Origin of the sequence: Haemophilus parainfluenzae (genome assembly GCF_003252795.1) — a bacterium.
GTDB classification, from domain to species: Bacteria; Pseudomonadota; Gammaproteobacteria; order Enterobacterales; family Pasteurellaceae; genus Haemophilus_D; species Haemophilus_D parainfluenzae_K.
Genome location: NZ_QEPQ01000001.1, coordinates 57,672 through 115,342, shown reverse-complemented (window position 1 = coordinate 115,342; position 57,671 = coordinate 57,672). Strand labels below are relative to the sequence as shown.

Genomic DNA, 57,671 nt, shown 5'->3' with positions numbered 1-57,671 from the left:
TACCGGCATTGGCGGCATAGTTGGAAATTAAAAATTCGTAAGCATCGCCGAATAAATCAATATGATTATCTTCAAAGTCACCAAAATCTAACTCGGCAACGCCTTTTAATACGGCGGCTAGACGGCTGTTTTTATCGGCAACGGTATTGCCTAAGCGGTTGCTGGTGGTATCAAAATCAGCAAACAAGCCTTTGATATCCTGTTCGGAAGGGTAGCCAGTAGCGGAGTTTTCGATATCTGTAAAAATGCTTTTTAGGTCTGTATTTAAATTCGGATTAGTGTTGGCTGTTGCGACGACATTTTTAAATAATTGGCTTGGGTAAATAAAATAGCCTTTTGCTTTGATGGTGTCTTCTTTGATTGCCGCAATAATAGGATCATCGTCATTAAAAGCAGAATAATCAACGCTATCATCGCCACCTTCAATATAGTTAGCAAAGTTTTCGCTGATAAAACGATAGAACAGTGTACCCAAAACATACTGTTTAAAATCCCAACCATCGACGGAACCGCGTACATCATTAGCGATTTGCCAAATGCGGCGTTGAAGTTCTGCGCGTTGTTGAATTGCTGCTACCATAAAATCCTCAGAATATTTTGTATAATTATTAAGTTATAAATGTTCAAAATTATACAGGAAACAAATAATAACTAAATGAATTTCTATGGAAATTCCTCTACAATAAGAACACACTAATGTTTCCAAAAAATAAAAAAATGAGCCAAAAATCAACCGCACTTAATGCCATTTCGTTACCCTTAAATCAAGTCAATTTAATTGAGGCCTCTGCCGGTACTGGGAAAACCTATACCATTGGTTCTATCTATCTTCGATTACTTTTGCAGGCAGGTGAGAATCGTTTTTCTCGACCATTAAATGTGGAAGAAATTTTGGTGGTAACCTTTACTGAAATGGCAACGGAAGATTTAAAACGTAAAATTCGGGAACGTTTAACGGCGGCAATTTCGGTTTTCTCTGAATATTATGAGACAAAAGATAAGGCGATTTTTACTGGAGAACATCAATTTTTATCGGAATTGTTGCCTTATTTAGAGGATATTCCAACTGCACTTCGTCGCTTAAAGCTGGCCGAACAAAATTTAGATTTAGCCTCCATTTATACCATTCACGGTTTTTGTCGCCGAATGCTGATGCAACATGCTTTTAATTCAGGCGTGCATTTCAATTTAAAACTTCTCAAAGATCAGTCTGATTTACTCAAACAATTTGCAAATGAATTTTGGCGAGAGCATTTTTATTCCCAACCTTTCGAGATTGCTAATTTTATCTCGAAAGAGTTAGGTTCGCCTGATGATGTGCTAAGCATTTTAGAATCTGATTTAAACAAAGATGTATCGGTAGCGACGGACAATCAACAAAGCTTGTCGTTGTCAATTGATGAATTTTTACAGAAAAGTGTGGGAGAGCGATTAAAAGCTGTTGAAGATCTAAAAGTTTTTTGGTTAAAAAATGTAGATGAAATTTCCTCCATTATCATGGAGGAAATAACAAAAGATTATCCAGAAGATCAGCTCAAATCTCTCAGTCGTAGCAGCTACCAAAAAGAACGTCTTAAAACATGGATTGAACAGATTAATGAATGGGCAAATAATCCACTAGACTATGAAATTCATGAAACATTAAGGAAGTATTTTCTACAATCTTCGATTGAGCAAAAATACGAAAAGCCGACAAAAAATACGAAAAATAAAAAAGCGGCTATACCGTTTTATGCACCGATTTTTGCAGAACTTGAAGAACTGGTTGAAAAACATCAATCAAGTGATTTATTAAAAAAAATCATTCTTTATCACTATCGTCAAGGTATTCAAAAGAAACTTCTTGAATACAAAGCGAATCATCCTGAAAAATCCTTTGATGATTTATTACGCTTATTGAAAGAAGCATTATATGGTGAGGGCGGAGAACAGTTAGCAGAATTAATTCGTTTTCAATATCCTTTTGCCATGATTGACGAGTTCCAAGATACGGATGCGTTGCAGTATCAAATTTTCTCGAAAATTTATCACAATAAAACCGCGTTTGGTAATGTTGGTTTTATGATGATCGGGGACCCAAAACAGGCAATTTATCGCTTCCGTGGTGCCGATATTTTCACTTATTTAAAAGCAGCAGACGAAGCGAGCGAGCGTTTTAACTTAGGTACAAACTACCGTTCTTCTCAACCTTTAGTAGAAGGAGTAAATCGATTATTTGATTTTAAAAATACGCCTTTTATTTATAAAAATATTGAATTTTTAAATGTCGGTGCAGCCAAGAAGAATCTTGTTTTTCAGTTGAATAATCAGCCTGAACCCGCCTTCCGTTTTTACATTAATGATAAAGACGAATCCACCCAGCAAGATTATGCGAAAGCTTGCGCGATATCGATTCAGCAATGGTTAAAAAGTGCGGCTGAAAATCCGGTTGTTTTTCCGAATGAAAGCAAAGCGGAAAATCAAACATTGCGAGCAGAAAATATTGCCGTTTTGGTGCGTGGTTATACCGAAGCGGATCTAGTGAAGAAAGAATTGCAAGCACTCGGTATTGCGTCGGTTTACCTTTCGGATAGAGGAAATGTCTTTGAGAGTAACACTACAAAAGAACTGGCCTTGATTTTGCAAGCGTGTTTGAGTGTGACTGAGCGTCCAATTTTAAATGCGATTGCGACCGCACTTTTCGGCTTAAATGCAGCTGAAATTCACCAAATTCACCAGGATGAAATTCAGTGGCAACGTTGGGCTGAAAAATTTGCAGAGTATCAACAAATTTGGCAACGTCAAGGCGTATTGCCGATGTTGCATCATTTACTTTTAGCAGAAAATATCACAGAAAAACTCTTATCTCGGTCTGATGGCGAGCGAAAACTGACGGATTTATTACATTTAGCTGAAATTTTACAGCAAGCAGCGGCATTAAATGAAAGTGAAGCGGCATTATTGCGTTGGTTTGAAAAGCAAATTCAAGATGAAGGTCGTCAAGAAGCACAAATTCGTTTAGAAAGCGAACGTCAGTTAGTGAAGATTGTGACTATCCATAAATCCAAAGGGTTGGAATATGATTTGGTTTGGTTGCCATTTTTAGGTAATGTGGCGAAAAATCCAGCTAAGAATAAACTGTTTAATTTATATTACGACAGTGATGAAGAGAAAACCTTGTGGGATATGCAAGATCAACACTTGGATGATTTAACCCAAGAAGTTTTTGCGGAAGAATTGCGTTTGCTTTATGTGGCATTAACCCGAGCAAAATACCAAATGGCCTTTGTGTTACCGAAAGCCTTTGATAAAAAATGGAATGCTTTATTGTATGTGTTAACACAGGGGGAAATTGGTCGAAAACTCGATTTGCCAAATACTTGGGATACTCAACCGTTATTGGAAAAATTTAAGCAGCTTTTACCAAATGATGTAACGATTGAATTAACCGGTGTGTTACAAGCCAGTGAACCACTTACCTTAAATGTTTCTCAAGAAAATTTAAGTGCGGAAATTTTCCAAGGTGAAATTGAACAAGATTGGCGAGTGACGAGCTTTAGTGGCATTGAACAAACACATCAACGCAAAGCTTATTTGAATGAAAGTGCAGTGAAAAAATCGCTCATTTTTGACGATGCGAAAGATTATGATGCGTCAATTTCAATAGAAAATATCACTGAAAATCTGACTGCACTTGAGCATGATAACGATGAAATGGTTCTAGATTTTCCACGGGGAACACAAATCGGTACTTTATTGCATCGTTATTTTGAAAAGGTGCCTTTTGCTCAACTGGCTGAGAAAGAAAACATTGAAAAATTATGTCAGGATTTGAATCTTGCGGAAGAGCAATTTGCAGCAGTTCAACAGTGGTTTGAACACATACTCAGCACGCCAATTTTGCCAAATAATGATCTTATCCTTGCTCAAATTAACGAAAAACAATGCTTAAAAGAGTTGGCGTTTTATCTCAATATCACAAGCCATTTTGATGTCGCTGGTTTTAACCGAGCGTTAGCAGCCTTGCACCATTTACCGTCAGAACCGTTACAGTTTGATGATATTCAAGGCATGGTGCGAGGCACAATGGACTTAGTTTTCTGTCATCAAGGTAAATATTATTTGCTTGATTACAAATCGAATTTCTTGGGTGAAACATTAAAGGATTACGATCAAGCCGCATTGAAAAAAGCCATGTTAGAACATCATTATGATTGGCAATACTTGTTGTATCTGGTGGCATTGCATCGTTATTTAAAAACACGTTTGCCTCACTACGATTACAACCGAGATTTTGGTGGTGTGGTCTATGCATTTTTACGAGGAATGAATGGTTCGCCACAATCGGGCATCTTTTTTGATAAGCCAGATTGGCAATTAATCCAACAATTAGAGGAATTATTTTAATGTTAAGCCTATTAAAATCCTTGCAAGAACAAGGTGTAATTACTCAAGGCGATTATTATTTTGCTCAATTAATTGCGGATAAACAAAAAGATAAAGGCTATGCCGAACCCGTCCAAAATTTAGCGATTTTATTAGCCGCACTTTGTAACTGGAGCTATACGCAAGGCAATACTTGTTGTGTGTTAGATCGTTTCTTAGAACGTAATTTATTCGGCTTGGCTTATCGTCATACTGAAACGGATTTTTTGCCGCTTATCAATGAAAAGATTGGTTCGCTTCCTATATCCAAATGGCAGTCTGCATTGACTGGACATATTGCCCTTACACAAGATCCTGAAAATCAGATTGCGCCTCTCGCATTTCAATTTGGGGCGATTTATTTCTATCGTGCTTGGCAAGATGAATTCCGCGTGGCGCAATATATTAAAAATGCCTTGAAAAATGACCGCACTTTATCGGTAGGACCACAACAAATTCGGGCATTATTAGATCGTTATTTCCCTCAACAACAAGCACAAATTGATTGGCAAAAAGTAGCAGTCGCAACGGCGGTAAAAAGTCCATTTTCTGTGATTACAGGTGGACCGGGAACAGGGAAAACCACGACTGTTACTCGCTTGTTATGTGTATTACAGGAATTATTTGGTGGAAAACTTCATATTAAATTGGTTGCACCAACGGGAAAAGCCGCGGTTCGTTTAACGGAATCCATCGAAAATGCTTTGGCGCAAATGCCGATTTCAGATGAGTTACGTACATCCATTCCGAAAACCGCAGAAACGTTGCATCGTTTATTAGGCGTTCGACCTTTTACCGATAGCGTGAAATATCATGCGCATAATCCGCTGCAAATAGATGTGCTAGTGGTGGATGAAACCTCGATGATTGATTTGCCGATGATGGCGAAACTCGTGCAAGCGTTGAAACCCGAAACGCGTTTGATTTTATTGGGTGACCAAGCTCAATTGGCTTCTGTGGAAGCTGGGGCAGTATTAGGTGAAATTGCACAGTTTTTAACGTTAGATTATAGCCCTGCTCAAGCAGATTATATCCATGCAACAACAGGCTATACCGTTCCAACTTCAGATGAACATAGTCCGCTGCGTGATGCCATTTGCCATTTAACCTTTAGTCGTCGTTTCCGAGATGATTCGGGCATTAAACAACTTGCTGAGCAAATTCAACAAGGAAAAGGCGAGGGGAGTGTGGCAACCTTTGCGGAATATCCACAAGAGTTGCATTTTCATCATTTTGATGAAGAGCAAGACGTTAAAGAATCTGTTCGTCAAGTGGTGAAAAGTGCGGTTGAAAATTACCGTGTTTATTTAACGCAACTTCAAACTTATTTTGCTCAGAAGAAAGATCTCAATGCAAAATTTATAGATGAAAAGGGCAATGAAAAAACTTATGCAGAAGCAATTTTAGACCGTTTTAATTCCGTTCGTTTTTTGACCGCACTTCGCGCTTCAGCATTAGGTGTGGAAGACTTAAATCGTGAAATTGCCTTGGCATTGCGTGCAGAAAAATTACTTTGGTTCCGTCAAGAGGACGATTGGTATATTGGTAAACCCATTATGATTACCGAAAACGATCATAATGTGAAATTGTATAACGGTGATATTGGCTTGTGTTTGGCTAAAGGCAAAGTATGGTTTGGCAATCGAGAAGTTTCGACCAGTCGTATTCCCGCTCACGAGCCTGCATTTATGATGACGATTCATAAATCCCAAGGTTCAGAATTTGATCATACCGTCATGGTATTACCAACAGAACCCAATCCAGTGCTTTCACGAGAGCTGGTATTTACCGGTGTTACCCGTGCGAAAAATCAACTTTACGTATTTGCTAATGAAAAAATCTGGCAAAGTGCGGTCAGAAATACGGTAAAAAGACAAAGTGGTTTAGGAAAGTTATTACAGGAAAAAGAGGAGTAAAAAATGAAATTATATGTTTACGATCATTGCCCGTTTTGTGTACGTGCCCGCATGATTTTTGGTTTAAAAAATTTACCGGTAGAACTTGTAGTGCTTGCAAATGATGATGAAGCAACGCCAATTGGTTTAGTGGGCAAAAAGGTTGTGCCAATTCTTGTCAAAGAAGATGGTACTGCGATGCCGGAAAGTTTGGATATCGTGCATTATGTAGATGAACATTTTGGTGAAAAAATCTTATCTGAACACGTTCGTCCTGAAATTGAAACATGGTTAAAAGAAGTTGGCAGTTATTATGGTCATCTTACGACTGCACGCTTTACGCAAATTGGTTTAGCAGAATTTGAAACCCAAAGTGCGGTCGATTATTTCACTAAAAAGAAAACGGAATTTATTGGTGATTTTGCTGAAAATATTGCGAAGTCCGAAACCTATCTTACTCGCTTAAAAGGCGATTTAGAGAAATTAGCGGTATTAATTCAATCTGAAAATGCCTTAAACGGAAAACTTTCTCTTGAAGATATTATCGTTTTCCCTGTATTACGAAACCTGACTTGTGTGAAAGGAATCAAATTCCCACCAGCGGTTTTAGCTTACGTTACGAATATGGCTAAGTTAAGTCATGTGCCGTTGTATTTTGATAAAGCCATTTAATATCTGCTAAGCCATGAGGCTTGAAAATACTGAAGTTTTGACTTGGATCATAGGTGCGGTCATTTTTTCAGTATTTTTTATTCATCGATCTATAATCTCTAAGGTTTACTTTAATAAGAGCGCAGAGATATGGATCAGGAATACCAACGAGCGGTTACCCGTATTTGTGTGGAAACCGCTTTGTTATTGTTACAGCATGGCGCAGAAAGTGCTGTCGTCGTACAAATGGCACAGCGATTAGGTGTGGCTTTAGGCATTGAAAGCGTGGAATGTGCTTTAACGGCAAATGCAGTCTTATTAACCACACTTTCTAAGCAGCATTGTATTACCACCGTGCGGAAAAATGTCGATAAAGGCATTAATATGCAAATTGTTACGGATGTACAGCACATTGTGGTTGCCGTAGAGCATCACTTGTATGATTTGTCCATGGCTCAAAAGAAACTGGACAAATTAAAACCACTGAAATATAACCGTTATTTGGTGGTGTTTATGATTGGTTTATCTTGTGCCTCTTTTGCTCACCTTTCTGGCGGAGATATCACAATTTGTACAATCACCTTTATTGCCTCTGCTATTGCCATGTTTGTTCGACAAGAAATTTCTAAACATCATTACAATCCACTCATCGTTTTTGCCATTACCGCTTTTGTTGCCTCACTGATTTCCGGTATCAGTTTGAAATATAGTTTAGGCAATGATCCTCATATCGCATTGGCTTCTAGCGTTTTATTACTTGTCCCAGGATTCCCATTAATTAATTCACTTGCAGATATTTTAAAAGGGTATGTCAATATGGGAATAGGACGATGGACCATTGCTACGGTTCTCACCTTTGGTGCTTGTTTAGGTATCGTCTTTGCATTAAATCTTTTAAATATCGTTTCTTGGGTGGGGTAATAGGATGTTTTTATTGAATTTACTCGACGATATGCTTTTTGCAGCCATTCCTGCAGTAGGATTTGCCTTAGTATTTAATGTTCCGCCGAAGGCCTTAAAGTATTGTGCTATTTTAGGCGCACTTGGGCATGTCACGAGAACGTTATTATTACACTTTGGTGTCCCGATTGTTTTTGCCACTTTTTTCGCCACTTGTGTGATTGGTTTTATTGGCGTGCATTTATCTCATCGCTATTTAGCCCATCCAAAAGTCTTTACTGTTGCGGCAATTATTCCAATGATTCCAGGGGTTCATGCTTATAAAGCGATGATTGCTATCGTACAAATTCATCATTATGGCTTTTCCGATACATTATTTGAGCAAATGATCAGCTCTTTTATCAATACCAGCTTTATTTTGGGAGCCCTTGTTTTGGGCCTCGCCTTACCTGGATTATTGTTCTATCGACAAAAGCCGGTCGTGTAGAAAATAAAAAAGCCGACATCAGTCGGCTTTCGCATTTAACCTATATTTAATTAAGCATGGCAAGTTTGGCAAGCGGCTTGGAACATCCAAACAAGTTTTTCTTGTTCTTTGATGTAGTCACTCATTTGAGAAGCTGTACCTTCATCATCAGATTCACCTGCTAATTCAAGAATTTCACGTTGTTGTTCAAGTAATACTTTTAATCCTTCTAATGTGCCTTTTAAGCAAGATTGTGCATCACTTATTCCTAACTCTTCTTTAATACGTGAGTCTTTGAAGTATTGTGAATAACCGTTATGTGGGGTGTAACCTAAAGTTAAGATACGTTCTGCGACCTCATCAACTTTTTCTACTAAATCTGTGTAGATTTCTTCAAATTTTGCGTGTAATTCAAAGAAGTTTACACCTTTGATATTCCAGTGGTAACCACGTACGTTAGTATAGAATACTTGATAGGTTGCTAATAATTCGTTTAATTTTGCTGCTAATTTTTCAGATGCTTTTTTATCTAAACCGATTGATGTTTTTGACATAGTATTTTCCTCTTTATTGTTGATTAAAATGTTGTTCCCTTGCTTGGGAAGTGCGGTCATTATAAGCGTCATTTTTTCTGATGGCTATTTCATATTATCTAGTGATTTAATAGTTAAAACCTATTTATAATTGATTATGCATAGTTAAAAACTTTGTTCTTAATAGTGAAAAACTCTGTGAAGTAGATCACACATTCAATATTTCCCCTTTGACAGAATGAATCGAAGATGATTATGATTGATGTAAATCATTTTATTCTAAGATTTGATTGCTTTACTTCATTTTCGAATGAAATGTTTGGCTAGGTTTAAAAACCAAAAATATGATTTTATTACTCATCAGGAGTTTAGTATGACAAAGCATTTTTCCTTTGAAACAAATGAATCTCGTCGTCATTTTATGAAGCTGATGGCTGGCGTGGGGGCAGGTCTTGCATTTAGTGGCACATTAGGCTCATTTACACCAAAAGCTTTTGCTGCAGATATTAAAGGTAAAACCATTGAAGCGGGGATTGCTTATCCACTTTCTACCGGTTTTGACCCAATGACATCAAGTGGTGCTTCGCCTTATGCCGCAAACTTACATATTTTTGAAGGTTTGGTGGATTTGCATCCTGCAACTCGTGAACCTTATCTTGCTTTAGCCGGAAAAGAGCCAGAGCAAGTTGATGAAAAAACATGGCGTATAACCTTACGTGAAGGCGCAACTTTCCATGACGGCGCACCTGTTACCACTGAAGACGTTGTGTATTCCTTCAATCGTATTATTGATCCTGCCAATAAATCATTATTTGTAATGTTTATTGATTTCATTGAAAGTGTGAAAGCTGTAGACGATAAAGTCGTGGAATTTAAATTGAAATATCCATTTGCTTTATTCGCTAACCGCTTAACTTGTGTGAAAATTGTACCGAAACATGTGATCGATAAAGTGGGACAATCTGCATTTGATGCACACCCAATTGGTTCAGGTCCATTCAAATTTGTTTCAGCAGTGAAAGATGACAAAATCGTCTTTGAAGCTTATGAACCTTACAATGGTAAATATCCAGCACAAGTTGAAAAAATGTCTTGGTTATTACTTTCTGATGCGGCCGCTCGTGTAACTGCACAAGAGTCTAAACGTACTCAAGCAATGGAAAGTGTGCCTTATTTAGACATTAGCCGTTTGAAAAATAAAAAACAACAAGTGCAATCCGTTCAATCTTTCGGCTTGCTATTCTTAATGTTTAACTGTGAAAAAGCACCGTTTAACAATCCAAAAGTACGTCAAGCGTTACACTATGGTTTGAACACTGAAAAACTTGTTGATATTGTATTTGATGGTAATGCAGAAGCAGCAACATCATACTTACAAACCACTCACCCAGATTATATTAAGGCATCAACTCAATATCCTTATGATCCGGAAAAAGCAGCAGCATTATTAAAAGAAGCAGGTGTGACTGAGCTTAAATTTGAATTGCTCGCAACTGATCACGACTGGGTGAAAGAATCAGCACCGTTAATTTTAGAGTCTTGGAACAAGATTCCAGGTGTGAAAGTGACTTTACAACACTTACAATCAGGTGCGTTATATAGCAACAACGTAGATCCTGGTGTGTATGAAGTGGCAATCGCGCCGGGTGACCCATCAGTGTTCGGTAACGACTTAGACTTGCTTTTAAGCTGGTGGTATCGTGGTGATGTATGGCCGAAACGTCGTTTCCGCTGGAGCAACACCCCTGAATTTGCGAAAGTGACTGAATTGCTCAATGCAGCTGTGAGAGCAAAAGATCACGCTGAAGCGAAAAAATCATGGGAAGAAGCGATTAACATTATTGCGGCTGAAGTACCACTTTATCCGATTGTTCACCGTAAACTCCCTTCAGCATGGGATGATAGCAGCCTTGAAGGCTATCAACCCTTGGCGACAACCGGTTTATCTTTCCTCGGTGTGGGCCGTAAATAAAAGTACTTTTTTAATGTTTGGGCTGTTGAGCAATCAACAGCCTTTTTTCTTTCTTTTTAATACCAAAGTGCGGTCATTTTTTCCCCTGTTTTTCAATCATTTTTTCTCCCTATTTTATTTCAAAAAAATCTTTGTGAAGCCGATCACAGATTTGAACTTTGCCCGAGGTACTTGGATTGACAGGGTATAGAGCGGATATTATGATTTGTATAAATCATTTTGTTTTTTAATTTGATTGTTTCACTTCATTTTTAATTTAATGAATTTCTCAAAATAGAATAGGAGAGGTCAGATGGAAATGATACTTCGATTATTGTTACGCCGATTGATGGCTTTGCCGGTCATGATACTTGGTGTAACAGCACTCGTCTTTGTAGTGCTTCAATTCACGCCGGGTGATCCTGCTACAGTGGCATTGGGCGAAAGTGCTAGTGAAGCGGCAAAACAACTTTACCGCGAATCACATGGCTTAAATGATCCACTCTTTGTTCAATATTTTCGCTTCTTAGGCAACTTACTTGTATTGGATTTTGGTGTGACGATGCCACCAGAATTACCGATTAGTAGCATGTTAGCGAAATCTTTCCCAATTACGTTACAACTTACCTTAATTGGTGTGGTGTTTGCGGCAGTAGTGTCTTTCTCATTAGGTGTACTTGCAGCGCTTTATCGTGATAGTTGGGTAGACCAAGTGATTCGTTTAATCTCTGTTGCTGCGGTTGCGACCCCTTCATTCTGGTTAGGTATCTTACTTATTCAATGGTTCTCTTTGGAATTAGATTGGTTGCCTTCAGGTGGTTTTGTGCCATTCAGCGAAAGCCCAATGGGGTATATCAATTCCATGATTTTGCCATCTCTTGCGCTTGCTGTGCCAGTATGTGCGTCATTAATTCGTGTAGTGCGTACAACCATGGTAGAAGAAATGGATAAAGATTATGTGAGAACGGCGATTGGTAACGGTGTGCCTTATGCAACTGTTATTCGTCACAACGTATTACGCAATGCCTTAATCACACCTGTGACCGTATTAGGCTTACGTGTAGGTTACTTACTTGGTGGTGCGGTAGTTATCGAACAAATCTTCGATTTACCAGGCATGGGTAAATTGATTTTTAACGGTATCGTCAACCACGACTTACACTTAGTACAAGGTGTGGTTCTGACTATCGCCTTTACCTTCGTTTTAGTGAATATTATCGTTGATATTCTCTATGTGTTGATTAACCCTAAAATTCGGAGTCTATAATGTTTCGTCAAGGTTTAGCAGATCGATTAGCTGCAAGCGGTGCGAGATTCCGAGCACTTTCCACCGCATCAAAAATTTCATTATTATTCTTAGTTTTCGTTGCTTTAGTGGCGGTGTTTGCCCCTTGGGTCGCAACACATGATCCATTAGAAGTGATCGCACGTATGCGTGCTCCAAGTGCGGAATATTGGTTTGGGACTGATCGACTTGGTCGTGATATTTTCTCTCGTATTGTGTATGGTGCCCAAACCTCCTTATTTATCGGGTTAGGTGCGGTAGCTTGTGCCATTATTTTCGGTAGTATTTTAGGTGCAACTGCAGCGACATCCGAGAAATGGGGCAATGAAATTATCATGCGCTTAATGGATATTTTAATGGCCTTCCCTGGTATCGCATTAGCGGCAGTGTTATTAGCAACCTTTGGTAACTCTGTGCCGGTTATTATCATCACGATTGCCGTGGTTTATACTCCGCAACTTGCTCGTGTAGTTCGTGCGAATGTGGTATCACAATGGGATGAAGACTATGTGCGTGCTGAACGCGTTATTGGAGGTAGCCGTACTTATATTCTTCTCAAACACGTTGTACGCAATACTGCTGCACCGGTTTTAGTCTTTGCAACCGTAATGGTGGCAGATGCCATTGTATTCGAAGCCTCGCTTTCTTTCTTGGGCGCAGGTGTACAACCACCACATCCTTCATGGGGTAACATCCTTTCTGAAGGTCGTAACATCGTATTAAACGGTGCATGGTGGGCGACAACCTTTGCAGGTGTGATGATTCTTTTAACCGTATTAGCTTTAAATATCTTAGCGGAAGGTCTTACTGATGCATTGGTTAACCCGCGCTTAAAAGGCGGTAAAAAACCAGAAGGCAAATCAGATGAACGTCTTTCTACTGACGTACAAGAAGCGCTTTCTGAAGGTCTTGCGTTAAAACGTTACTTACTCAAATTACATGAAAAAGAAATCACACGTACTAATCGTATGCAATTAGATCCAAATGCAAAACCGATTTTACAAGTGAAAAACTTATCTATTCGTTTCCCGAATCGTTATGGTGAAATTCCATTGGTCGATAATATCAGCTTCACCGTAAATGAAGGTGAAACTATGGGATTAGTAGGCGAGTCAGGTTGTGGTAAATCTATTACAGCATTCTCTATCATGGGCTTGTTACCAAAAACAGCCAAAATCACTGGGGAAGTGCTTTTCACCGACCGCAGTGGCAAACAACATAGCTTGCTTAATTCTCACAATTTAAGTGAATTGCGTGGCTCTGAAATTGCGATGATTTACCAAGACTCTTTAAGTGCGTTAAACCCATCAATGCGTATCAAAGATCAAATGGCACAGCTCATCAAACGTGGCAGCCACCATACCGCAGAAAAATTGTTGGAATGGGTACACCTTGATCCTGAAAAAGTATTGAACCGTTATCCGCATGAGCTCTCTGGTGGTCAACGTCAACGTGTGGTAATTGCAATGGCATTGACTCGTGAGCCGAAATTATTAATCGCCGATGAACCAACAACCGCATTAGACGTAACCGTTCAAGCTGAAGTGGTGAAATTATTGAATGAATTACGTGAAAAACTGGGATTTGCAATGGTGTTTGTCAGCCACGATTTAGCCTTGGTTGCTCAATTAGCTCACCACATTACCGTAATGTATGCAGGACAAGTGGTTGAAATGGCACCAACATCCTTATTGCTTGCTAATCCAACTCACGAATATACACGTGGCTTATTGGGTTCTGTCCTTTCAACCGAAGTCCGTGCAAAACGTTTATATCAAATTCCGGGCAGCGTACCATCGCCTTACGATTTTGCTACAGGTGACCGTTTCGCAAGTCGTTCATTACGACCAGATGCAAATCCGGATCAAAAATTGATATTAACCTCCGTGGAAGGCGAGCCGTCTCACTTGTGGGCTTCTCATCTAGCTAAGCCTGTAACGGAAGCGAAAGGAGCATAATATGAGCAGTAGTATTAAAGTCATTAAAGAACAAAACATCATTGATTTAGAAAATATCGTGGTGCAATTTCCTTCTCGCGACGGTTCATTGTTTGGACGTAAAAAATTCACTGCGGTGAACAATGTGAGTCTTGGCATCAAAGCAGGGGAAACCATTGGTTTAGTAGGGGAGTCTGGCTGTGGGAAATCTACCTTAGCCAACGTGATTATTGGACTTCTTAAACCAACGTCAGGTTTAGTGAAATTCAACGGTTTACAAATGCAGTATGGCAGCTCAGAAGCAAGAAAACAATTCGGTCGTCAAGTGTCGGTCATTTTCCAAGACCCGGCAACCGCACTGAATCCTCGTATGAAAGTGTTGGATATTTTGCGTGACCCAATGGATATTCACAATGTGTTACAACCCCATGAACGGGAAAAACGTGTGTATGACTTGCTTTCTCGCGTAGGTTTGCCACGTTCTGCAGCACAAGTTGAACCAACTCGTTTATCAGGTGGGCAAAAACAACGTGTGGCGATTGCACGTGCTTTAGCGCTGAATCCAAAACTGATTGTGGCGGATGAACCGACTTCTGCATTAGATGTATCCGTTCGTGCTCAGGTATTAAACTTATTGGCTGATTTGAAAAAAGAACTCAATCTTGCCATGGTGTTTATCTCTCATGATATCCAAACAGTACGTCAAGTATCTGATCGCATTGTCGTGATGTATGGCGGTCAAATTTTGGAAACGGGTAGCACTGAAGATATTTTCAACCACCCAACAGTGGATTACACAAGAAAATTACTCGGTGTTGCACCATCATTGTTATAAAACGAGTAAATAAAATATCTTAATTTATGACCGCACTTTAAAAGTGCGGTTATTTTTTATGATTTTTCTTGCATAGACTTGAAAACTTAGATAAAAGATTACTTATCTTTACAGATAAATTGTAATTGTGGAGCCATTATGCAAACTAAATTTAATTTATATCCTAAAGAACAATTACCTGAAAACTTTAAGTTTCCTCAGTCTTATATTGATTTATCAAGTAATATGGAAAAGATAAATGAATTGGAATATTTTCCTTGGTGGTTTGAAGATCCTGATTATGAGAATTCAGAGATAGAGGATAGTGTTTATCTTTATAGTAAAGCAATAGAAAAACTGACAGGTGTAGCTGATTTAATATCATTCGCTAGAGATGGAGATTGGGCAGCTTGTTTCAAATTAACGGATTACTCTGGAAATCCGAGAGTTTATGTTCATGATCTTGGTAATAAAGACAATAAATATGAATGTAAGGATTTTGATGAGTGGTTAGCGGAAGAAATCAAAAGTGCAAAAGAGTATTAAATTAAATTTAAGTAAAGAAGTTTCCTATGCGCTTCGTCATGCCCCATGGGAATATGAATTAGAATTCGATTCTGAAGGTTGGGTTTCTGTCGAACAATTAATTTCATCATTTAGAAATAGTGATGAAAAATGGAATACGTTAACCGAAGACGATTTAGTTAAAATGATCGACTTATCGGAAAAGAAAAGGCATGAGATTAAAAATGGAAAAATAAGAGCTTTCTACGGGCATTCAATTCCAATGAAAATTTCTAAAGAAATTGGTTATCCACCAAAGTATTTATACCATGGGACAAGTATAAATTATTTAGATGATATTAAATTAAATGGATTGAAGCCAATGTCTCGTCAATATGTACATTTATCTGAGGATGTTGAGACAGCAACATTGGTTGGAAATAGAAAAAAAGGGGAGACAATTCTTCTAAAAATTGATACAGAACTAGCACAATCTAAGGGTGCAAAATTTTATATTGGCAATGAAAAAGTCTGCTTATCAGATTACATTTCGCCTGAGTTTATAAAAGATAATTAATGATTAAGCATATTTGCATTATGTGATCATTTTTGCGGTGAAGTGTCGCCAAATAGCGTAGAATGGGCATATAAAAATAAGGAGATTTAACATGCAACAAAAAATTCAACAAGCATTAGCCGATTCGCCACTTTCAAATGCAATTCTTTCTGCATTAGAAGAACAAGAATGGAAAGGTTTTTTACCGGCTGAAAAAGTGCGGTCAATTTGTGATGAATTTAAGCTTACGCCTGTTCAATTAGGTTTGGCACTTTTGCCAGTAGCAGCTTGTTATAGCCACACGCCCATTTCAGAATTTCATGTTGGAGCAATTGCGATTGGTGAAAGTGGTGATTTTTACTTTGGTGCAAATCAAGAATTTCAGGGTAGTAGCATGGCTCAAACCATCCATGCTGAACAAAGTGCGATTAGCCATGCATGGTTACGCAATGAGCCTCGTATCACGGATATTGTGGTGAATTACACGCCTTGCGGTCACTGCCGTCAATTTATGAATGAGCTTTATCAAGCGCAAGATTTGAAAATTCATTTGCCACACAGCCAAAATAATCCACTTCCCCAATATTTACCCGATAGCTTTGGCCCAAAAGATTTAGGGGTTGATTTGCTTCTATTAAACAAAGAAGAACAAGGTTTCACATTGACGACAGAAGATGAAGTGGTAAATAAAGCGATTTTAGGCGCAAACCGAGCACATTCACCTTATTCTAAAAGCCCTCATGGTGTAGGCATTTTATTTAAAAATGGGGAAATGATTTGTGGTCGATATGCAGAAAATGCGGCATTCAACCCAAGCTTACCCGCTATGCAAACCGCCATTAATTTTGCTTACTTAAATCAATTGGATGTATCAAAAATTGAGCGAGTGGTATTTGCAGAAAAGCCTTTGCGTTTAAGTCACCGCAAGATGGCAGAGCAGTTATTGAAGAGCCTCTGCAAGGTGAAAATGGAATATATTAGCTTGTAAAGTGCGGTCAAAAATGAATTAGTTTTTGAACTAAAAGAAAAGGCGAACAGAGATAATCTCTCATATTCGCCTTTCTTTTTACTGATTTTATGCTAATTCAGCACGTAATTTTTTCGTGACATCAACCATCACTTTTAATGCCGCAATCGTTTCTGGCCAACCGCGCGTTTTTAAACCACAGTCTGGATTTACCCATAAACGTTCTTTCGGCACCACTTGTAATGCTTTGCGAAGAAGATGTTCAATTTCTTCTGCTGCAGGCACTCGTGGACTATGAATGTCATATACGCCTGGGCCAATATCATTCGGATATTTGAAATCACCAAATGCGGTGAGTAATTCCATGTCAGAACGTGAGGTTTCGATAGTAATGACATCGGCATCTAGGGCTGCAATGGCCGGTAGAATGTCGTTAAATTCGGAATAACACATGTGCGTATGAATTTGTGTATCATCTTGGCAACCCATTGAGCTTAAACGGAAGGCTTCGCCCGCCCATTTCAAATAAGCATCCCAATCTGCACGTTTTAAAGGTAAACCTTCACGAATAGCTGGCTCATCAATTTGAATGACTTTGATGCCTGTCTTTTCTAAATCTAATACTTCGTCAGAAAGTGCCACCGCAATTTGTTTACAGACGGTTTCACGAGAAATATCGTTACGCACGAAAGACCATTGTAAGATCGTGACTGGACCTGTCAGCATACCTTTCATCACTTTATTTGTTAGGCTTTGGGCATATTCTGACCAACGTACCGTCATTGGTTCTGGACGAGTAACATCACCGTAAATCACAGGCGGTTTCACACAACGTGAACCATAACTTTGTACCCAACCAAATTTGGTGAAAGCAAAACCATCGAGTAATTCGCCGAAATATTCCACCATGTCGTTACGTTCTGCTTCGCCATGTACCAATACATCTAAGTCTAATTTTTCTTGCTCACGTACAACAAATTCAATTTCTTTTTTCATTGCCGCTTCGTAATCCGCTAAGCTGAGTTCGCCTTTTTTGAAGGCGGCACGGGCATGACGAATGGCTGTTGTTTGTGGGAAAGAACCAATATTCGTCGTTGGCAGAAGTGGTAAATTTAACCACGCATTTTGTAATTTAATGCGTTCCGCAAATGGCGATTTACGTTGGTCAGCATTTTTTGGTAGATTTGCTAAACGTTCAGCTACGCAAGTGCGGTGAATTTCATTCGAGTTTTTACGTGCATCCGCAGCAGTTTGAGAAGCATCTAATTCAGCTTGAACCGCTTCACGACCTTGCTCTAGTGCAGTCTTAATAACACGTAATTCTTGAATTTTTTGTAACGTGAAAGCCAACCATTGATAGAGTTCAGGCTTATTGGCTTGTAGCTGTGTTTCGACTTCTAAATCATAAGGTGTATGAAGGAGAGAGCAGCTTGGCGCAATCCATAAACGATCGCCTAATTTCGCTTTTAATGGTTCAACCACATCTAACACTTGATTTAAGTTTGCACGCCAAATATTACGACCATCAATGATGCCCACAGATAAGATTTTGTCGTAATCTGCAAAAGCAGTAAGTTGTTCAGGTGCACGTACTAAATCAATATGTAAACCTGCTACAGGTAAGGCTTTTAACAAATCAGCATGTTCTGCTACAGAACCAAAATAAGTCGCAAGCAATAATTTCGCTTTCACTTGTTCAGCAAAAGTGGCGTAAACCGCTTTATAAGCGGCAACCCATTCTGCCGGTAAATCTAAGGTGAGAGCGGGTTCATCAATTTGAATGTATTCCACGCCTTCTGCAGCTAATGTATTTAAGATTTCAACATAAACCGGCACGAGTTTTGTTAATAAATCAAAGCGATTAAATGCAGCGCCTTTTTCTTTACCTAACCAAAGGAAGGTGAGTGGACCAACGATTGTTGGTTTAACTTGATACCCAAGCGCTTTAGCTTCACGAATTTGTGTCACATAATGTGCTGGATTGGCTTTAAATTGTGTCTCTTTATGGAATTCTGGTACAAGATAGTGGTAGTTGGTATCGAACCATTTTGTCATTTCAATGGCAAATTGTGTTTTGTTACCACGCGCCAATTGGAAATATTGATCGAGTGTTAAATTTTGGCTATCGAAACCAAAGCGAGCAGGAATCGCACCGGTTGCCACTTGTAAATCTAAAATGTGATCGTAAAGTGTGAAATCAGCCACCGCAACAAAATCAGCATTTGCCTTGGCTTGGTGTTGCCAGTTAAGTTCACGTAATCTTTTTGCAATATCTAATAAATCCGCTTCTGCAATTTCGCCACGCCAATAACGCTCTTGAGCAAATTTAAGTTCACGTTTTGCGCCTACACGCGGAAATCCTGCTAAATGAAATGTTGTCATAATCAATCCTTCTATTGTTTCTGTTTGGTTTAGACGTCTAAACGTCTGTTCGGTTATAGAATGCAATAGAAAAGAAGATTACACAACTTCATAATTTTCAGGTTTTAAATGAATTAAATTAATAAATAAAAAGACCGCACTTTAAAATTTCTAAAAAGTGCGGTCTTTTTTGTATGAGGTTTTATAGTGTTATAAGGCGGTGACGAAAGTAATTAAGCCTAGGATCACACCTGGAGCATTTGCTAATGAAATAGGCAGATCGCGTTTTTCTTTCAACAAGCCATAAGCTACCCATAAACTACAGTTGATTGTCGTAGCAAAAGGTTGTAACCAACCACCTTTTTGACCTGATAAATTTAGACCAATTTGTTGCAAGTAAGAAACATACATACAAACTGAAGTAAATGTTGCGACATAGCCTAAAATAGTAATAAAACGTTGATTTGTCATTTGCTCTCCTAAGTTTAACAGAATAATCCGAAACTAGATTATTAACTAAAAATTGATAATATGTAAAAATTATACAATACAATTAATTAAAGGTCAATAATAACAAGATGTAGCAAAGATTGTTTCATTTTGGTTAAGGATAAAATGCATTTTATTAGAAGGGAAATAAAGAGATTAGAGAGAAAAAAGACAAAAAAATAACCGCACTTTAAAGCGCGGTTATATAGAATTCTGAACAGTTCAGTTGAGATTATTCAACACCAACCATTACAGAAGTTGCTTTGATAATCGCATATGCTTCTTTACCAACTGCTAAACCTAATTCTTTTACTGCATCGATAGAGATGGTAGAAGAAATTACATTACCGTTACCGATATCAATGTGTACGATTGCGTTCACAGAACCAGTTTCGATTGATTTTACAGTACCTTTAAGTTGGTTTCTTGCACTAATTTTCATTTAGCATTTCCTTATGTTTGAGTTAAAAAGAGTAGACATTATATAGATAAATATATAAATTGAAAATACTACTTAATAGGTGATAACCCTTTTAAGATTTGCTCAGCATTTTCTTTACTTAGCTCATAACCATAATACTTTTTATAGAAGGCTTGTGTTTTTTCCACCATGTTTAAATCTTTAAATTGCTCAGGATGGAAAAGTTGAGCCGCCCAAAGAATTTGTAAGGCTTCTTCTGCACTGTAGCGATCCCATGGGAACGTGCCGGTTGGGTTGGCATAAATACGATTATTTTTGACCGCACTTATTGATTGCCATGCTGGGTCAGCTTTAATTTTTTCGATTGCTGCTTGCGCTTTATTACCGCTGCTGCCGATAATAATGACATCAGGATTTGCTTGAATAATGCTTTCTACGGTGACGGTCACCATATTGGCTTCATCGGGTAACACGCTTTTACCACCGGCTAATTTAATCCATTCACCAATCATCGATTTTCCGCCGTCAATCATCAATAAGTCTGAGCCTTTAGTGATATGTAACACCGTTGGGCGTTGTTCATCTTTGAGACCTTTGAGACGACTTTCCACAAATTGAATATTGCCTTCTAATTCTTTGATATAGCTTTCTGCGATTTCAGGCGCTTTATCACCTAAAACTTCAGCGGTAATCCGTACGGTTTTCTTCAATCCATCAAAAAAAACGGCGAAGTCTATTCTTATATCATGTGGTGCAAGGCTTGCTCCTTTCGATATTCAGGAGCTTAGAGACTTGATGAAGGAAGATGAACTTGAGCTTGACACTCTTGACGATAGAAAGACAGCACTCTTTATTATTATCTCTGATACAGATGATACTTTTAACTTTGTGGTATCTATTATGTATTCACAGCTATTTAATCTACTTTGTGATAAGGCAGATAATGAATACGGGGGAAGATTACCTGTTCATGTAAGGTGCTTGCTTGACGAGTTTGCCAACATCGGCTTAATTCCAAAATTTGAGAAATTAATAGCGACAATCGAAGTAGAGAAATATCCGCAAGTATTATCTTGCAAGCACAATCTCAGCTAAAGGCAATTTATAAAGATAATGCAGATACGATTGTAGGTAACTGTGATAATACCTTGTTTCTTGGTGGAAAGGAAAAGACCACACTTAAATAACTATCTGAAACACGGGTAAAGAAACCATAGACCTATATAACACATCGGAAACAAGATCCAATGCCAATAGTTATGGACTGAATTATCAAAAGACAGGAAAGGAGCTGATGAGTCAGGATGAGATAACGGTTATGGATGGCAGTAAGTGTATTTTTTAGCTTCGAAGTGTCAGACCGTTTTTGTCAGACAAATTCGATATTAAAAAGCACAAGAATTACAAGTTACTTGAAGATTTTAATAAGAAAAATGCCTTTGATATTGAGGAATATATCAAGAGAAAAGGAAAAGGAAAAGTTAAGATGAATAGAAATACAGTAATTACAAGATTGTAATATTTTCTGTTATAGCTTTATGTGGCATAGGTATATTTGGTATAATAGGCTATATAAAATAATTTGGAGAATATGTAATGATTAATCAAACTATATTTGTAGATAATTTAAGAAAGAGGATGCATGTATCATTTGAAAATAAATTTTATTTAGAATCGATAGCATGTTCATATGCAATAATTGAAAATAGAACAAAGCGTATTTGTGAACATATAGGAAAATCAGTAAATGGAGATATGTTGAATAAAAAAACTGAGTATATTTATAATGCTATTAAAAATAAGGGTTTAGAAATTGATGTAAAAAAGAAAAAAATGATTGGCTTCTTACAATATAGAATTAAGAATACCAAATTATTGGATATTGATTTTTCTAAAGATTATAAAGCATTTAATTTAACGGTTGACAATACAACATTAGATAATCAATTAATAACATTTAGGAAACTTAGAAATGACTTTACTCACGACATGTATAGATATGATAGCACAAATCCGAAATTGATTAATTTTGAGGATTATGTAGATCTTGCAAAAATGGGAATATATGTTGCAGAAAATTTATGTAGTATTTCTTCTGCAATGAAGAGAAAGAAAATGAAATTATAGAGTGCAGGATATTTTATCTTTTAGGTAAATAAAAAAAATGGTATAATATACTAAACAGAGCTTGGATTTTTCCAACCATCCAAAGATGGATGTGGGACTGTAAAAAGTCTGCTCTGTTTTTTTTGTTTATAAAGACGATAGAAAAGCAACATCTATCGTCTTTTTTAATGCCTATTTTCAATTTATATTGCGATCAATAAACAGGAAAAACTCGCAGAGAAGCTAACTAGTATTTCAAATGCCGCTCACGAGGTAAACGAAGATTAAAAATAATGTTGTTTTGCACATCACTGACATTATTGCCAATCAGACTTTGCACTACATTTTCAAGCGGAATCGCAAAGCGCCCCCAAGAGAGCGAACATAAAATGAGCCCAATAAGCAAGCAAAGTAGAAAGGGAAAGGTAAGGGAGGATTTGTTCATACACTCAAAATTCGTTGTTTTTATAAGTATATAGTGATTATATTTTTTGTATATAGCGAAATTTGGGTAAAAAAATAACCGTACTTTATCGCACGGTTACGTTATTCTATAAGCATTTAGCTGGTTTGGGCAGACCCGCCAGTTTGGTTGCTTGTTTAGCTGGTCCGTCAGGGAAGAGTCGTTGCAAATAGCGGCTATTACCTTTATCGGCACCTAATTTTTCTGACATTGCTTTTACCAGCATTCTAATCGCAGGGGAGGTGTTATATTCTTGATAGAAATCACGCACAAAATAAATCACTTCCCAGTGAGCGTCAGTCAGTTCTACATCTTCTAGGTGAGCGATGTGTTTTGCTACATCTTCATTCCAATCAGCAATATTAAGTAAATAGCCAAAGGCGTCGGTTTCGATTTGTTTTCCTTGTACGGTAATCATATTAATTCACTTCTTTAAAGCTGATCATTTCAGTATCGGAGTAGTCAGACGCATCTTCATCATCAAATTTCATTGGTTCGATGCGTTCTTCATCAAATGCGGTATCCCCTTCAATGCCATCAAGTGATTGGCCATGTTTAATGCCTTTGAAATCAAAGAGTTTTGGGTCACATAAGTGTGACAACGTAATGTTTTGCATTGCGCTAAACATGGTTTCTAAGCGACCTGGATATTGACGGTCCCAAGTATTCAACATTTCTTTCACCACTTGACGTTGTAAATTAGGTTGAGAACCACATAAATTACAAGGGATAATTGGGAATTCTTTGGCTACGGCATATTTTTCAATATCTTTTTCTTTACAATAAGCCAATGGACGAATCACGATTTGCTTGCCGTCATCTGAAATTAATTTCGGTGGCATCGATTTTAGTTTCCCACCGTAGAACATATTCAGAAATAGGGTAGCCAGCATATCATCACGATGGTGTCCAAGTGCAATTTTTGTTGCGCCAAGTTCAGTTGCCGTACGGTATAAAATACCACGGCGTAGGCGAGAGCAGAGAGAGCACGTTGTTTTGCCTTCTGGAATTTTCTCTTTCACGATGCCATAAGTATTTTCTTCAACGATTTTATAATCCACACCAATACTTTGCAGATATTCAGGTAAAACATGCTCAGGAAAACCAGGCTGTTTTTGGTCTAAATTGACAGCAACGATATCGAATTTAATCGGAGCGCTTTGTTGTAAATTCAACAAAATATCAAGCAGTGTATAGCTGTCTTTGCCACCAGAAAGACAAACCATCACTTTATCGCCATCTTCAATCATACCGAAATCAGCAATTGCATTGCCTACATTACGGCGAAGACGTTTTTGCAATTTATTGAAATTATAACTCTGTTTTTTATCTTGGTTTTGTTCTGTCATATTGATTACTTTAGCTAATAAAAAAGCCCTGAATCAACTTCAGAGCTTATAAATTCTGTGGTGCCTAGGGTCGGACTCGAACCGACACGGTTATTCACCGGCGGATTTTGAATCCGCTGCGTCTACCAATTTCGCCACCCAGGCATTTGGGTTGTTCTGAATTATACGTTTATCTTACTTCGTTGCAAGTAAAATTTCATTAAAAACGTGTGGTTGTTTTAAATTTCATCAACTTGTATTCAAAGATGAAAGGGAAGTTTAAAATAATTTGATACGTTGTCACAATTTGTGAGTAAAATAAAAGCTTAGTATTTCTACTAAGCTTTATAATTATCTAATTAAGCGGTTTGACCAGCAAGGTTACCTAAATCTTTATCGATTAAGAATAAGCCTTTGCCATCTTCGCCAAGAAGATTTAATTTGTCTAAAATACCGCTGAATAATTTCTCTTCTTCGTGTTGTTCTGCAACATACCATTGTAAGAAATTGAATGCAGAGTAGTCTTTTTCTTCAAAAGTTTTACCCACTAATTCATTGATTTTACTTGTGATCAATTTTTCGTGTTTGTAAGTTAATTCAATGATTTCTTTTAATGATTTGTATTCATGCGCAGGCGCTTCAATTGCAGTGATTACCGCTAATGCACCAGTTTCATTTAAATAAGTGAATAATTTACGCATGTGTTGCATTTCTTCTGCAGCGTGAGCTGATAAGAATTTAGCAGCACCTTCAAAACCGTTTTGTTCGCACCATGCGCTCATTTGTAAGTAAAGGTTTGAAGAGTAGAACTCAAGGTTCATTTGATCATTTAATAATTTGATTACATTTGATGATAACATTTTGTATTCTCCTTTTAAAATTATAATGTTGCTAAATCACGATCGATAAAGTAAAGCGAACGACCATCTTCACCCACCAAGTTAAATTTATCAATAATGCTATTGAATAATTTTTCTTCTTCGTGTTGTTCTGCAACGTACCATTGTAAGAAGTTAAAAGTAGAATAGTCTTTATTTGCAAAAGTCACTTCAACTAATTCATTAATTTTAGAAGTAATGAATTTTTCGTGTTCAAGTGTGGTTTCAAACACTTCCTTAAGTGATTTGTAGTCATTTTTAGGTGCATCAATTTTACCTAAAAGTGGCATACCACTTGTTTCACTCACATATTTGAATAATTTTTGCATGTGTTCTAATTCTTCATCAGCATGACGAAGTAAAAATGCTGCAGCACCTTCGTAACCGTGTTTGCTACACCAAGAACTCATTTGCAAATAAACATTAGAAGAGTAGAACTCTAAATTGATTTGTTCATTTAACTTATCTGCGATTGCTTTATTAAGCATAACCAACTCCTTTCCTTATTAAGTAGAGATTAAAAATAAAAACAAGACTGCTTAACTTGTCATCGGTGTGCATTCTAATCTCACAAATGAGAATGGTCAAGTATTTTTTTAAAATTATTTCTATAAGTCACTAATAACAAAAGAGAAATCAATGTTAATTATTCTCATTTAGGTGATATATGTAAAATAAATTCTCATTATCAGATCAAGAATAATGAAATCTGCAGAATTGATGTACGAAATTGTATTCAGAATTCACATAGCGTTATCTACAAATTTCATACTAATTCTAATTATTCCATTTCAAAGACATCCATTTATTTCTTTTATATCCATAATCCCAAATCGACTTATTTTGACCAATGCATGAAATAGGATAGTCACCCATATTGGCTTGTGACATATCCATATATTTAATTTAACATAATATACATTATACGAAACCAATTACAAGGTTAGTAAAAGCTACGTATTAATAAGATCACAGAGTTATACACAGGTCACGAGTACTGCTCAAGCAATGTGAGATCTGGATTGGCAATACCTTGTAACAAGACTAAATAATGATTTATACACTCTAAAGTTGTTATGTAAGGAAAAAATAAAGATGTTTATATGTGTCAAAATAATGACAACGCTACGTGAATTCTGCGTTATTTTATGAGGTGAATATCATTAGATTTAAAAAAGAAAAACGTAAATCTCAGGGATTAAAATTTACGTTTTTGGTGATTGGCATTTGTGTGACTATGTCACGATATATATAAGATTAAGATAACAGTTTTGCACCGTATTCATAAACCTGTTGTAGTAAATTTAGCTTAGTTGGATTATCCGAATATTCCTCTGCTAACTGCTGTAAACTTTCTTCAAATTTAACCGCACTTTGTTCTAATTTACGTTGGCGATATTTTTGCCATTTGATTTGCTCAGCACGATTTAGAGTTTTATAGAAATGTCTTGCACGATAATGGAATAACAATTCTGGAATTCGTTTATCTTCAAATGCTAAACCATGCTCAGCTAATTTTTCAGGCGTTAAATCGCGTAAAATAGCCATATTGTTTTTATCGGCATTGCAAAAGAAGCCGTTATAAAGCTCTGTTTCTACATTATCACTTGGCTCAAATTCGCGCTCTTCTGAGAAGATTTCAATAACTTTCTCGCGTATATCTAAGGATTGGCGCAATTTTGCTAAATTATCTAAGCATTGTTGTCTGTCTATCCCTAAACGAGCTGCATTTTCCGGCAGTAACGTTTTTGCAGGAGCCAAAATTGGGCATTTATTAATATGAACCAATTTCAATGGAACTGATGAAACTCCCCTTTCTTCTAGCTCGCTTTTCTTTGTATATAAATCTTGTCGCAAATCAACCGCACTTTTACTGAGTAAATTATCAATATCACCTGATAAATCACAGACAATTACGGCATTTTGATTAGTTGGATGCCATGCTAATGGTGCCACCCAAGCACAATTGCCGCGATAATTCCCTAGCATACCTGAAACGTGCACTAATGGTGTCATTTCCGCGGTATCAATTAGCTTCTCAATTTCCCTCTTACCTCTATGCTCAAAGAAGAATTGAAATAATTTAGGCTGCTTTTCTTTGATTAATTTAGCCATGGCAATAGTTGCATACACATCCGCCATCGCATCATGGGCATTTTCATGCTCAATACCATTTGCTTTAGTGAGTTTTTCTAAGCGAAAGCTTGGCATACCATCATCGTCATAAGCCCAATTTATCCCTTCTGGACGCAGTGCATAGCAAGCCCTGACCAAATCCAGTAAATCCCACCGAGAATTGCCATTTTTCCAGCTATATTCATAGGGATCAATGAAATTACGGTAAAAAGTATAGCGAGTCATTTCATCGTCATAACGAATGTTGTTGTAACCCATCACACAAGTATTAGGTTGTGAAAACTCAGCTAGAATTTTTGCGGCAAATTCAGGTTCAGGAATCCCCTTTTCATTACATTCTTGTGGCGTGATTCCTGTGACAATTACGGCTTCCGGGGCGGGCAAATAATCATTGGTTTGCTTGCAATACAACATAATAGGCTCACCAATGATATTGAAATCTGCATCGGTACGAATACCAGCAAATTGAGCAGGACGATCACTTGCCGGATTGATACCAAAACTTTCGTAATCGTAGATAAAAAAACTAAAATTGTTTGCCATAATTAAGCCAAAATTTTATCTAAATAATATAAACAGAAAATTGCTGAAAGGCTAATAAGAACACCAAACCAGTTGATTTTGCTGATTTTTTCTTTGAAGAAAAATGCGCCGGTGATGGTACCTAAACAAATAACACCAATATTCATTCCCGCAAAAACTAAGGTTGGGTTTTGTCCGAAGCTTTGGTGCGCTTTAATGTAAAACAGGATGTTAAAGAAATTCAATACACCTAAAATGATTCCACCAATAAAGCTTGGCACAGTCCATTGAGTGCGTTTTAGGAATAAATACAGGAACATGACACAAGCGGCTAATGAGAAAGCGATGAATAATGTGGTTGGGAATGCTCCCCCGCTTTTGGCCACTTGTTTAAATAAGATATCAATGGTGCCATAACCAAACCAAACACCGATTAAGCCTAAAATACCCTTAAAAGTGACCGCACTTTGTTCATTCGATTTGTTCAAAATACAGAATAAACCGATGAATGCCAAAATAATGCCAACAATTTTGGGCTGACTTAATGTTTCATGGAAGATAATAAAAGAGGCAACAATCGGTAGAAATAACGATAAGCGTTGTGCGGCATCTGAACGCACGATACCCGCAAATTCAACTGCTTTAGACATAATGATAAATACGGTTGGTAATAAAATACCTAACGCCAGGAAAATAGGTGTGCTATCACTTTGTGCTAAATATTCGGTAAATTCCAATCCTTTAAAATCAGGTTTGAGTAAGAAATAGCTTAATGAAATGGCGACAATATAGTTGAACGCTATTGCTTGTTCAATAATGATATTTTTCTTGCGAGCAACTTTGAGTAATACCGATACGGCAACACTACATAGAATGGCTAAAATAAGGTTGTGCATAATTCGTCCTAAATTCTCATAAAAATAACAATGAAAAAAGCGGCCAATTGCTTTGACCGCTTTAAAAAACTACTCTGTTGCGCCAAAGCCACGCAAACCAACCACATGAACTTGTTCTTGGTTGCCGGCGATTTTACGCACCAGTTTATAGGTTGTCCCTTTTTCAGGACTGATATTCTCTGGCGCTGCGATAAGTAATTGCATATCCAAACGTTCGCAAAGTTCGAACAAGGTGGAAATGGATTTACCATCTAAACGCGCCGCTTCATCCAAGAATAGTAAACGACATGGTACGATGTCTTTACCGCGAATACGGCGGCTTTCCTCTTCCCAGCTTTGTACAACCATTAATAGGATTGACATACCCGTACCGATCGCTTCACCTGTCGATAATGCGCCACTTTCAGCTCGTAACCAGCCATCCGCACCACGGAAGACTTCAACTTCTAACTCGAGGTAATTACGGTAATCTAATAATTCTTCACCGATAGTTTGTGCCGTGCGTTGACCCATATCAATATGCGGGTTAATTCGTTGATAAAGTTTCGCAATGGCTTCAGAGAAGGTAATACGGTTATCACTGAATAAATCTTGATATTCTTCCTGTTTACCTGATAGCGCATCAAGCAACATTGCATGTGTATCGCGAATATTGACTACTAAACGTACCGATTTCACCTGACCGAAAGCAATATTTTGTAGACCTTGGTTCAACATGCGAATACGATTTTGTTCACGTTGAATGGTTTTACGCATAATATTTGCCACACTTTCAGAACTGATCGCCAATTTTTTCTCACGGCCAGTCAATTCTTCTGTTAAGCGATTAAGCTCAATTTCCATTTGCTCAATTGCATCAATCGGATCATCTGTTTTAATAATATCCTGACGAATACGTTCACGAAGATGCTGATATACCGCGATGAAGAAGCGGACTTTATTTTCCGGTTTACGGCTATCTTCAGAAATACGCAATGCATCGCGGAGATATTCATTATCTGCTACCGCAGTACGTAACGCACCTAAGGCTTTATCCGACATTGAACGTAACTCATCAGCAGATAAATAAGCCAACTCACGGCGATTGAGTCGTTTTTCCACATCAGAATTGCGAGATAAACGGAGAACCACGCACCAGCTGACTTTCGCAGCTACAACCAATTCACGTTGAGTTTTATAATCACGTTCCGCTTTGCGAATGCGTTTATTTAAGTTCTCCGCTTCGCTTTCAATAAGCGTTAATTGTTTTTCAACATAAGAACGACGTTGACGGATGGTTGAAAGTTGTTGATACAACTCATCACGACGATTTCTTGCACGTTCCTCTGCACCTTCATCAGCACGCACGCCTAATTCACCAATCTCAGCAATTAATTCTTTTAACAATTGATTTTTACTGTCATAAGAACTTTGCAATTGGATAAATACTTGATTGTATTGTGCAAATTGGCTTTGTTTTTGACGTAATTGTTCACGTTGAGCATCACGCTGTGCCTGTAATTGCTCCAAACGTTGACGAAGTTGCTCATTAAGCTCTGATGTTTCTGCTTGTCCAGCATCTTCATAACTGAAGTGATTTTTACGTTGCACCACATCCGCTAAAGCAAATACACGTTGTTGTACTTGTTTTTGGCGTTCAATGGCTTGGGTTAAATCAGCTTTTAAGCGCTCATAGTTTTCTGGATCGCTTTGTAAAGTATTGGCAATCGGCTCTAATTGTGACAACGCAACACCATGTTGACGAATAAAGCTTTCATCTTGCTCTGCGATGTCTAATTGTTCGCGGCACTCTTCAATGCGATCAAGTAATTCTCCATCAGCAAGTAAGTTAAGCTGTGGCATTAACTTATTCAACAATTGCATTTTTTCTTTGGCATTATCCAATTTAATGCGAATTTGTTGTTCGGTACTTGAGAATTGATTGAGCTCACGATCGATTTCATTACGCTCTTGATTGATTTCCGCCATCACCTCTTCAGGATTTAGTTGGAATGCAAGGGCTAGATGTAAGCCAACAAATTGACTAAAGTGTTCGTGTAAACGTTGACATTTTTGTACATCAAAGGCGATTTGTGCGTATTCTTCCGCAATTTCATCACGTTTAGCTTGTAATTCTTCTAAATGTTTTTCACGTGCTGCTCGGCCGAATAATGGAATTTGCGGGAATTTTGAATAACGTAATTCACGATCAGATACTTGCACCACAACGCCCATTTCAAGTTCTTGGGCTGAAAGTACGCTGTCATCAAAGGCATTTGGGTCACCTTCGATTAAATATAAATCGTCTGGACAGTCTTCTAAATTAGCTAATTGTTCACGTACCGTGTTGAGATCACGCACAACAATAGCATGACGAGCTGGACCATAAAGTGCCGAGAAATAAGGTGCATCTTCAATTGGTACATCATCATATAATTCAGAAAGCAATACCCCACCAAAACGTTCTGCAAGCACATTTAAGCGAGCATCTTCAGAACCATCTGGTTGGCTTAGACGAGAAATTTGCTCGTCTAATTGTTGACGTTGTTTCTCTAAATTGTCACGTTGAATAGTCAGCTCACGTTCTTTTACCAATTGTGATTGCATAAAATGCATCACATCTTGGCTATGCTCGAAGGTTTCACCACTTTGCTCTTGTAAGCGTTCTAAAGCGGCTTGAGCAGTTAACCAAGCTGGTGCTTTACGAGCATTTTCTTCGTAAAGCGCGGTCAAACTTTCACGTTTTTGACGCAAGGTTGAACGGTTTTCTACTTGCTCAGCAAGTTCTTCATTTAAACTTTCAATGAGTTCTTCTTGTTCAGCGTGGTATGCTTCGAGTTCATCAGCGGTTTCTAAAGATAAATAAGCACGTTGATTAAAATCAGCCAATAATTTAACCGCACTTTGTTGTTGAGCATAGCGCTGCTCTAACTCATTTAATTTCGCGCGTAATTGTGGGGTTTGTTGTGCTTGAATTTTTTGTGTTGGATATTCACGCAATAATTCTTTAGCACTTTCCCAAGCACTTGAACGCGGCATATCACCAGCAATTTTGCACACCAACTGATAGGCTTTATCAAATTGTGATTTAGCCGCTTCAGAAATAGACATTTTATGTTCTAACTCAAGCACTTGCTCGGTTAGACTTTCTGCATGGGCAGCAAATTCAGCTTGGTAATCTTCCGCATTTTTCACGCTTAAATCCGCTAAACCGCATAAGGTTTTCGCTTTTTCAAGCGCAGCAATTGCTTGTTGATATTGCAATGCACGGGTTTGTTGTGCATCTAATGCTTGTTGATAATCCGCAAGTTGCGCACGTACTTGGTCAATTTCAAGTTCCGTTTGCTCAAATTGCGCTTGGCTTTCTTCAAGCTGTTCGGTTGCAGTTTCTACAACCATTTTTTGTTCTTCTAATTTTTCTGTAAGCTCAGCTACGTCTTCTTGATAGCGCGATACTTTTTCTTGATGACGTAACGCATTTAATACCAAGTTTAGATGGTCTGCCGCACTTTGGTGATCTACTTCTAAAGTACGTTCATTTTCTGCTAATTCTGCTGCTTCACGGCTTAAGTCAATTAAGCGATGTTGTGATAATTCTTGCTCAGCTTTTGCTTTATACCAATCACGACGGAAACCTAGAGCAGCTTCGATATTGCCGCGGCGTTCATTGGCATTACGCATATAATCTGATGCCACATAATTAGTGGTTTCGGTGATTAAATGTTTGAATAAATCGCGATCAGATTGCGTAACTTTAATTGCTTCAAGGGTCATGCGGTTTTCACGTAATGCGCTTTCCATATCTTGGAAGGCTTTGCGCACACCAAGGTTTTCCGGCAATAGGTAATCACGTAAAGAACGGGTAATAGCGCTGGAAATACCACCGTATAAAGAAGCTTCGATTAATTTATAGAATTTGCTACGGTCTGAGGCACTACGTAAGCGTTTTGGAATAATACCCAAATCAAACATCATACCGTGATAATCGGTGATGGAATGATATTGCTTGAATTGCGCACCAAGATTTTCAATTTTGTCTTTTAATTCATTTAAATTGAGTACGCGAGCTTGACGTTCACCGACCGTTTCGGTGAAAAGTGCGGTCGGATTTAAGGATAATTCTACACCTTGAATCGAGAAGGTTTTTAAATCTACTTTCTTATCACGGCCAGCGATTTGTTGCAGACGAACACCCACGAGAATTCGTTGATGACGAGAATTGATGGTATCTAATACCGCATAACACACGCCTGGACGCAATTTACCGTGTAACCCTTTATCACGAGAGCCGCCTGTCGAGCCGGCTTCTGTGGTATTACGGAAATGCAATAAGGTTAAGTCTGGAATCAACGCCGTAACAAAACCAGCCATGGTTGTGGATTTACCGGCACCGTTACCACCGGAAAGTGTGGTCACTAATTCATCTAAATCAAAGGTACGGGCAAAGAAACCATTCCAGTTAATTAAGGTCAGTGAACGGAATTTACCTCGTTCTACCCCATTATGTTGGTTTAATACAGGAGCAATGAATTCTTCTTCAACCTGTTCGGTTGATTGCTCAGGTTCGTCTTGATAGATTTCGTTTTCAAGTTCTAATACATCAGACATTATTCTTGTTCTCCTGCATCATCAAATTCTTCATCAATTTCGACCGCACTTTCTTCATCATCAAGGTCATCATCATTGCTTGTTGCTTTGGCTTGTTTTTCCAATTCGAGAGATTGCGGTGTTGCTGCTTCCCCATCACGAATTAAGCGAGCTTGTGCTTCTAGTGGATCATCACCAGAACGCACTTCAGCCCCAAAACGGAAAACTGATTCAGAAATAGTAAATTTACCGCTATGCTGTTCACCCACGGTATGAATCATGCCTAAACGGCGTAAACGACCGATCGCAGCACGCACTTTTTCAGCTAATTTTTGTTTATCTAAATCCGAACCGCTGGAACGTTGATTGACAGCTTTCAATAATTTGCCTTCGTCTGCCAAGTTGAGCAATTCGTCATAGACTTCTTGCGTACTGAAGATACCTTGCTGTGCCAAACGTTCTGGGCTTAAATACAAATAGCAAAGCACCTTCCCTACTAACATTTCTAATTCGGAAAGTACTGAACGGGCAATTAACGTCGTCGCTTTCGGACGTAAATAGAAAAAGCCTTCTGGAGCACGAATCAATTCCACATTGTAACGACGATAAAAACCATCCAACTCATTTTGGAAATCCATTAAAAAAGCATGGTTATCTAATTGATCTGTGCTGATATGGCGACCTGAACGCAATAAGCTGTCCACTGTCGGAAAAATAGGATTTGCAATGGCATTTGCCAATTTCGGGGAAATTACATCTTGAATATCTGTCATGGTTAATTTCTCATTTTATGAATTCGTTTTTGGGTAAGCCACGAAATTAATATTTATCAATCACATGCGCTTGTACTTCTGCGCCGTAATCGTTAATTTCCTGCCATTGCGGATAAATACCGGCTAAATCATCATTTGCCATACCTAAACGCACTGCTTGATCCACAATAATACGTGCCACATCAAAATGACGTGAAAGCGGATAAGCTTCTAATTGTTCTTTTAAGACCAAACTTAAATCAATCGGACGATTATTTTCACGGTATTTAATTAATAAGCTTTGCATATGTTCGACAATTTGATCATGTAAATCCGCCAAAGATTCATATTGCAACTCTTCAGGTAATTCGCCCAATGCATCATCTTCACGCAATACCATTTCTTCATCACGTAGATCGACCAAACGTTCCGCTTGAGCAGTCCACAAGAACCAAGGATGATCGAAATAACTGTGAATAGAATTACGTAAGCGTTGTGAGAATACGCGATTTTTATCCATATCAATGGCGGTACGGATAAATTTATGCACGTGACGGTCATAACCAATCCATAAATCGATGGCTTGTTGCCCCCAGCTAATAATGCGGTCGAGCTTGGATTGCAAATCAGTAATTAATTGTTCAATAAAGTAGAGCTCATCATGGCCTATCACACAATCTTGAATACGTAATAATTGTGCCTGTAACTTATCACCTGCTGCATTTAAGGTGTCTTGTAACTCACGTAAATTGCCTGAAGTTTCATCTAATAAACGTTCACAACTAGAAATTGCTGCCTGCCAATCTTTGGTAAGTAAATTCGCAATTTCTTCTTTAATACTTTGCTGATTTTCATCCATCACACGTTGTGATAAATCAATGCTATCGAAAATCTCTGCTACTGAGTATTTTAATGGTGCAAATACATTACGACGCCAAAAGTGCTCATTCTCCCCTTTTGCTGCACCTTCTTCTGCCGCATCGGATGCACGCTGAATTTCATCAGCCACAATAGAGAGCTGTACAGAAAGACGCAACGCAGAAAATTCACGCTGACGAATATAATAATCTGATACTCCAACGCCTAATGGAGTAAGACGATAAATAGAAAGCCCTTCAGTAAATTCACTGCTGAAACGGTTAAGAAAACGCTGTTTCACCAGTTCATTGATAGCATTATTCGCACGGGTGGCAATCGCATCCGTTGATTGGTCAAAGGCATTGGCTGTATGGCGGAAAATATCCACTAAATCAGCTTCTAGCATCTCACCGTCCAAACGTTCGTTGTTATAAATGGCAATGGCCAATAAAAACACCAAACGCTCTGTCGGCAGATTTAACGAAAATTCCCGCTCTTTCGCCCATGAGACGAGTTCAGGAATGGTTTGTGAGGTTTCGATCATTCGGTTACAAAAGCTTAAAATTGAACAAAAAATTTCTGAGATTATACAGGATTTTTTCTCAATCTTGAAAATCTTCTTGCAAATTGACCGCTCTTTTTAAGTTTAAAATATCCTTAAATTAAACAAGGAAATATATTTTCGTACTTCAACCTTAGAAATGAGCGATATTTAAACAATATTTACAACTCTTTACAATCCTTTACAAAATAAACATGCTATTTACTTTTCTATACAAAAAAACCTATCTATAATCTTGTGTAGGTACGCAATCGTTTACTGAATAGATAAAAATAAGATTTGCAATATCTGGAAAATAAGAGATTAAAAATCATATAGTTAATCCATTCTTCAATGCTACCTATAATTATTAATGTATATTTACACTACTCTAATGAAATTCTTTAGTTACACAATGTAATTAAAGAAGAAACTCAAGCGAGGACATATGAAAAATTTTAAATTTAATGCTATCACGGCATTAATTATTGGGGTGAATGTTGCTGTAGCGAATGCTGCTGATGGAAACATTCTGAATATCACGACACAAGACGCTGTAAATGCAAACAAAACAATAGAGGCGACTAACGTTAGAGGTCCGGGACATACAGCTATTGGTCAGCAAAACCAAATCTATTCTATTCCTGCAGCTGAAGCTGAAGAAAGCCAAGGCTCAAGTTCTGCCATCGGTAATCAAAATGTGGTGAAAGGTGAACAAGCAAATGCGATTGGTGATGGAAATGATGCATATGGTCATTTTACTCAAAGCGTTGGTGATGATAATAAAGTTTATGCCGATCATTCTCTTGGATATGGTGCACATAATAAAGTCGGTGCTCAGCGTGTAACAGGTACACCAGAAAAAGATGTTGTTGTAGATAAAAACACAAGTAAAGCAAGCGTATTTGGTTTAAATAATGAAGTCGTTGGCAAAAACGTTTTTGTTGCTGGTAATGATAATAAAATTACAGACACATCAACCACAAATGCAACTGTAATTGGCTTCAATGCGACTGCAAGTTCAGCTAATGCTACCGCAATTGGTACTGCTGCTAGTGCATTAGCAAACGAAACTATTGCAATTGGTCAAGCGGCAAAAGCAAGTGGTCAAAATAGTAATGCTTATGGTTCACAAGCCAACGCAAGTGGTACAAGCTCATTAGCTGTAGGTACAGGTTCTGTATCCTCTGGCGATTCGGCTGTAGCGATTGGTAACGATTCAACCGTCACCGGCGACTCTGCTGTAGCTATTGGCGCATCAGCAACATCTACAGGTAAATGGTCTACTGCATTAGGCGATTCAGCTAATGCTAAAGGCGAAAAAAGCGTAGCCTTATCGAAAGACTCTTATGCAAAAGATGATAACTCTGTTGCCTTAGGCTCTGGCACTATTACACGCTCAGCAACACAAGAAAATACTGCAACAGTTAACGGTATTACATATAGTGGTTTTGCAGGTAACACGCCTGTAGCGGTTGTTTCTGTTGGTTCAGACAAAACTGAAACTTACACCCCACCAGATCACTCAACCCCAGGCCGTACAGTAACCATTACGCCACATACACGCCAAATTATTAACGTAGGTGCAGGTGAAATTTCTTCTACATCTACCGATGCAATTAACGGTTCCCAGCTTTATATGGTTGCAGACCAAGTAGGCAAAAACAAAACGCGTATTGATAATATTCGTGTGCGTACGTCTGACGTAAAAGTTAAAGCGGGTGACAATATTAATGTACAAGAAGCTTATGATGATGCTAACCAAGTGAAAACTTATACTGTTAGTACAGCAAAAGACATCAAAGCGGATTCTTACACTGTCAATAATTCAAGCGTTCAGATCAATCAGAACGGCATTAATGCAGGTAATAAAAACATCACTAATGTTGCGGATCCAAAAGCACCAACTGATGCGGCAAACAAACGTTATGTTGATAATAAAGTAAATAAAGTTGATCGTAAAACTCGAGCTGGTATTGCTGGCGTTGCAGCTATCGCATCTGCTCCATCTGCACGTAAAGATGGCAAGAGCATGGTATCAACTGGCGTAGCTCATCACCGCGGTGAAAGCGCGATTGCAATTAAAGCGTCTCGTAACTCTGATAATGGTCACTGGTCAACTAACGTGAACGGTGCTGCTGATACTCGCGGTCAATTTACTGTGGGTGCGGGTGTCGGTTACGAATGGTAATCTGACTTACACGTTAAAACAAAGAGCCATAAAATTGTGGCTCTTTTTTTCTTCTCAAAACAATCAAAAATTTGACCGCACTTATTGCAATATATATCGCCAAACAAATGCACTGACCAAAATAATCAACATGATAATAATTTGTATTAAACGTTTTTTGGTTAATTTTTCTGCTGCCATACCTATTTACTCGTAGATAACTTCTTAAATTGACTATTTAGTGGTAGAATAATTGCGTTAGATCAATTTTACACTATATTTATCGATTTGAGGAACTAATGAAGAATTTCGTTTCAGAAACCAAATCAGGGCGCAGAGTTCAATCTGGTGGTTGTGCGATTCATTGCCAGGATTGCAGCATTAGTCAACTTTGTATTCCTTTCACATTGAACGAACATGAGCTTGATCAGCTTGATAATATCATCGAGCGTAAAAAGCCTATACAAAAATCTCAAGTCCTTTTTAAAGCGGGCGACACGCTTAATTCTATTTATGCGATTCGTTCCGGTACCATTAAAACTTATACCATTAGTGAAGCGGGCGAAGAACAAATTACCTCTTTTCACTTACCAGGCGATTTAGTGGGCTTTGATGCTATCACGAATATGCAACATCCAAGTTTTGCACAAGCATTGGAAACCGCTATGGTATGTGAAATTCCCTTTGATATCTTAGATGATTTATCTGGCAAAATGCCTAAGCTTCGTCAGCAAATTATGCGTTTAATGAGTAGTGAAATCAAAAGCGATCAAGAAATGATTTTATTACTGTCTAAAATGAATGCTGAAGAACGTTTAGCCGCATTCATCCATAACCTATCTAAACGCTATTCTGCTCGAGGTTTCTCAGCGAAAGAATTCCGTTTAACCATGACTCGCAGCGATATTGGTAATTACCTCGGCCTAACTGTTGAGACGATCAGTCGTTTGCTCGGTCGTTTCCAAAAATTAGGTGTACTCTCTGTTCAAGGTAAATACATTACCATTAATGATATTAATGCCTTGATTGATTTAACAGGTGTACATAAAACCAAAATCCAGTTAGTGGAATAGATAAAAAGCGTGAGTTTTCACGCTTTTTTAGTATTTGAGACAAAAAACTTGTACAAAATCACTTTTTTTATAATAGGTTCTTGTCATCACTTAAAATCTTTTCTATCCTATTGATATCTCATGTCTTGGAGGCTTTATGAAATTTAATAATATTCTTGTTGTACTTAACCCTGATAACGAAAAACAATATGCGCTCGCTCGTGCCGTTCGTCTTGTTAAAGAACAACAAAATGAAACAAAAGTAAAAATCACCACCTTGTTGAGTGTCTATGACTTATCTTATGAAATGTCTGCACTTCTTTCTTCAGAAGAACGTAGTCAAATGCATGAAACAGCCATTGAGCAACAACGTCAAGCCGTACAATTTTATTTAGATAAATATGCAGATCCAGAAATTGAGTTTGAATCTCACATTGTATGGAGCAGCAATGAAGCAGATGCAATTCGTGAAGAAGTTGAAAAAAATCAATATGACCTCGTTGTAAAATACACCAAAGATGAAGAAAGCTTCACTTCACTGATTTTCACACCAGTAGATTGGCAATTATTACGTAAATGTCCAATTCCAGTATTAATGGTGCGTGATGGTGACTGGAAACATCAACGCCGCATTTTAATCGCAGTGAATGTATCGGGTGAACAAGAATATCAAGATGAATTCAACCAAGAATTAGTTTCAACGGGTATGAATTTAGCGGAAAACTTAAACCGTGGTAACGTACATTTAGTGGCGGCCTACCCTGTTGCGCCAATTAATATGGCGATTGATTTACCTGAATTTAATACTTCAGGTTATGAAAATGGCATTCGTGGGCAACACCTCATCAATATGAAAGCCTTACGTCAAAAATTTGGTATTGATGAAGATCATACCCACGTACGCGAAGGTTTCCCTGAAGAAGTGATTCCTGAAGTGGCGAAAGAAATTGAAGCTGAATTAGTGATTTTAGGTACAGTGGGAAGAACGGGTCTATCTGCAGCGTTATTAGGTAATACAGCGGAACATGTGATTAGTAAATTAAGCTGTAACCTATTAGCTATTAAACCTTCTAAAAAATAAGCCAATTTAGCCTTTAATTTAAAATTAAGTGCGGTCAAAAAAACAATCGTTTTAATGACCGCACTTTTTTGTTAAAAAAATGTGAAGTTTCTCACAAAATCAACTTTTTCTATTCGTCTCATTATTTCTTTTTCGCTATACTCATCCGCCCTATCGAAGACTTTCTATAAATTGATTTATTAATTAAAAAGGAAAGACAATGAAAAAAACATTAATTGCAACACTACTTGGTTTCTCTGCGCTCGCGCAAGCTCATGAAGTTTGGGTTGCAACACCGGCACAACTTGCTTCTAATTCCGTTTTAAAAGCTGATTTAGCTTATGGTGACTACCCTTACGTTGAAAAAATTCCTGAAAAACGTCTTGCTATCTTTCCACCGATGGAGCTCATCAATCAAGATGGTGAAATGCAAACCTTAGTACAAAAAGGTGAAAACTACCAATATCAATCAGAAAAACCGTTAAAAGACGGTTCATATTGGGTAACTGCTACTTATAAACCAACTTTCTGGTCACAAAATAATGAAGGTTGGGAAATGGATAACTTACAAGGCACACCAAATGCATTCTATTGCGAACAAACTCAAATGTTTGGTAAAGCCTTTACTGTGGTTGGTAAGAAACCATTGAATGCAGAGATGGCAATGACACGCATCGGTTTACCACTTGAAATTGTGCCACTCAAAGATCCAAAAACAATTAAAGCGGGCGAAGCTTTCCCTCTGCAAATTTTCTATAAAGACAAACCACTTTCGGGCGAAACGATTATTGCAACGTCTGATACCTTTGTCGTAAAAGATATGGAAGCAGCAACATCTCACCGTGAACCACAAGCGTTTTCAGGTAAAACAGATAGTGAAGGTAAAGTTAACTTTATCCCATTAATTGAAGGTGTTTGGAAACTTAAAGTGATTCATAAAGAACCATTTGAAGATCAAAAAGTGTGTCAACAATCAGCAAATTACGCAACGTTAATTTTACCTGTTGGTAAAGCGCGTGCTAAACTGCCACCAAAACCAGAACATCATCACCATTAATCACAAAAAAAGTGCGGACAAATTTAACCGCACTTTTTTAATATGTTCTTAATGCTGGAGGTTGATAGTGTTCAATAAAGCTTTCGATTTCTTGAAGATCATTCGAGAATAAAATTTTCTCAAAATCACCTTGAGTAAAAAAGCCTTCTTTCACCATATGGCTAAAAAAGGACTTTAATGAATCGAAATAACCCTTTTCATTAAATAGAATACAAGGATTGTTATTTTTTCCAATTCTAGCCCAAGAAATCACTTCAGCAATTTCTTCTAAAGTGCCAGGTCCGCCAGGCAAGGCAACATAAGCATCGCCAAGCTCAACCATTTTATTTTTTCGCTCAGACATGCTTTCAACCACCACGGTCTTGGTTAAATTAGGATGTGAAACTTCTCTGTCTTGTAAAAATTGAGGGATAATGCCAATTACTTTGCCTTGATGAGCGAGCACAGTATCTGCAACCACGCCCATTAATCCCAATTTTCCACCACCATAAACTAAAGTATGTTGGCCATCTGCAATCCATTTCCCTAATTTTTCTGCAGCAGTCTGATAGGATGAATCATTGCCTAAACTTGCACCGCAATAAACCGTGATGTTCATCCTACTTTTTCCGTTCTACCCATTTTCCATCAATATAATCCACAATCCATTTTGTGGCTTTGCCATTCTTTTCAGATGTCACATATTGATGTTTTTCTTTACGGCTGAAACGGATAATCGCTTCATTACCCTCTGGGTCTTTTTGTGGCGCATCGGCTAAATAACGTAATTTTTCTGGTAAACGATCACGATAAAGCGCTAATTCCGCCACTTTTGCCGGTCGTGTTTCACGTGATTTCGGGAAGTTATGTGCAGACATAAACACCCCACTTGCACCATCACGTAATACAAAATACGCGTCAGATTTTTCACATTTCAATTCAGGGAAATGTACCGGCTCTTCTTTTGGCGGTGCAACCTCGCCGTTTTTCAAAATCTTACGGGTGTTATCACAGTTGGTACAGCCCATATATTTACCAAAACGACCGAGTTTCAAGTGCATATCCGAACCACACTTGTCACATTCTACAATCGGACCGTCATAGCCTTTAATTTTAAATTGGCCTTGTTCAACCAAATAACCATCACAATTTGGATTGTTACCACAAATATGCAATTTACGATGTGGGTCAATAATGTAACTGTCCATCGCCGTGCCACATATCGGGCAACGTTTACGATCCATTAAGGCTTTGGTCTCAGAAGCCTCATCCAACACATTTAATAATTCCGCTTCTGGAATGAGATTAATCGTCGTTTTACAACGCTCTTTTGGTGGTAATGCATAACCAGAACAACCAAGGAAGACACCTGTACTTGCTGTGCGAATCGCCATTTTACGGCTACAAGTTGGGCAATCAATATCGGTGAGCACAAGGCTATTCGGCTTCATTCCACCTTCCAACTCATCTAATTCTGCCCTAGAAAGTTGGGTAGAAAAATCTTTGAAGAATTGATTTAACTCAGCCTTCCAATTTTTCTCACCGGACGCAATTTGGTCTAGTACGTTTTCCATGTTGGCAGTGAAATCGTAGCTCATCAAATCAGTAAAAGATTGATTTAAGCGATCAGTAACGATTTCGCCCATTTTCTCTGCATAGAAACGGCGATTTTCAATGCGCACATAACCACGTTCTTGAATAGTCGAAATAATTGCCGCATAAGTCGAAGGACGACCAATACCACGTTTCTCCAATTCTTTAACCAATGCTGCTTCGGTAAAACGAGCGGGCGGTTTGGTAAAGTGTTGGCTTGGCGAAACCGTTTTTAGTGCTAAGGTTTCGTTTAAACTCACGGCCGGTAAAATTTGGTCTTCCGGATTCTTACCTAATTGTGGCAAGACTTTTGTCCAACCATCAAAGCGTAAAATACGGCCTTTGGCTTTCAATTCATAATCACCAGCCATTACGGTAACGGTTGTACTGTCATATTGTGCAGCTGGCATTTGGCAGGCTACAAATTGACGCCAGATTAAATCATACAAGCGCACAGCATCTTTATCCATGCCACTTAAATGATCCGCGAGCATTTTCACATCAGAAGGACGAATCGCTTCGTGCGCTTCTTGTGCGTTTTCTTTATTTGAATAGAAATTCGGTTTAGCGGGCAAATAATCTTTGCCGAAATGACTTTCGATATAAGAGCGTGCCATATTTAATGCATCTTGGCTCAAGTTGGTAGAGTCCGTACGCATATAAGTGATGTAACCGGCTTCGTATAAACGTTGTGCCAACATCATGGTTTTCTTCACCCCAAAACCTAAACGCGTGCTCGCAGTTTGTTGTAAGGTTGAAGTGATAAATGGGGCTCTTGGTTTAGAACCTGTTGGTTTTGTTTCTAAATCTGTGACAACGTAATGTGATTTATTTAAGAAATCGACCGCACTTTGCGCTTCTTTTTCATTTTTCGGCTCAAATTTTTTGCCTTTATATTGCACCACATCCAAACGTAAGTCTTCTTTCTTACTCGTTTGGGTTAGTGCTTCAATTTCCCAAAACTCTTCCGGTTGGAATGCTTTGATTTCACGTTCACGCTCTACCACCAATTTCACGGCAACAGATTGTACTCGCCCTGCAGATAAACCGCGCGCCACTTTCTTCCATAATAATGGCGACACCATAAAGCCTACCACGCGGTCTAAGAAACGACGGGTTTGCTGAGCATTAACCTGGTCCATATTAATGTGAGCAGGATGCTGGAATGCTTTTTCTATCGCTTTCTTCGTAATCTCATTAAATACAACGCGACTAAAACGACTATCATCGCCACCAATGACTTCACGTAAATGCCACGCGATAGCCTCTCCTTCTCTATCCAAGTCGGTTGCGAGATAAACATGGTCAGATTTTTTAGCGAGGGATTTTAATTCGGCTACTACTTTTTCTTTGCCTGGTAGAATTTGGTAATTGGCTTTCCAATCATGATAAGGGTCAATCCCCATACGTTTCACTAAGGCTGCACGGTCTTTTTCTGCTTTAATTTTGTTTTTTTCTTCCGCACTTAATCCTTTAGTGGAAACTGGTTTAGCTTTCTCGCCTGTGCTACTCCCTGCTGTAGGCAAATCACAAATATGCCCTACGCTGGATTTCACCACATACTGGCTACCTAAATATTTATTGATGGTTTTCGCTTTGGCCGGCGACTCCACAATCACTAAAGATTTGCTCATTTGCTTACCTAAAATATAACTAGAATTCTGTAAAATTGGCGATATACTGCAAACTTACGCCGATAAAATCAAGCTTTTTTTCAAAAAGGATTTATAAATGGATAAACTCAATGCAATTTCGGTTTTCTGTAAAGTAATCGAAACGCAAAGTTTTACACAAGCCGCAAACCAACAGAATATTTCTGTGGCGATGGCGAGTAAATTAGTTTCACAATTAGAAGAACATTTAAAAACGCGATTATTACAACGTACAACACGAAAAATTGTGCCAACTGAAGCCGGGATGCTTTATTACCAACGTTGCCAAGCTATTCTATTAGATTTAAGCGAGGCTGATTCTAGCATTAGTAATATGGCGACAAGCTTGCAAGGGAATTTATTAATCTCTGTACCGCGTGATTTTGGCTTACTTTATATTTCACCTAACTTGCCTAAATTTATTGAGATTCATCCCAATTTACACGTAGAAATTGAATTTGAAGACAAACGTGTTGATCTCGTTGCTGAGGGCTATGACTTAGCACTACGTATCGGCTATATGCAAGATAGCTCACTTGTTGCGCGTAAAATTAGCAGCTCCCCTATGCATTTTGTTGCTTCGCCAAGTTATTTAGAAGCGCGAGGCACACCGCTCACACCTGACGATTTAGAATATCATCAAGGTTTACTTTATAAATCATCGTTAAATCAAGTGCATTGGCAATCAACAAAAGCCAATCAAATTCAACGTTATAAAATTCAATCTAAAGTAGTTTCCAATAATGGTATGGCGTTGTTAGAAATGACGAAAGCAGGCTTGGGTATTAGCAATTCACCTAGTTTCTTTGTCAAAGATGCGCTTGCTTCAGGTGAATTAGTTGAAATTTTGTCTGAATATAAACAAAAACCTTTAGATATTTATGTGGTTTATCCAAATCGTCGTCATTTACCGGCAAAAGTTCGCGCATTTATTGAATTTCTCGCGAGTCTCGGTTTGTGTGAAAACAGTCAAATATAAAAAACAAGGGCGGATTTAACCGCCCTTTATTATTCAAATAATGTCCAAATCGGTTTTACCTCTTCAGGTAAAAACAAATTTTTTCCTAATTCAATCCATCCACAAGGAAAATGAAAATCCGAGCCTAAAGAGGCCGCTAAGTCATATTCATTAGCTAAACGCGCAAGGTACTGACGTTGATCTTTAGTTTGTCCACTATCTGCGACTTCCATGCCATCACCACCCCATTGTTTGAAATCAACAATTAATCGACGAATCCATTTTCCTGTCATGTTATAACGCATAGGATGGGCAATGACTGCAACTCCTCCAGCAACATGAATCGTATCAATCGCTGTTGGAATATCCACCCATTCAGCTTTGACAAAACACGATTTTCCACCGCCGAGATAACGCTTAAAGGCTTGTCCATCATTTGAAACCTTTCCAATTTGCACCAAATAACGCGCATAATGGGCACGAGTTACTTCTCCATTAGCTAACGCTTTTGCCCCTTCATAGGCATTGGGGACGCCTACTTTTTCTAATTTATGACCAATTTCAACCGCTCTTTTTTCTCTCAGTGATTTTTGTTCGGCTAAAAGTGCGGTCATTTTGGGATGCGTTTTATCAAAATTTAATCCAACAATATGGATGCCACGACCTTCCCAATTCGTTGAAATTTCTACGCCATTAATTAGCTCAATACCTAATTTATCTGCTTCAAGTTTGGCTTCATCAATGCCCATCACGGTGTCGTGATCACATAAAGCAAGCACATTGACACCTTGCTCATGAGCTCGTTGCACAAGCTCCGTAGGCGTTAAAACACCATCTGAAGCCGTACTATGGCAATGTAAATCATATTTGATCATCGGCTTTCCTATAAATTAGTTTGAATAGTGTAATTATCTTCATTAACAATTACAGCTTGGCTATTTGTTAAAGGGAGTAAATTCAATTTGGGTTGATAGATCTGAACAGTTTTCTTTGAACTCTCTTCAAAAGGAAACTCACCATAATGTGGAACAATTGCAAAATCGACTAAATTTAAAGCTGAATAATTGGTTAAATCGATAGCTATATTTTTGTCATCCATAATTTGATTATACTCGATGTCGCTGGCGGTAATAATAGCACCGGCAGATTCACCAAGATAAAGCATACCTTCATCAATTCGTTTTTTTATATGTGGTAATAAATGCTTTCTTTTCAACTCTTGTAATAGATAAAACGTATTACCACCAGAAATGTAAAGGCTCGGCGTATAATTTAATTTCTCTTTAATAACCTCTTCTGTTTCTTGGGCGATATCCAAAACATCGACTTCAAAACCTAATTTATGAAAAATATCTTTTGCCTCATTAATGTATTCAACATAGCTTTCTACATTACCTGCAGTAGGAATAAATAGCACTTTATGCAATAAAAAATGCTGTTTTAAAAATCGTCTGAAAAGATTTTCTACGGCAGCAAAATAAGAGGCTAGAAATAATGTTTTCATATTATTTCTCTCTTACTTAATCTCCTGAACCAAGCCTTTAACTAAGCTTGGACCGTGATAAATCAAACCCGAATAAACTTGTAACAATTCAGCACCCGCTTCAATCTTCTCTTGTGCATTTTGTACACCATCAATGCCACCACTCCCAATAATCGGAATTTGACCTTTCAGCTCTTGATGCAATCTTCGAATAATTTCTGTACTTTTCTGCTGTAACGGTTTTCCACTTAAGCCGCCTTGTTGTTCCGCATTTTTCAAACCTGTGACGTTGTCGCGTGAAATGGTCGTGTTAGTCGCAATTACCCCATCCATTTGATGACGAAGTAACGTATCTGCAATTTGAACGAGTTCGCTCTCGGATAAATCAGGTGCGATTTTTACTGCAATCGGCACATATTTGTTATATTGCTCAGCTAATACTTTTTGACGCTGTTTTATACTTTGCAATAAATCATCAAAGTAATCACCATACTGTAATTGACGTAAATCTGGAGTATTCGGTGATGAAATATTTACCGTAATATAATCCGCATAGTTATAAGCTTTGTTTAAGCAAAATAAGTAATCATCTTTACCCTTTTCAATCGGTGTGACTTTATTTTTGCCAATATTAATCCCAATTACGCCATCAAATTTTGCCTTTTTAACATTCTCAATCGCATAATCAATACCATAATTATTGAATCCGTTACGGTTAATAATCCCTTCTGCTTCCACTAAACGGAATTGACGAGGTTTCGCATTTCCCTCTTGCGCTAAAGGCGTAACCGTTCCCACTTCAATAAAACCAAATCCCATCGCACCAAATCCATTAATCGCTTCGGCATTTTTATCAGCTCCCGCTGCTAACCCAATAGGATTTTTAAAGGTAATGCCCATCACTTGCTTAGGCGTACCTTGTGGACAAGCCAAAAGCTGCTTTAATAAAAATTGGCAAGGTGATTTACCCGCTAAATGCAGTGATTTAATCACTAAATCATGGGCGGTTTCAGGATCAAGGGAAAAAATGGCTTTACGGATCAAAGAATACATACTCGTTTATCTCTCAGGATAGTTCACTGTAAATGGAAAGTGCGGTCAAAATTAACCGCACTTTTTGTTTTATTGCAAGGCTTTTTCAATCTTCTCAAATAAATCTTTTGAGAGATCTTCAACAGCACTTAATCGTTCTAAGGCGCGTTTCATTAACGTTTGACGTTGCGCATCAAAACGTGAGAAACGAATTAATGGCTCAATTAAACGCGCAGCCACTTGTGGATTTGTTTCATTTAAACGAATTAAAACATCTGTTAAGAAACGATAGCCTGAGCCACTAATATGATGGAAAGCTTTTAAGTTGTGATTTGCAAAGCTACCCACTAATGAACGTAAACGGTTTGGATTGTTGAAGTTAAAGCTTGGGTGATCCATTAATGCTTGTACAATTTCCAATACGTTTTCATCAGGACGAGTTGCTTGTAAAGCAAACCATTTATCCATGACTAAGCCATCATGTTGCCATTTTTGTTCGAAATCCGCTAACAAGGTATCACGACAAGGTAATGCTGCTTTGGTTGCCATATTTAATGCCGCCAACGTATCTGTCATATTATTGGCATTATTATAATGTTTTTGGACTACATTATTACCAAGATTGGTGTAAGCCAAATAACTTAAACAAAGATTACGCATTGCTCGTAAGGCGATATCTTCTTGTGTTACTCGATAATCTTCAAGACGAATATGGGTGTAAATACGCAATAAATCTTCTTTCAAGTATTCTGCAATTTGCACCAACATAAATTCTCTTGCGGCTGCAATGCCATCTGGATCAATCGTTTTAAAGCTTTCTGCAAACTCAATGTCTTTTGGCAAGGTTAGAATTAATGTGGCTAATTCAATATCTTGTTCATAATTTTCCAATACATGCGCAAGTGCAGTCAAAACATCAGATGAAATGTCAAAGGCTTCACCTTGTTGGAAATGCGCCACATTACGACGCAATTCTTGGGTAAACAGCATTTGTGCTGCATCCCAACGAGCAAATTGGTTATCAGCGAATTTAAGCAAACCTAATAACTGCTCTGTGGTGTAATCATAATCCAGTTTCACTGGTGCAGAGAAATCACATAATAACGCAGGAATTGGGCGACCATAAATGCCATGGAACTCAAACACTTGGTCTTTTTCTGTTACATTTAATACATCACTTAACAATTCACCGTTATGCTGTAACATTTGTTTCGTGCCTTTGGCATCATAAAGTGCAATTTTCAATGGAATATGTAAGTTTACTTTTTCCATTTGGTCCGCTGTTGGCGGCGTAGATTGCGAAACCGTTAAACGATAAGTATGAGTTTGTTCATCATAGGCATCGCTAATCAATAATTCTGGCGTACCTGATTGGCTATACCAACGACGGAATTGTGCTAAATTAACATCATTCGCACGTTCCATTGCGGAAACAAAATCTTCACAGGTTGCCGCTTTACCATCGTTTTCTGCAATATAAAGTTGCATCCCTTTTTGGAAACCTTGTTCACCTAACAAGGTGTGCAACATACGAATCACTTCTGCCCCTTTTTCATATACAGTCACGGTATAGAAGTTATTCATTTCAATGACTTTTTCAGGGCGAATTGGGTGTGACATAGGGCTTGCATCTTCGGCAAATTGCACCGTACGTAAGAATTTCACGTTATTAATACGATTAACAGCACGGGAGCCCGTATCAGATGAAAATTCTTGATCACGGAAAACCGTTAAACCTTCTTTCAAGCTTAATTGGAACCAATCTCGGCAAGTTACACGGTTTCCTGTCCAGTTATGGAAATATTCATGTGCAATCACACTTTCAATGGCAAGGTAATCATCATCGGTTGCCGTTTGTGGATTTGCCAACACAAATTTAGAGTTAAAGATATTCAACCCTTTATTTTCCATGGCGCCCATATTGAAGAAATCCACGGCAACGATCATGTAAATATCTAAGTCATATTCTAAATTGAAACGGTCTTCATCCCATTTCATCGCTTTTTTCAGACTTTCCATTGCCCAAGCTGCACGATCAAGATTGCCGCGATCGACATAAAGCTCTAAGGCCACTTCACGACCACTTTTTGTCGTAAAGGTATCTTGTAATAAATCAAAATCACCTGCCACTAAAGCGAATAAATAGCTTGGTTTAGGGAATGGGTCATTCCATTCAACCCAATGACGACCATCCTCTAACTCGCCACTTGCAATGCGGTTACCATTAGAAAGCAAGTAAGGATATTTAGTTTTATCTGCGGTAATTTTGGTTGTATAGCGAGCTAATACATCAGGACGATCAAGCATATAGGTAATTTGACGGAAACCTTCTGCTTCGCATTGAGTACAAATGCCTTCACCTGATTGATAAAGCCCTTGTAAAGAGGTGTTTTGTGCAGGCTCTAGATTCGTCACAATTTCAAGCTCAAAATTGGCCGCACTTTGATTGGTTAAATCTAACGTTAAACTTTCGTGGTCTTGATGATAATGTTTGAAATCTTCGCCATTAAATTTGATGGAAGCAAATTGGAAACCATGACCATCTAATCGTAGGTGTGTTGCTTCGTCGTTTAAACGTTGGAAAGTTGTTTTTGCAGTGACAACGGTATGGTTAGGATCTAATTGAAAATCAAGGAAAATATCCGTAACTGTAAAATCAGGTTGTTTGTAATCTTTTCTATATTTCGCTTTAGCTAACATAATCTGCTCTATTTCTAAGAAAAAAACTCCTATTAGGATAAAATTTTATGACAAAACTTGCAATGTAATTTTCAGTCTTTACCGCATAGCAAACGATTGCTTAAAAGTGGGCAAATATGCTATTCTACGCATCGTTTTTTATCAGATAATTTTTTAAAAATATGTCAAATACCGCACAAATTGCTATTGTTATGGGCTCTAAAAGCGATTGGGCAACCATGCAAGAAGCAACTCAAATTTTAGATGAACTCAATGTGGCATATCATGTTGAAGTCGTTTCCGCACATCGAACCCCCGACAAACTGTTTGAATTTGCCGAAAATGCACAAAAAAACGGTTACAAAGTGATTATTGCAGGTGCAGGTGGTGCAGCACATTTACCTGGTATGATTGCGGCCAAAACGCTTGTGCCCGTATTGGGTGTCCCTGTTAAAAGCTCTATGTTAAGCGGTGTTGATAGCCTTTATTCTATCGTACAAATGCCTAAAGGCATTCCTGTTGGTACGTTAGCAATTGGCCCTGCTGGTGCTGCTAATGCAGGATTACTCGCCGCACAAATTCTTGCCGGTTGGGATGATGCGTTATTTGCTCGCCTACAAGTATTCCGCGAAAATCAAACTAATATGGTATTGGATAATCCTGATCCACGTACATAAAACACCTTTAAATTTGACCGCACTTTTTAAAGTGCGGTTGTTTTTTTAGCTAGATTTGATGAGAAATTTTATGCAAAACTCTACCCTCTATCCTACCGTTTATGTGCTTGGTAATGGTCAACTCGGCAGAATGTTACGTTATGCAGGCGCCCCTTTAGATATTCACGTTCAACCGCTTGAATTCAATGCGCCCGTATTTGATTTACCTAAAGATGCCATCATTACCGCGGAAATTGAACGTTGGGAAAAAACACCGTTAACTGAATTATTAGGTCATCATAAAAATTTCGTTAATCAGAATGTTTTTGGCTTATTAGCCGATCGTTTTACCCAAAAATCTTTACTGGATGAACTCAATCTCTCTACCTCACCATGGTGTTTATTAAAAGATAAAACGCAATGGCCCGAAGTATTTAAAAACGTGGGCGAAAAAGTCGTGGTAAAACGCCGCACAGGTGGTTATGACGGTCGCGGCCAATGGATTATTATGGAAAATAATCAAAGTGACATTACGGACGATTTATTCGGTGAAGTTATCGCAGAAAAATTCATTCCTTTTGATTATGAAGTGTCTATCGTAGGCGCAAGATTTAAAAATGGCGAAAAACGTTTCTATCCGGTGACACATAACCTACAGCAAAATGGCATTTTACGTTACAGTGTGACAGATATTTCATTCCCTCAACAACAAAGCCAACAAACTCAGGCTGAATCTATGCTCGGAAAAATCATGGACAAGCTTGAATATTTGGGTGTAATGGCGATGGAATGCTTTGTGGTGGGCGATAAATTATTAATTAATGAGCTCGCCCCTCGTGTGCATAACAGTGGACATTGGACGCAACTAGGTTGTGCCATTAGTCAATTTGAATTGCATCTACGTGCTTTATTAGATTTACCTACATCGTCATTACAACCCATTGCACCAAGTGTCATGGTCAATTTGATTGGTACAGAGCATAATCCACAATGGTTGAACACGCCTTTCTCCCAGTTACATTGGTATGGTAAAGAAGTTCGTCCAGGTAGAAAATTAGGTCATATCAATATTACACATCCTGATAAAATGATCATTATTCAACAGCTTGAAAAACTTCGTCACGAACTCCCTGAAGACTATCAATCTGGTTTAAATTGGGCGATTGAAAAATTAAAATAATTAAAAAAACAACCGCACTTTTTGATGAATATCTAAAAACATCAAAGTGCGGTTGATTTTTATTAGGTTCTTCTTGATAAAATCCATCGACTGAAGTATAAGATTATTTATCTCACAACACATACATAAGGAAAAGCTATGTTTGAACATATCAAAGCGGCTCCGGCCGATCCTATCTTAGGCTTAGGCGAAGCATTCAAATCTGAAACACGTGAAAATAAAATCAATTTAGGTATTGGCGTTTATAAAGATGCACAAGGTACAACGCCGATTATGCGTGCGGTAAAAGAAGCCGAAAAACGCTTATTTGATAACGAAAAAACGAAAAACTATCTGACTATCGATGGTATTGCAGATTATAACGAACGTACAAAAGAACTCCTTTTCGGTAAAGATTCAGAAGTTATTAAAGCAAATCGAGCAAGAACGGTACAAAGCTTAGGCGGTACAGGTGCATTACGTATTGCTGCGGAGTTCATCAAACGCCAAACCAAAGCTCAAAATGTGTGGATTAGTACGCCAACATGGCCAAACCACAATGCCATTTTCAATGCGGTAGGCATGACAATTCGTGAATATCGTTATTATGATGCTGAACGCAAAGCCCTTGACTGGGAACATTTACTTGAAGATTTAAGCCAAGCAAGCGAAGGCGATGTCGTGCTTTTACACGGTTGCTGCCACAATCCAACCGGTATTGACCCAACTCCTGAACAATGGCAAGAATTAGCTGCGCTTTCAGCAAAAAATGGCTGGTTACCACTCTTTGACTTTGCTTATCAAGGTTTAGCCAATGGCTTAGAGCAAGATGCTTACGGTTTACGTGCTTTTGCGGCAAATCATAAAGAATTATTAGTGGCGAGTTCATTCTCTAAAAACTTTGGTTTATACAATGAGCGTGTCGGTGCCTTTACCCTTGTGGCAGAAAATGCAGAAATTGCTTCAACTGCATTAACACAGGTGAAATCAATTATTCGTACACTCTACTCTAACCCTGCATCTCACGGTGGGGCGACCGTAGCAACAGTGTTAAATGATCCACAACTTCGTCAAGAATGGGAAAATGAATTAACTGAAATGCGTGAACGCATCAAAAAAATGCGTCATTTATTCGTTCAATTATTAAAAGAATACGGTGCAGAACAAGATTTTAGCTTTATCATGGAACAAAACGGTATGTTCTCTTTCAGCGGCTTGTCACCTGAACAAGTGGATCGTTTAAAAGATGAATTTGCGATTTACGCGGTTCGTTCTGGTCGTATCAACGTAGCTGGTATCACTGAAGACAATGTTCGTTATTTATGTGAAAGCATTGTAAAAGTGCTTTAATCAATAAAAATAAAAAGTGCGGTTAAATTTGACCGCACTTTTTTTCATCTCTACATATCAAAAAGAAAAGGCAGATTTTACTCTGCCTTTTTATCAAACAATTACCATTGGTAACCGATACTTCCGCCCCAGTTCACATCACTGCGGGTATTGATACTTGCACCAACTTTAATCGAAATTTTGTTGTTATCAGAATTTCGACCATAACCAACCGCTATTGCATTTTCATTGCGATAACCACCAACACCAACAGAAACTAAGCTTTTACCTGCTTCATTTGGACGTTGTAAGAAAGAAATCGCTGTCGCACCTGCGATACCTGCACGTAAACGACGATCAACGTGATCAATTTTGTTGTCTAAACGATTGATGTTGTTATTAATGTTTTTCACTGCATTATCAACATAACGTTTATTTACTGCATCAGTTGGGTCTTTAGGATCGGCCACATTCACAATACGATTATTATGAACATCCAATCCACCGTGTGCATGGACAGTACCGCCAACGTTAAGATCACCCGTTGTTGTCACATTTTTAAATGTCGGTGTATCAGATACTGCAACACTTAACACTTTGCCTTTTTTGTGGGTTAATTTAATATTTTTACCCGCATCAAGTGTCAATTTATCCATTTTTGTTGCAGTAGATTGAACCGTTTCTTCTGTCACTTCATTTACAACAGTACCTTCAGATGCACTTGCAGTCACGTTAAATCCACGACCTGCTGCGTTTTTAATTTCATCTTTAGTTTTTTGTGAAAGATCCACTTTGTAATTGGTTACTGTGGTAACAGAAAGACCATCTTTTTTGGTCGTTTCTCCACCTACTGTTACAGTAATTGCATCAGAACCTGCTTCAACTGATGCTGACGTGTCTTTTGCATTCACTTTAATTTCTGCTGCATTCTCACCATCTTTTACAACGACTTTAGTATTTTCACCATCCACAAAATTTACTTTGCCATGGGTATTAATACGTGATGTTTCTTTACCATTGTTTTGAATGTTAAAGCCTGCATTGTAATATGCTTGATATAACTGACTACCATTTACCGCATCATTTGAATCAGCAGTAATTCGACCTGCACCCACATTTTGGATTTGGCGAACAAGAGAGCCATCACCGACAGATACTGCACCGGTTGATTCTTTAGTGAAAGAATCACCAAAATCAAAATCAATTATCGTTTTATATGAAGAGGTGCCGTTATAATTAATTGTTTTTGAACTTGCATCATCATTAAAAGATTGTAATTTTGTTGCAGTATCATCAAATACATTTTTTGCCCCTGCAGAACTTGAGCCTAGAGCAACTGAATCTTCATGAGTATTAGTGGAATCAGAACCTAATGCAACAGAATTTGCTGCAGTCGCATTACCACCAATAGCAATACTGCTTGTACCAGTCGCATTTCCTAAAATAGCTGCAGAGTTAGTTTCACTTGCTTTAGAATTTCTACCCATCGCAATAGAATTATAACCCTCAGCTTTGGTGCTTTCACCAATCGCGATTGAGCTCACTCCTGAAGCATTACCCTCCCTTCCTAGAGCGAGGGCATTTTCTGCAGATGATTTTGATCTAAGTCCAATAGCTACAGCTCCTGTTTGACTCGAGTTTGCCGAATCACCAATCGCAACAGATGAATTACCAGTTGCATGAGCTGAATATCCTAAAGCTGCTGACTCATGCCCATCAGCATGAGCCATATCCCCCAAAGCAGTTGCAGAATAACCTTGAGCAACAGCAATAGAGCCAATTGCCAGTGCATGATGGTTAAGAGCTTTTGAAGACTGGCCTAATGCAATACTATTACCACCTGTTGCCTTAGATACAACCCCTAAAGCAATTGAGCGCTCGGCTGTCGCCTGAGCTTGAATACCATAAGCAGCAGAAGCTTGGCCACTTGCAACTGAACGTACACCAATAGTAACTGCATTTTCTCCACTCGCATTAGCTATAAAGCCTAAAGCAATAGCATCATTTCCTGATGATTTTGCGCCATTACCCATAGCGATCGCGCCACGGCCACTTGCATTTGCTTCATTACCGATAGCAGTAGCCCACCCTGCAACACTTGCTTTTGCACCATAACCAACTGCCGTACCTAGTCTTGGAGCATCACTGCCTGCACCAATTGCAATACCGCCTGAGCCCCAGCCCTTAGCTTTATCACCAATAGCAATAGTTTGTTGATTGCTTGAATAAGCTTCGTTACCAATCGCAATATTATTGCTTCCACCATTCTCAACTTTCGCATTTGTGCCTAAAACAACTGCATTAGCTGTATCTACATAAGCATCTTTTCCACCTACAACTGTATTTTTGTCATTTACGACAACATTGGTTTCAGCCATCGCACTTGTGGTTGCACCTGCTAAAACTGCAGCGCCAATAATTACATTTAATGCTTTACGTTTGTCAGTTTGAGATGATTTACTCACAGATTTGCTTAGTTCTGAAACAGCAACCCAGCATTGATTTACTTTATTCCAAATAATTTTAAAAACATGATTCATATTAAAGTTTCCTATAATCTAAAAATAACTAGTCAAGAAAAACAAAATCTTGATTCTGTATAAGTATAATACGAAACTCAGCAATTAACAGATAATTTACAAGATTTTACAAAAGCTGACAAAGAATAGTTTTTTTATGGAAAAGTTAAATGTAATGTAAAGATAAATTAAAGATAAATTAAAGATAAATTAAAGATAAATTAAAGATAAATTAAAGGTAAATTAAAGATAAATTAATAACTTAAAGTATATGTATAATTATATACTTATTCTGCTAATAAAAGTAAAAATGGCCATAAAAATGACCATTTTTTATATTGAATTACCACTTCTCTAACGCTTCTTTATCGCTTTCTCTTGCTTCAATCCAACGTTCACCTTGATTAGTTTGTTCTTTTTTCCAGAACGGAGCTTTGGATTTTAAAAAGTCCATAATAAATTCATTAGCATGGTAAGCATCACCTCGGTGAGCAGAACTAATTCCAACTAAAACAATTTCATCTCCGGTATGTAAAAGTCCCACACGATGAATCACTGACACTCGCTGAATATCCCAACGAGCTTTAGCCTGTTCTACAATTTCACGTAAGGCTTTTTCTGTCATTGCGGGATAATGTTCTAGGTATAAGCTAGATACCTCATCGCCTAAATTAAGATCGCGTACTTTACCCACAAAAATAACTGTTGCACCAACCGAATGTTGCTCAGAAAGCCATTGGTAAACGGCATTTTGATCGAAAGGCTGTTCTTGTACTGAAATTTGAATATCCGTCATTTAGCCTCCTGTTACCGGTGGGAAAAACGCAATTTCATCCCCATTTTTGACCGCACTTTCTAATGGCATCAAAGTTTGATTGATAGCGACTAAAAGCTTCCCTTTTTCTAACGCTAACGCCCATCTATCACCTTTTTGAGCAAGATGTTCACGCACCGCTTCCGCTGTTGCAAAATCGCCTTCAAGCTGAATAGAATCGACGCCAATTAATTCACGAGTTTGAGCAAAAAATAAAACATTTAACATCTTATTTTTCCTCCGCAATAAAATGGCCTGATTTTCCACCGCTCTTTTCTAACAGGCGAACATGTTCAATCACCATGTCTTTTTGTACGGCTTTACACATATCGTAAATAGTTAAAGCTGCCACACTTGCTGCCGTTAATGCTTCCATTTCTACGCCGGTTTTTCCGGTTAATTTGCAAAGAGATTGAATACGAACTTGGTTTGTTTCAAGTAACGGTTCTAAATTCACTTCTACTTTAGAAAGTAACAATGGATGGCAAAGCGGGATAAGCTCCCAAGTGCGTTTTGCGGCTTGAATACCTGCAATACGTGCTGTAGCAAATACATCGCCTTTGTGATGTTTGCCTTCCACGATCATGGAAAGGGTTTCTTTTGACATGGTTACAATGGCTTCAGCACGAGCTTCGCGAACAGTCTCTGCCTTTGCAGAAACATCCACCATATTGGCTTCGCCTTGAGAATTGATATGCGTAAATGTAGTCATAATAAAATAAAGTGCGGTTAAAATATTGAATATTTTACATGTGTGACAAAAGCAAAATAAGTGAATCGTTTATTCACTTATTTACTTTTAGCCGCCAATAGAAGCTAAATGGTTTCTTACGCCACTATCACCGATATGTAAATAATGATGTTCACGTTTACCTTGAAGTGCGGCAAAAATACGGGCTTGCAAAATATCTTGCTGTTCATGGGATTGCAATAAATCACGTAATTCAATGCCTTCTTCGCCGAATAAACAGAGATGAAGTTTGCCCTTCGCTGATACTCTAAGACGATTACAGCTTGCGCAGAAATTCTTCTCATAAGGCATAATTAAGCCAATTTCACCAGCATAATCAGGATGCGTAAATACTTTAGCAGGGCCATCAGTATGGGATTTGTGTTGTAATTGCCAACCATTTTGCAGCAATTTATCCGCTAATACTTGTCCTGAAAGATGGAATTTATCAAAGAAACTATCCATTTCGCCCGTTTGCATGAGTTCGATAAAGCGCATTTGAATTGGGCGATCTTTCACCCAAACAAGGAATTGCTCAAACTCTTTGTCATTCAAATTTTTCATTAAAA

Annotated in this window: 46 protein-coding genes, 1 tRNA gene and 3 pseudogenes (2 of these 50 cut by a window edge); 22 read left to right on the top strand and 28 right to left on the bottom strand. The window is 38.1% G+C overall.

Annotation, left to right across the window (positions count from 1 at the left end):
• A protein-coding gene (locus tag DPV81_RS00535; protein ID WP_049368774.1) for a type I restriction-modification system subunit M crosses the window boundary here: on the bottom strand, positions 1 to 580 show its beginning. It extends 968 nt beyond the left edge of the window; only the first 580 of its 1,548 coding nucleotides appear in the window; its start codon is at positions 578 to 580; its stop codon lies off the left edge, out of view.
• Positions 581 to 717: 137 nt separating this feature from the next.
• Here DPV81_RS00535 and recB point away from each other — a divergent pair, with 137 nt between their 5' ends.
• The 5 genes from recB to DPV81_RS00510 all read left to right on the top strand — a co-directional run bounded on the left by recB (position 718) and on the right by DPV81_RS00510 (position 8,337).
• Positions 718 to 4,386: an exodeoxyribonuclease V subunit beta gene (gene recB / locus DPV81_RS00530; protein WP_111386589.1), complete on the top strand. Its 3,669-nt coding sequence runs from the start codon at positions 718 to 720 to the stop codon at positions 4,384 to 4,386.
• A complete protein-coding gene (gene recD / locus DPV81_RS00525; RefSeq protein ID WP_111386121.1) occupies positions 4,386 to 6,320 on the top strand; it encodes an exodeoxyribonuclease V subunit alpha in 1,935 nt (644 codons plus the stop codon). The genes recB and recD overlap by 1 nt, the downstream gene beginning before the upstream one ends.
• Positions 6,321 to 6,323: 3 nt before the next feature.
• Positions 6,324 to 6,971: a glutaredoxin 2 gene (gene grxB / locus DPV81_RS00520; RefSeq protein WP_111386119.1), complete on the top strand. Its 648-nt coding sequence runs from the start codon at positions 6,324 to 6,326 to the stop codon at positions 6,969 to 6,971.
• A 129-nt stretch (positions 6,972 to 7,100) separates the two neighbouring features.
• Positions 7,101 to 7,871 (top strand): threonine/serine exporter family protein, encoded by a 771-nt coding sequence (locus DPV81_RS00515; protein ID WP_111386117.1) that lies wholly within the window; start codon positions 7,101 to 7,103, stop codon positions 7,869 to 7,871.
• A 4-nt stretch (positions 7,872 to 7,875) separates the two neighbouring features.
• Entirely contained in the window at positions 7,876 to 8,337 is a 462-nt protein-coding gene (locus DPV81_RS00510; RefSeq protein WP_049365508.1) for a threonine/serine exporter family protein, read from the top strand.
• 50 nt (positions 8,338 to 8,387) lie between these two features.
• Here DPV81_RS00510 and DPV81_RS00505 read toward each other — a convergent pair whose 3' ends face one another.
• Complete coding sequence (locus DPV81_RS00505; RefSeq protein WP_111386115.1) at positions 8,388 to 8,870, bottom strand: Dps family protein; 483 nt, start codon at positions 8,868 to 8,870, stop codon at positions 8,388 to 8,390.
• Positions 8,871 to 9,222: 352 nt separating this feature from the next.
• Here DPV81_RS00505 and DPV81_RS00500 point away from each other — a divergent pair, with 352 nt between their 5' ends.
• The 7 genes from DPV81_RS00500 to cdd all read left to right on the top strand — a co-directional run bounded on the left by DPV81_RS00500 (position 9,223) and on the right by cdd (position 16,884).
• Positions 9,223 to 10,821: an ABC transporter substrate-binding protein gene (locus DPV81_RS00500; protein WP_111386113.1), complete on the top strand. Its 1,599-nt coding sequence runs from the start codon at positions 9,223 to 9,225 to the stop codon at positions 10,819 to 10,821.
• Positions 10,822 to 11,113: 292 nt separating this feature from the next.
• Positions 11,114 to 12,067: an ABC transporter permease gene (locus tag DPV81_RS00495; RefSeq protein WP_014065363.1), complete on the top strand. Its 954-nt coding sequence runs from the start codon at positions 11,114 to 11,116 to the stop codon at positions 12,065 to 12,067.
• Complete coding sequence (locus DPV81_RS00490; RefSeq protein ID WP_111386111.1) at positions 12,067 to 14,043, top strand: dipeptide/oligopeptide/nickel ABC transporter permease/ATP-binding protein; 1,977 nt, start codon at positions 12,067 to 12,069, stop codon at positions 14,041 to 14,043. The genes DPV81_RS00495 and DPV81_RS00490 overlap by 1 nt, the downstream gene beginning before the upstream one ends.
• 1 nt (position 14,044) lies before the next feature.
• A complete protein-coding gene (locus tag DPV81_RS00485) occupies positions 14,045 to 14,857 on the top strand; it encodes an ABC transporter ATP-binding protein (RefSeq protein ID WP_005696082.1) in 813 nt (270 codons plus the stop codon).
• A 138-nt stretch (positions 14,858 to 14,995) separates the two neighbouring features.
• Positions 14,996 to 15,382, top strand: coding sequence for an SMI1/KNR4 family protein (locus DPV81_RS00480; protein ID WP_070867877.1), 387 nt, complete (start codon positions 14,996 to 14,998; stop codon positions 15,380 to 15,382).
• Complete coding sequence (locus tag DPV81_RS00475; protein WP_111386109.1) at positions 15,366 to 15,917, top strand: RNA 2'-phosphotransferase; 552 nt, start codon at positions 15,366 to 15,368, stop codon at positions 15,915 to 15,917. The genes DPV81_RS00480 and DPV81_RS00475 overlap by 17 nt, the downstream gene beginning before the upstream one ends.
• A gap of 91 nt (positions 15,918 to 16,008) precedes the next feature.
• Positions 16,009 to 16,884, top strand: a complete 876-nt coding sequence (cdd, locus tag DPV81_RS00470) for a cytidine deaminase (protein ID WP_111386107.1) — start codon at positions 16,009 to 16,011, stop codon at positions 16,882 to 16,884.
• Between the two features lie 87 nt (positions 16,885 to 16,971).
• On the opposite strand, the gene metE is transcribed toward cdd, so the two are convergent.
• The 4 genes and pseudogenes from metE to DPV81_RS00450 form a co-directional block, all read right to left on the bottom strand.
• Positions 16,972 to 19,245: a 5-methyltetrahydropteroyltriglutamate--homocysteine S-methyltransferase gene (gene metE / locus DPV81_RS00465; protein WP_111386105.1), complete on the bottom strand. Its 2,274-nt coding sequence runs from the start codon at positions 19,243 to 19,245 to the stop codon at positions 16,972 to 16,974.
• A 189-nt stretch (positions 19,246 to 19,434) separates the two neighbouring features.
• A complete protein-coding gene (locus tag DPV81_RS00460; RefSeq protein WP_049373448.1) occupies positions 19,435 to 19,695 on the bottom strand; it encodes a SemiSWEET family transporter in 261 nt (86 codons plus the stop codon).
• A 250-nt stretch (positions 19,696 to 19,945) separates the two neighbouring features.
• The gene (locus DPV81_RS00455) at positions 19,946 to 20,155 is read right to left on the bottom strand and encodes a TOBE domain-containing protein (RefSeq protein ID WP_007525241.1); all 210 of its coding nucleotides are present in this window, start codon (positions 20,153 to 20,155) and stop codon (positions 19,946 to 19,948) included.
• Positions 20,156 to 20,223: 68 nt separating this feature from the next.
• A pseudogene (locus DPV81_RS00450) lies at positions 20,224 to 20,853 on the bottom strand (ABC transporter substrate-binding protein); the annotation flags it as partial.
• On the opposite strand from DPV81_RS00450, the pseudogene DPV81_RS09530 reads away from it, so the two are divergent.
• Positions 20,789 to 21,321: pseudogene (locus DPV81_RS09530) on the top strand (type IV secretory system conjugative DNA transfer family protein). The pseudogenes DPV81_RS00450 and DPV81_RS09530 sit on opposite strands and share 65 nt — an antisense overlap.
• Before the next feature lie 409 nt (positions 21,322 to 21,730).
• On the top strand, positions 21,731 to 22,261 hold the full coding sequence (locus tag DPV81_RS00440) for a hypothetical protein (protein WP_049366576.1): 531 nt from the start codon (positions 21,731 to 21,733) through the stop codon (positions 22,259 to 22,261).
• Between the two features lie 247 nt (positions 22,262 to 22,508).
• Here DPV81_RS00440 and DPV81_RS00435 read toward each other — a convergent pair.
• From DPV81_RS00435 to mukF, 11 genes and pseudogenes are all read right to left on the bottom strand, one after another.
• Positions 22,509 to 22,685, bottom strand: a pseudogene (locus tag DPV81_RS00435) (iron ABC transporter permease); the annotation flags it as partial.
• A 106-nt stretch (positions 22,686 to 22,791) separates the two neighbouring features.
• Positions 22,792 to 23,121 carry a TusE/DsrC/DsvC family sulfur relay protein gene (locus DPV81_RS00430; RefSeq protein ID WP_070582419.1) on the bottom strand — a complete coding sequence of 110 codons (330 nt, stop codon included), beginning with the start codon at positions 23,119 to 23,121 and terminating at the stop codon, positions 22,792 to 22,794.
• A gap of 1 nt (position 23,122) precedes the next feature.
• Complete coding sequence (gene ttcA, locus DPV81_RS00425) at positions 23,123 to 24,052, bottom strand: tRNA 2-thiocytidine(32) synthetase TtcA (RefSeq protein ID WP_111386103.1); 930 nt, start codon at positions 24,050 to 24,052, stop codon at positions 23,123 to 23,125.
• A 58-nt stretch (positions 24,053 to 24,110) separates the two neighbouring features.
• Positions 24,111 to 24,196 (bottom strand) — tRNA-Leu (locus DPV81_RS00420).
• Between the two features lie 194 nt (positions 24,197 to 24,390).
• Positions 24,391 to 24,891, bottom strand: a complete 501-nt coding sequence (gene ftnA / locus DPV81_RS00415) for a non-heme ferritin (protein ID WP_005698992.1) — start codon at positions 24,889 to 24,891, stop codon at positions 24,391 to 24,393.
• 20 nt (positions 24,892 to 24,911) lie between these two features.
• On the bottom strand, positions 24,912 to 25,397 hold the full coding sequence (gene ftnA / locus DPV81_RS00410) for a non-heme ferritin (RefSeq protein WP_049366579.1): 486 nt from the start codon (positions 25,395 to 25,397) through the stop codon (positions 24,912 to 24,914).
• A gap of 769 nt (positions 25,398 to 26,166) precedes the next feature.
• A complete protein-coding gene (gene sbcB, locus DPV81_RS00405) occupies positions 26,167 to 27,588 on the bottom strand; it encodes an exodeoxyribonuclease I (RefSeq protein WP_111386101.1) in 1,422 nt (473 codons plus the stop codon).
• 2 nt (positions 27,589 to 27,590) lie between these two features.
• The gene (locus DPV81_RS00400; protein ID WP_111386100.1) at positions 27,591 to 28,463 is read right to left on the bottom strand and encodes a DMT family transporter; all 873 of its coding nucleotides are present in this window, start codon (positions 28,461 to 28,463) and stop codon (positions 27,591 to 27,593) included.
• A gap of 69 nt (positions 28,464 to 28,532) precedes the next feature.
• Entirely contained in the window at positions 28,533 to 33,050 is a 4,518-nt protein-coding gene (mukB, locus tag DPV81_RS00395) for a chromosome partition protein MukB (protein WP_111386098.1), read from the bottom strand.
• A complete protein-coding gene (gene mukE / locus DPV81_RS00390; protein ID WP_111386096.1) occupies positions 33,050 to 33,802 on the bottom strand; it encodes a chromosome partition protein MukE in 753 nt (250 codons plus the stop codon). Before mukE ends, mukB begins: the two co-directional genes overlap by 1 nt.
• Before the next feature lie 46 nt (positions 33,803 to 33,848).
• A complete protein-coding gene (gene mukF / locus DPV81_RS00385; RefSeq protein WP_111386094.1) occupies positions 33,849 to 35,183 on the bottom strand; it encodes a chromosome partition protein MukF in 1,335 nt (444 codons plus the stop codon).
• Between the two features lie 445 nt (positions 35,184 to 35,628).
• Between mukF and DPV81_RS00380 the strand changes: the two genes are divergently transcribed.
• The 4 genes from DPV81_RS00380 to DPV81_RS00365 all read left to right on the top strand — a co-directional run bounded on the left by DPV81_RS00380 (position 35,629) and on the right by DPV81_RS00365 (position 40,519).
• A complete protein-coding gene (locus DPV81_RS00380) occupies positions 35,629 to 37,371 on the top strand; it encodes a YadA-like family protein (RefSeq protein WP_111386092.1) in 1,743 nt (580 codons plus the stop codon).
• Positions 37,372 to 37,649: 278 nt separating this feature from the next.
• A complete protein-coding gene (gene fnr / locus DPV81_RS00375; RefSeq protein ID WP_049365484.1) occupies positions 37,650 to 38,423 on the top strand; it encodes a fumarate/nitrate reduction transcriptional regulator Fnr in 774 nt (257 codons plus the stop codon).
• Positions 38,424 to 38,559: 136 nt separating this feature from the next.
• Positions 38,560 to 39,483: a universal stress protein UspE gene (gene uspE, locus DPV81_RS00370; RefSeq protein ID WP_111386090.1), complete on the top strand. Its 924-nt coding sequence runs from the start codon at positions 38,560 to 38,562 to the stop codon at positions 39,481 to 39,483.
• Between the two features lie 199 nt (positions 39,484 to 39,682).
• Complete coding sequence (locus DPV81_RS00365) at positions 39,683 to 40,519, top strand: DUF4198 domain-containing protein (protein WP_111386088.1); 837 nt, start codon at positions 39,683 to 39,685, stop codon at positions 40,517 to 40,519.
• Positions 40,520 to 40,556: 37 nt separating this feature from the next.
• Here the strand turns inward: DPV81_RS00365 and DPV81_RS00360 are convergent, their stop codons facing one another.
• Both DPV81_RS00360 and topA read right to left on the bottom strand, forming a co-directional pair.
• Complete coding sequence (locus DPV81_RS00360; RefSeq protein WP_111386086.1) at positions 40,557 to 41,117, bottom strand: LOG family protein; 561 nt, start codon at positions 41,115 to 41,117, stop codon at positions 40,557 to 40,559.
• Between the two features lies 1 nt (position 41,118).
• Positions 41,119 to 43,725 (bottom strand): type I DNA topoisomerase, encoded by a 2,607-nt coding sequence (gene topA, locus DPV81_RS00355; protein WP_111386084.1) that lies wholly within the window; start codon positions 43,723 to 43,725, stop codon positions 41,119 to 41,121.
• A 97-nt stretch (positions 43,726 to 43,822) separates the two neighbouring features.
• Between topA and DPV81_RS00350 the strand changes: the two genes are divergently transcribed.
• The gene (locus tag DPV81_RS00350; protein WP_111386083.1) at positions 43,823 to 44,722 is read left to right on the top strand and encodes a LysR family transcriptional regulator; all 900 of its coding nucleotides are present in this window, start codon (positions 43,823 to 43,825) and stop codon (positions 44,720 to 44,722) included.
• Between the two features lie 29 nt (positions 44,723 to 44,751).
• On the opposite strand, the gene rnm is transcribed toward DPV81_RS00350, so the two are convergent.
• The 4 genes from rnm to pepN form a co-directional block, all read right to left on the bottom strand.
• On the bottom strand, positions 44,752 to 45,576 hold the full coding sequence (gene rnm, locus DPV81_RS00345; protein ID WP_070867862.1) for an RNase RNM: 825 nt from the start codon (positions 45,574 to 45,576) through the stop codon (positions 44,752 to 44,754).
• Between the two features lie 8 nt (positions 45,577 to 45,584).
• The gene (locus DPV81_RS00340; protein ID WP_111386081.1) at positions 45,585 to 46,205 is read right to left on the bottom strand and encodes a Type 1 glutamine amidotransferase-like domain-containing protein; all 621 of its coding nucleotides are present in this window, start codon (positions 46,203 to 46,205) and stop codon (positions 45,585 to 45,587) included.
• A 12-nt stretch (positions 46,206 to 46,217) separates the two neighbouring features.
• A complete protein-coding gene (gene pyrD, locus DPV81_RS00335) occupies positions 46,218 to 47,237 on the bottom strand; it encodes a quinone-dependent dihydroorotate dehydrogenase (RefSeq protein ID WP_111386079.1) in 1,020 nt (339 codons plus the stop codon).
• Positions 47,238 to 47,306: 69 nt separating this feature from the next.
• The gene (pepN, locus tag DPV81_RS00330; RefSeq protein ID WP_111386078.1) at positions 47,307 to 49,916 is read right to left on the bottom strand and encodes an aminopeptidase N; all 2,610 of its coding nucleotides are present in this window, start codon (positions 49,914 to 49,916) and stop codon (positions 47,307 to 47,309) included.
• A gap of 161 nt (positions 49,917 to 50,077) precedes the next feature.
• On the opposite strand from pepN, the gene purE reads away from it, so the two are divergent.
• The 3 genes from purE to DPV81_RS00315 all read left to right on the top strand — a co-directional run bounded on the left by purE (position 50,078) and on the right by DPV81_RS00315 (position 53,060).
• A complete protein-coding gene (gene purE / locus DPV81_RS00325) occupies positions 50,078 to 50,572 on the top strand; it encodes a 5-(carboxyamino)imidazole ribonucleotide mutase (protein ID WP_049365474.1) in 495 nt (164 codons plus the stop codon).
• Positions 50,573 to 50,642: 70 nt separating this feature from the next.
• Positions 50,643 to 51,731 (top strand): 5-(carboxyamino)imidazole ribonucleotide synthase, encoded by a 1,089-nt coding sequence (purK, locus tag DPV81_RS00320; protein WP_111386076.1) that lies wholly within the window; start codon positions 50,643 to 50,645, stop codon positions 51,729 to 51,731.
• Between the two features lie 138 nt (positions 51,732 to 51,869).
• Positions 51,870 to 53,060 (top strand): amino acid aminotransferase, encoded by a 1,191-nt coding sequence (locus DPV81_RS00315; RefSeq protein WP_111386075.1) that lies wholly within the window; start codon positions 51,870 to 51,872, stop codon positions 53,058 to 53,060.
• A 101-nt stretch (positions 53,061 to 53,161) separates the two neighbouring features.
• Here the strand turns inward: DPV81_RS00315 and DPV81_RS00310 are convergent, their stop codons facing one another.
• The 5 genes from DPV81_RS00310 to moaA all read right to left on the bottom strand — a co-directional run.
• Complete coding sequence (locus DPV81_RS00310; RefSeq protein ID WP_111386073.1) at positions 53,162 to 55,579, bottom strand: YadA-like family protein; 2,418 nt, start codon at positions 55,577 to 55,579, stop codon at positions 53,162 to 53,164.
• A gap of 322 nt (positions 55,580 to 55,901) precedes the next feature.
• Positions 55,902 to 56,354 (bottom strand): molybdopterin synthase catalytic subunit MoaE, encoded by a 453-nt coding sequence (moaE, locus tag DPV81_RS00305; protein ID WP_005631888.1) that lies wholly within the window; start codon positions 56,352 to 56,354, stop codon positions 55,902 to 55,904.
• Positions 56,355 to 56,600, bottom strand: a complete 246-nt coding sequence (moaD, locus tag DPV81_RS00300) for a molybdopterin synthase sulfur carrier subunit (RefSeq protein WP_009499890.1) — start codon at positions 56,598 to 56,600, stop codon at positions 56,355 to 56,357. It lies immediately after the preceding gene.
• Position 56,601: 1 nt separating this feature from the next.
• Complete coding sequence (gene moaC, locus DPV81_RS00295) at positions 56,602 to 57,084, bottom strand: cyclic pyranopterin monophosphate synthase MoaC (protein ID WP_009499888.1); 483 nt, start codon at positions 57,082 to 57,084, stop codon at positions 56,602 to 56,604.
• Between the two features lie 87 nt (positions 57,085 to 57,171).
• On the bottom strand, positions 57,172 to 57,671 hold the end of the coding sequence (gene moaA / locus DPV81_RS00290) for a GTP 3',8-cyclase MoaA (protein ID WP_005696149.1). It continues 514 nt past the right edge of the window; 500 of the gene's 1,014 nt are visible here — the last part of the coding sequence; its start codon lies off the right edge, out of view — the gene reads right to left on this strand; the stop codon is at positions 57,172 to 57,174.

Excerpts from the sequence above, each read along its gene's own strand:
- ttcA (WP_111386103.1), bottom strand. The coding sequence starts at position 24,052 with ATGACAGAACAAAACCAAGATAAAAAACAGAGTTATAATTTCAATAAA.
- DPV81_RS00400 (WP_111386100.1), bottom strand. The coding sequence starts at position 28,463 with ATGCACAACCTTATTTTAGCCATTCTATGTAGTGTTGCCGTATCGGTA.
- mukB (WP_111386098.1), bottom strand. The coding sequence starts at position 33,050 with ATGTCTGATGTATTAGAACTTGAAAACGAAATCTATCAAGACGAACCT.
- DPV81_RS00500 (WP_111386113.1), top strand. The coding sequence starts at position 9,223 with ATGACAAAGCATTTTTCCTTTGAAACAAATGAATCTCGTCGTCATTTT.
- mukE (WP_111386096.1), bottom strand. The coding sequence starts at position 33,802 with ATGACAGATATTCAAGATGTAATTTCCCCGAAATTGGCAAATGCCATT.
- recD (WP_111386121.1), top strand. The coding sequence starts at position 4,386 with ATGTTAAGCCTATTAAAATCCTTGCAAGAACAAGGTGTAATTACTCAA.
- DPV81_RS00315 (WP_111386075.1), top strand. The coding sequence starts at position 51,870 with ATGTTTGAACATATCAAAGCGGCTCCGGCCGATCCTATCTTAGGCTTA.
- DPV81_RS00340 (WP_111386081.1), bottom strand. The coding sequence starts at position 46,205 with ATGAAAACATTATTTCTAGCCTCTTATTTTGCTGCCGTAGAAAATCTT.
- pepN (WP_111386078.1), bottom strand. The coding sequence starts at position 49,916 with ATGTTAGCTAAAGCGAAATATAGAAAAGATTACAAACAACCTGATTTT.
- DPV81_RS00350 (WP_111386083.1), top strand. The coding sequence starts at position 43,823 with ATGGATAAACTCAATGCAATTTCGGTTTTCTGTAAAGTAATCGAAACG.
- DPV81_RS00360 (WP_111386086.1), bottom strand. The coding sequence starts at position 41,117 with ATGAACATCACGGTTTATTGCGGTGCAAGTTTAGGCAATGATTCATCC.
- DPV81_RS00440 (WP_049366576.1), top strand. The coding sequence starts at position 21,731 with ATGATTAATCAAACTATATTTGTAGATAATTTAAGAAAGAGGATGCAT.
- DPV81_RS00515 (WP_111386117.1), top strand. The coding sequence starts at position 7,101 with ATGGATCAGGAATACCAACGAGCGGTTACCCGTATTTGTGTGGAAACC.
- DPV81_RS00480 (WP_070867877.1), top strand. The coding sequence starts at position 14,996 with ATGCAAACTAAATTTAATTTATATCCTAAAGAACAATTACCTGAAAAC.
- DPV81_RS00505 (WP_111386115.1), bottom strand. The coding sequence starts at position 8,870 with ATGTCAAAAACATCAATCGGTTTAGATAAAAAAGCATCTGAAAAATTA.
- metE (WP_111386105.1), bottom strand. The coding sequence starts at position 19,245 with ATGACAACATTTCATTTAGCAGGATTTCCGCGTGTAGGCGCAAAACGT.
- sbcB (WP_111386101.1), bottom strand. The coding sequence starts at position 27,588 with ATGGCAAACAATTTTAGTTTTTTTATCTACGATTACGAAAGTTTTGGT.
- DPV81_RS00495 (WP_014065363.1), top strand. The coding sequence starts at position 11,114 with ATGGAAATGATACTTCGATTATTGTTACGCCGATTGATGGCTTTGCCG.
- DPV81_RS00380 (WP_111386092.1), top strand. The coding sequence starts at position 35,629 with ATGAAAAATTTTAAATTTAATGCTATCACGGCATTAATTATTGGGGTG.
- ftnA (WP_049366579.1), bottom strand. The coding sequence starts at position 25,397 with ATGCTTAATAAAGCAATCGCAGATAAGTTAAATGAACAAATCAATTTA.
- mukF (WP_111386094.1), bottom strand. The coding sequence starts at position 35,183 with ATGATCGAAACCTCACAAACCATTCCTGAACTCGTCTCATGGGCGAAA.
- moaC (WP_009499888.1), bottom strand. The coding sequence starts at position 57,084 with ATGACTACATTTACGCATATCAATTCTCAAGGCGAAGCCAATATGGTG.
- purE (WP_049365474.1), top strand. The coding sequence starts at position 50,078 with ATGTCAAATACCGCACAAATTGCTATTGTTATGGGCTCTAAAAGCGAT.
- topA (WP_111386084.1), bottom strand. The coding sequence starts at position 43,725 with ATGAGCAAATCTTTAGTGATTGTGGAGTCGCCGGCCAAAGCGAAAACC.
- purK (WP_111386076.1), top strand. The coding sequence starts at position 50,643 with ATGCAAAACTCTACCCTCTATCCTACCGTTTATGTGCTTGGTAATGGT.
- moaE (WP_005631888.1), bottom strand. The coding sequence starts at position 56,354 with ATGACGGATATTCAAATTTCAGTACAAGAACAGCCTTTCGATCAAAAT.
- DPV81_RS00460 (WP_049373448.1), bottom strand. The coding sequence starts at position 19,695 with ATGACAAATCAACGTTTTATTACTATTTTAGGCTATGTCGCAACATTT.
- pyrD (WP_111386079.1), bottom strand. The coding sequence starts at position 47,237 with ATGTATTCTTTGATCCGTAAAGCCATTTTTTCCCTTGATCCTGAAACC.
- fnr (WP_049365484.1), top strand. The coding sequence starts at position 37,650 with ATGAAGAATTTCGTTTCAGAAACCAAATCAGGGCGCAGAGTTCAATCT.
- cdd (WP_111386107.1), top strand. The coding sequence starts at position 16,009 with ATGCAACAAAAAATTCAACAAGCATTAGCCGATTCGCCACTTTCAAAT.
- DPV81_RS00485 (WP_005696082.1), top strand. The coding sequence starts at position 14,045 with ATGAGCAGTAGTATTAAAGTCATTAAAGAACAAAACATCATTGATTTA.
- DPV81_RS00455 (WP_007525241.1), bottom strand. The coding sequence starts at position 20,155 with ATGAAAATTAGTGCAAGAAACCAACTTAAAGGTACTGTAAAATCAATC.
- DPV81_RS00430 (WP_070582419.1), bottom strand. The coding sequence starts at position 23,121 with ATGATTACCGTACAAGGAAAACAAATCGAAACCGACGCCTTTGGCTAT.
- ftnA (WP_005698992.1), bottom strand. The coding sequence starts at position 24,891 with ATGTTATCATCAAATGTAATCAAATTATTAAATGATCAAATGAACCTT.
- DPV81_RS00490 (WP_111386111.1), top strand. The coding sequence starts at position 12,067 with ATGTTTCGTCAAGGTTTAGCAGATCGATTAGCTGCAAGCGGTGCGAGA.
- grxB (WP_111386119.1), top strand. The coding sequence starts at position 6,324 with ATGAAATTATATGTTTACGATCATTGCCCGTTTTGTGTACGTGCCCGC.
- DPV81_RS00310 (WP_111386073.1), bottom strand. The coding sequence starts at position 55,579 with ATGAATCATGTTTTTAAAATTATTTGGAATAAAGTAAATCAATGCTGG.
- DPV81_RS00365 (WP_111386088.1), top strand. The coding sequence starts at position 39,683 with ATGAAAAAAACATTAATTGCAACACTACTTGGTTTCTCTGCGCTCGCG.
- uspE (WP_111386090.1), top strand. The coding sequence starts at position 38,560 with ATGAAATTTAATAATATTCTTGTTGTACTTAACCCTGATAACGAAAAA.
- DPV81_RS00510 (WP_049365508.1), top strand. The coding sequence starts at position 7,876 with ATGTTTTTATTGAATTTACTCGACGATATGCTTTTTGCAGCCATTCCT.
- rnm (WP_070867862.1), bottom strand. The coding sequence starts at position 45,576 with ATGATCAAATATGATTTACATTGCCATAGTACGGCTTCAGATGGTGTT.
- moaD (WP_009499890.1), bottom strand. The coding sequence starts at position 56,600 with ATGTTAAATGTTTTATTTTTTGCTCAAACTCGTGAATTAATTGGCGTC.
- recB (WP_111386589.1), top strand. The coding sequence starts at position 718 with ATGAGCCAAAAATCAACCGCACTTAATGCCATTTCGTTACCCTTAAAT.